A 56934-nucleotide genomic window follows, 5' to 3' on the forward strand; every position below is an offset into this window, starting at 1 on the left:
GCTGGAAGAAGGCGCCGGTCTCCGGCCTGCGGTTCGAGCCGGCATCAGCTGGCATGGCCATTCCTGCTTCCGTCCATGTCCGAAAACACCTCCTTCGCGATCCTGAAGGCGCGGTTGGCCGCCGGCACGCCGGCATAGATCGCGACATGCAGGAACGCTTCGCAGATGTCGTCGCGCGACGCACCGGTGTTGGCGGTGGCGCGCACATGCATGGCGACCTCTTCATCATGGCCGAGTGCGGCGAGCAGGGCCAGCGTCACAATCGAACGCTCGCGCTTGCTAAAACCCGGCCGCGCCCACACCGTCCCCCAGGCCGCCTCGGTGATCAGCTCCTGGAACGGCCGGTCGAAATCGGTGACGGCATCCTCGCTGCGGTCGACATGCGGGTCGCCAAGAACCGAGCGCCGTACCGTCAGCCCGGCCCGGTATCTGGTTTCGTTTTTGGACACTTCATCCATGGATCTGCTTTCTCTCAGGAAGCGACGCGAGAAATTCTCGGATCAGGGTGGTCAGCGCCTCAGGCTGTTCGACGCAAGGGATGTGGCCGGCGTCGCGAATGATTTCGAACCGCGCGCCGGGGATCAGATCAGCCAGCCAGCGAACGAGGTCCGGCGGCGTCGAGCCGTCCTGGTCGCCGACGACGCAAAGCGTGGGCACCGCGATGGCCTGCGCGGCTTGGGTGAAATCGGCATCGCGCACCGCGGCGCAGGTGCTGACATAACCGGCGACGGCCTGCCGGGTCATCATGTTCCAGTAGCCGTCAAGCTCGGCGACACGCTCGGTGTGGAATGCTGGCGTGAACCACATTTTGAGCACGGCGTCGGCGACGGCCTGGATGCCCTTGCTTTCGACCGTTGCGATGCGGGTGTTCCAGCTGTCGGCGGTGCCGATCTTGTGCGCGGTATCGCACAGGATGAGGCCTTCGACGATGTCGGGGCGTCGCGCGTAAAACCCTTGCGCGACCAGGCCGCCGACCGACAGGCCGCAGAGGACGACATTGGTCAACCCGAAATGATCGATGAGGCCGGAGAGATCGTCGACATGATCGTCGATCGAGGAGATGCCGCCAATATCGGAGAGCCCGTGGCCGCGCTTGTCGTAAACCAGCAAGGGCATGTCAGCGTTCAATCCGGACACCACTTCGTCCCAGATGCGAAAGTCGGTACCGAGCGAATTGATGAACACGACCGGTCGCGCGTTCCCATCCGCCTTGAAGTGGCGATGGTGCAGCGTGATGCCGCCAATGTTGACGAATGGCACGATTTCGATCCTCCGTGTTCACATTGCACAAGGCATTTGGTTTGGTAAAATGATATTTTGCGCCGTTTCATTAACTGAGGGGTTACGAAAACCATGTCCGAAAGCCGCATAAGGTTCCGTCACCTGCAGGCATTCCTTGAGGTAGCGCGGCAAGGCAGCGTGGCGAGGGCGGCCGACTTTCTTCATGTCAGCCCGCCGGCGGTGACCAAGACATTGCGCGAGCTCGAGGAGGCGCTTGGCATCGCCGTCGTCGAACGTGACGGCCGCGGCATCAGGGTGACGCGGCTCGGCGAAATCTTCCTCGGTCATGCCGGCACGGCGATCACCGCCTTGAAGCGCGGCGTCGATTCGGTCAGGCAGGACGGCGCCATCAACCGCCATCCGATCCGCATCGGCGCCCTGCCGACAGTGTCGGCCAGGGTCATGCCGCTCGCCATGAGCCTGTTCCTGAGTGAAAACACCGGCGCGGCGATCAAGATCGTCACCGGCGAGAATGCGGTGCTGCTCGAACAGTTGCGCGTCGGCGCGCTCGACCTCGTTGTCGGCCGGCTGGCAGCGCCGGAAAACATGACCGGCTTCTTCTTCGAGCATCTCTATTCAGAACAGGTTCTGTTCGTGGTGCGGGCCGGCCACCCGCTTGCGCAGCCCGGCCAGGACATCTTCGCCCGCCTCGACGAGTTTCCGGTGCTGATGCCGACGCGGGAATCGGTCATCCGCCCGTTTGTCGACCGCCTGTTCATCACCAACGGCATGACCGCGCCGGCGACCGAGATCGAGACCGTCTCGGATTCCTTCGGCCGCGCCTTCCTGCGGCAGAGCGATGCCGTCTGGATCATCTCGACCGGCGTCGTCGCCAATGAAATCTCCAGCGGCGCCTTCGTCACGCTTCCCGTCAACACCGAAGAGACCAAGGGACCCGTCGGGCTGACCATGCGAACCGACACCGCCCCCTCGCCGGCCTTCGCCATCCTGCTGAAAACCATCCGCGAGGCAGCCAGCCGAGGCGGCTGAGGCAGTCGTCCTTCGCGCCGGCACAGTAAACAGTCAGTTTCGGCGACGCGGTTCCCAGGTGTGCAATTCTCGTAACCCCAGGGTTAACGAAACACCGCAAAATATCATTTTACCAAACCAAACACCTAGGGCACTGTGACGATGGGAGGATCGAAATCGTGCCGTTTGCCGGCATTGGCGGCGTTCCGCTGCCGCCTTGGAGCCAGCCGGGGCATATCCGATCTGAACAACGGGCGGCACCGATTTTGAGCAGGCCGGCGGTCGCCTCCAGGCACCGTCAGGAAAGGGAGGAATATCAGCATGACCTCAAGCAAATCCGGCGTCTCGCGGCGCCAGTTCATCGCCACATCTCTCGCCGGCGGCGCAGCCCTTGCGCTCAGCCGTGGCAACGCCTTCGCGCAGGCCGCCGACACGCTGAAAGTCGGCTTTGTCAGCCCGCGCACCGGCCCGCTCGCCGGCTTCGGCCAGACCGACGGCTATGTGCTCGACCTCGCCCGCAAGGCGCTGGCCGGCGGCCTCGACATCGGCGGCAAGAAATACAGTGTGGAGATCATCGACCAGGACACCCAGTCCGATCCCTCTCGCGCCGGCCAACTCGCCAAGGACCTGATCAACAACCAGGCCATCGACCTGATGCTCGCCGTCTCCACGCCCGAGGTGATCAATCCGGTCGCCGACGCCTGCGAAGCCGCAGGCGTGCCTTGCCTCTCCACTGTGATGCCGTGGGAGGCCTGGTATTTCGGCCGCGGCGCCAAGCCGGACGCCCCCTCGCCTTTCAAATGGACCTATCATTTCGGCTTCGGCGTCGGCGAATTCTTCAAGGCCTATATCTCCCAGTGGAACCTGATCGAGACCAACAAGAAGGTCGGCGTCATGTATCCCAACGACGCCGACGGCAACGCCATCCGCGCCCATCTGGCGCCGCTGCTGGCCAAGCAGGGTTTCACCATCGTCGATCCCGGCGCCTATGAGACCGGCACCACCGACTATTCCTCGCAGATCGCGCTGTTCAAGCAGGAAGGCGTCGAGATTTTCAACTCCTTCCCGATTCCGCCGGACTTCGCTGCCTTCTGGCGCCAGGCAGCACAGCAAGGCCTGATCAAGCAGATCAAGATCTGCCAGGTCGCCAAGACCGGACTGTTCCCGTCCGACATCGAGGCGCTTGGCGATCTCGGCAACAAGATTTCGAGCGCCGCCTACTGGCACAAGGCCTTCCCTTACAAGTCGCCGCTTACCGGCGTGTCGGGAACCGAGCTTGCCGACGGCTACGAGGCCGCGAGCGGCAAGCAGTGGACGCAGCAGCTTGGCGCCTCGATGTCGCTTCTCGACGCCGGCTTCGCAGCGCTGAAGGTGAGCACCGACGCCAAAGACAAGGCGGCGGTCGCCAAGGCGCTGAGCACGCTCAACACCGAGACCATGATCGGCAAGGTCGACTTCACCAGCGGTCCGGTCGCCAATGTCTCGCCCGGCCCGATCATCGGCACGCAGTGGGTGGCCGCCAAGGAAGGCAGCAAATTCCCGCTCGACTATGTCGTCACCGAGAACGCCACCGACCCGAAGGTGCCGGTCGAGGCCAAGCTCCAGCCGTATAACGGCTGATCGACGGTTACGGGGATCGCATCGTGGACGGTTCATCAAACGCTGCGATCCTCAGCGCCGCCGGCATCCACAAACGCTTCGGCGCGCTGGTTGTGCTCGACGATATCGACTTCGCCATGACTGCCGACGAGGCCGTCGGCATTGTCGGCCCGAACGGCGCCGGCAAGACGACGCTGCTCAGCGTGCTTTCAGGCGCCTTTCCGCCGAGTGCCGGCACCGTCGCATTTAGGGGTGGAGACGTGACGGCGCTGCCGGCCACAGCCCGCTGTCGCCTCGGCCTGGTGCGCACGCACCAGGTGCCGAAACCGTTCAGCGGCATGACCACCTTCGAGAACGTCTTCGTCGCCGCGTCGCATGGCGCTGGTCTCGCCCGCGACGAAGCCTACGCGGAGGCGCTCAGCTCGCTGAAACTCTGCGGCATGATGGGCGTCGCCAACCGCCGCGCCGAAACGCTTGGACTGCTCGATCGCAAGCGGCTGGAACTGGCCCGCGCGCTGGCGGCAAGACCGACGCTGCTGCTGCTCGACGAGATCGGGGGCGGCCTGACCGATGGCGAGGCGAGCGAGCTGGTTGACACCATCAAGGAATTGCGCCGGCGCAAGATCGGCATCGTCTGGATCGAGCACATCGTCCATATCCTGCTGCAGGTGGCCGAGCGGCTGATCTGCATGGATGCCGGCAAGATCATCGCCGACGGCGAGCCGCAAGCGGTGATAGCCGACCCCGAAGTCGTGCGCGCCTATCTCGGCGGAGGCCCGAAATGAGCCTGCTCGCAATCGAGAACCTGGTTGTCCGTCACGGCCTGTTGCAGGCGGTGCGCGGTGTGAACTTTACGATCGAGCGCGGCGAAACGCTGGCGCTGGTCGGCGCCAACGGCGCCGGCAAGACGACGCTGCTCAGGGCGATCGCCGGCGCGCATCCGCCGACGGCCGGTCGCGTGCTTCTGGATGGCGCCGACATCACCGGCGTGCCCTCCCACAAGCGCGTCGGCATGGGCGTGGCGCTGGTGCCCGAGGGTCGCAAATTGTTCGTGCAGATGACGGTCGAGGAGAACCTCCTGCTTGGCACGACCGCCGGGCGCCCCGGCGACTGGAGCGTGGAACGCGTGCTCGATACCTTTCCCAATCTGAAACCACGCCGCCATGCCAAGACCGGGCATCTCTCAGGTGGCGAGCAGCAGGCCACGGCCATCGGCCGCGCGCTGATGAGCAATCCGGAGCTGCTGCTGCTCGACGAGGTCTCCCTCGGCCTGTCGCCGCTGGTGGTCGACCGCGTCTATGCTTCGCTGCAAGGGCTGATCAGCTCCGGCACGACGATCATCCTGGTCGAACAGGACCTCAACCGCGCGCTGTCGGTCTCGGACAAGGTCATCTGCATGCTCGAAGGGCGCGTCGCGCTGGAAGGGCCGAGCAAGGGCATGTCGCGCGACGAGGTGACGAAGGCTTATTTCGGCCTGCACCGGAAAAGCGCCGGGAGTGTGCCGGCATGAGCAACCAGATCGTCCAGGGCATCCTTCTCGGCGGCTACTACGCACTGATCGCCTGCGGCCTCTCCTTCATGTTTTCGGTGATGCGCATCATCAACCTCGCGCATGGCAGCCTGGCGGTGTTTTCGGCCTATGCGCTGTGGTGGCTCGCCTCGCAATTCCACATTTCGCCTTTCGTCGGCCTGCTCATCGTGCTGCCGCTGATGGCGGCGATCGGCTGGGCGCTGCAACGCTTCCTGCTTGAGCGGAGCGCCCGCGGCGGCGCGCTGCTGCCGATCCTCACCACCTTCGGCCTCGCCATCGTCATCGACAATGCGCTGTTCGAACAGTTCGGCGCCGACACGCGGTCGCTGGCGCCCTATATCGGCAGCCTCTCCTACGATTCCTGGGAATGGCCGGGCAGCATCTATGTCGGCAAGCTGGCGGTCATCATGTTCGCCGCCGCCGTGATCCTGCTTGGCGGGCTGCAGCTGTTCCTGACCCGCACCAGGCTTGGCCGTTCGATCCGCGCCACCTCGGAAGATCCTGATACGGCTGGCCTCGTCGGCGTCGACGCGCGCCGCGCCAACGCCCTTGCCGCTGCCATCGCCATGGTCACGGTTGGTCTTGCCGGCGCCTTCCTTGGCATGCGCGCCACGTTCGATCCCTATACCGGTGCGCCGCAATTGCTGTTCGCCTTCGAAGCAGCCGTCATCGGCGGCGCCGGTTCGCTGTGGGGCACGCTTCTCGGCGGCATCGTGCTGGCGCTCGCCCAGACGCTCGGCGCGCAGGTGCATCCGCAAGGCTTTCTGATCGGCGGCCATGTCGCATTCCTGATCGTGCTGTTCATCCGGCTCTCCACGTCCGGCCTCGGCCTGCGCGGCCTGCTGCGCCTGCCCGCGAGGAAGACGACATGAGCGCCGTTTCGACCTCCCCCGTCATCGAGCGCGGCACACCTGCCTCGCGCATCTCGGCGATCGCGGTCGTCGTCATCATCGCGCTGCTTGGCGTCGCACCGCACTTCCTGTCGGCCGGCGCGGTCGACCGCATGACCGCCTTGTTCATCTACGTGATCCTGGCGGCGATGTGGAATGCGCTGGCCGGCTTCGGTGGCCTGGTCTCCGTGGGACAACAAGTGTTCTTCGGCCTCGGCGCCTATTTCGCCATTCGCCTCGCCGATGCCGGCCTCAACCCGTTCGCCTCGCTGTTCGTCTCGGCGATCATCGTCGGCGCCATCTCCTGGCCAATGTCGCTGTTCATGCTGCGGCTGCGGAATGGCGAGTTCGCCATCGGCATGTGGGTGATCGCGGCGCTCACCCATCTCCTGGTCAATCTCGACCGGCTGGTGCAAGGCGAAACCGGGACGTCGCTGATTTCGCTCAACGTCTATGACGCCGGCGCCAGGCGGGCGACGATCTACTGGCTGGCGCTGGCCTCGATGACGGCGCTGCTTGCCATCCTGTTCGGCCTGCTGCGCGGCAGCACCGGCGCCGCCATCAGGGCGATCCGCGACAATGAAGATGCGGCCGCATCGGTCGGCGTGCGTGTCACCGGCACCAAGCGGCTTCTGTTCGTGCTCGCCGCCTTCGGCATCGGCATTGCCGGCGCGCTGTGGCTGGCCACTTCGATCACCTTCCAGCCGAAGACTTACTTCAATGTCCAGTGGACGGCTTACATGATCTTCATGGTTCTGGTCGGCGGCATCGGCACCTTCGAAGGCGCCATCCTCGGCGCTTTGCTGTTCTTCCTCATCGAGACCTGGTTCGGCGGCACCGGCGTCTGGTATCTCATCGGCCTTGGCGCCACGGCTGTGCTGTTCTCGCTGTTCCTGCCGCGCGGCCTTTGGGGAACGATCGAGGAGTGGTTCGGCGTCCGGCTCCTGCCCGTCGGCTACCGCGTCCGGCTGCCGGCAAACGCCGGCGATGCGGAGACGGCGACAGAGTCGCACGAAACCACGGCACATCGGGAGAAGGCGTGACCATGCTTTTTGGCAAAACCATCCTCATCACTGGTGTCGCTTCCGGCATTGGCGCCCGCACCGCGGAACTTGCCGGTCAGCTCGGCGCGGACGTGATCGGCGTCGATGTGCGTGAGCCGGCCGCACCGGTCGGCAGCTTCGTCAGGGCGGACATCTCGTCCAAGGCCGGCGTCGATGATCTCGTTGCATCCCTGCCGCAGCGCATCGATGCGCTCTGCAACGTCGCAGGCCTCTCCGGCAATACCGGCGCGGTGTCGACACTGGCAGTCAACTTCTACGGCCTGCGCGCGCTCTCCGAAGGCCTCGCGCCAAAGCTTCGCGAAGGCGGCGCCGTCGTCAACGTCGCCTCGATCGCCGGCTATGGCTGGCGCGCCAACCTCAACCGCGCGGCGTCGATGGTCGGCATCGAAGGTTTTCCCGACGTCGCCAAGGTGGTCGCCGACCATCAGGTGAAGAACGAGGAAGGCTACCCCGTCTCCAAGGAACTGCTGCTGTTGTGGACCTTCCGCGCTGCGCATCAGGAGCTGTTCAAAAACCGCGGCATCCGCGTCAATGCGGTCAGCCCCGGCCCGGTCGAGACGCCGATCCTGAAGCAATTCCGCAATGTGCTGGGCGATGCCCGCGTCGACAGCGACATCGCCCGTGTCGGACGCGCCGGCACCTCGGGCGATATCGCGCCTGTCGTGCTGTTCCTGTGCTCGGACGGCGCGCGCTGGGTCAACGGCGCCAATGTGCCGGTCGACGGTGGCCTCGAAGCATCGATCAACGCCGAAGTGCTCGGCTTCTAGACCATGATCCCGAAAAGTGGGAACCGGTTTTCGGATAAGATCATGGTCAATAACAAGATAGAAAAGACGCTCGACTGCGAGCGAGGGAGAACATAATGGACATCGGACTTCTGATCGACGGCGATAAAAGGGATGCGTCGGGTGCTGCCTCTTACGAGCGCATGGACCCGTTCACCGGCAAGCTTGCGACGCGCGCCGCAGCGGCCAGCGTGGCCGATGCCAATGCCGCGGTCGAAGCCGCGGCCACCGCCTTCAAGGCCTGGTCGAAGACCGGTCCGGGCGAGCGCCGCGCTCTGCTCTCCAAGGCAGCCGATGTGATGGATTCCAAGGTCGGCGAATTCACCAAATTGATGATGGAAGAAACCGGTGCCACCGGTCCCTGGGCCGGCTTCAACGTCATGCTGGCCGCCAAGATGTTGCGCGAGGCAGCGGCCATGACCACGCAGATTTCGGGCGAGGTCATCCCCTCGGACAAACCAGGCACGCTTGCCATGGCGATCCGCCAGCCGGCCGGTGTGTGCCTTGGCATCGCGCCTTGGAACGCGCCGGTCATTCTCGGCACCCGTGCCATCGCCATGCCGATCGCCTGCGGCAACACGGTGGTGCTGAAAGCCTCCGAAATGTGCCCGGGCACGCACCGGCTGATCGGCCAGGTGCTGGTCGAGGCCGGTATGCCCAAAGGCGTTATCAACGTCGTCACCAATGACCCAAAGGACGCGGCGGCAATCGTCGAGGCGCTGGTCGCGCATCCCGCGGTCAGGCGCGTCAACTTCACCGGCTCGACCAAGGTCGGCCGGATCATCGCCGAACTCGCCGGCAAGCACCTGAAGCCGGCACTGCTCGAACTCGGCGGCAAGGCGCCGCTGGTCGTGCTCGACGATGCCGACATCGACGCCGCGGTCAATGCGGCGGCCTTCGGCGCCTACATGCATCAGGGCCAGATTTGCATGTCGACCGAACGCCTGGTGGTCGACGAGAAGGTCGCCGACGAGTTCGTCGCCAAGCTCGCCGCCCGCGCCTCACAACTGCCGGCGGGTGACCCGCGCGGCCATGTCGTGCTGGGCTCGCTGATCAGCAGCCAGTCCGCCGACAAGATGGAAGAGCTGGTGGCCGATGCGGTCGCCAAGGGCGCCAAGCTGGTGGCCGGCGGCAAGCGCACCGGCACCGTGGTCGAAGCGACACTGCTCGACCACGTCACGCCGGCCATGCGCGTCTATGCCGAAGAATCCTTCGGTCCGGTCAAGCCGGTGATCCGCGTCAAGGGCGAAGACGAGGCCGTGCGCGTCGCCAACGACACCGAATACGGCCTGTCGTCGGCCGTCTTCAGCCGCGACATCCGCCGCGCCATGGCCGTTGCCGCCCGCATCGAGGCCGGCATCTGCCACATCAACGGCCCGACCGTCGGCGACGAGGCGCAGATGCCGTTCGGCGGCGTCAAGGGCTCGGGCTATGGCCGCTTCGGCGGCAAGGCCTCGATCGCCGAATTCACCGATTTGCGCTGGCTGACGATCGAGGATCCCGGCCAGCACTATCCGTTCTGATTCTTTCTTTCTTCCTTCTCCCCTTGTGGGAGAAGGTGGATCGGCGCTTTAGCGCCGAGACGGTTGAGGGGTGTTCCAGCGGAGTGAGAGGTCGGCGTTCCCTGGAACACCCCTCATCCGACCTCGCTTCGCGAGGCCACCTTCTCCCACAGGGAGAGAAGGGAAGAACCCTCACCCGAGCGTCAAACCCGCCTTCCGCGCTTCCTCGCGCAGGAACGGCAGGCCGACGCCAATGACATCGTCGGGATTGTCCGCCACCGGACGCCACACCGCCAGACCGCCGGCTATGTCAACATCGACATGGTTCATGCTCTCCAGAGTGATCGCGCCGGTGTAGCCGATGTCGGCGATGGCCTTCATGCAGGCAGCCCAGTTCAGCATGCCACGCCCCGGCACGCCGCGATTGGCTTCCGAGACATGGACGTAGCCGAGATAGGGCGCGGCTGCCTTGAAGCCGGCCGCAAAACTCTCCTCCTCGATATGCATGTGGTAGGTGTCGAGATGGATGAAGATGTTGTCGGCGCCGACGCGCTCGATGATCCGCGTCGCATCGATGCCGCGATTGATCAGATGCGTCTCATAGCGGTTGCACGGCTCGATGCCGAGTTTCAGCCCATGCGCCTTGGCGGCCTTGGCCGCGCGGACCAGGAACCGGCACATGCCGTCGATTTCTTCCGCCGTCGCCGCACGGCCTGTTGTCTTGCCGATGGTGCCGTAGGTGACGCCGCCAAGGGCCTTGCTGCCCACCGCTTCGCAGACGGCAAAGGCCGGTTCGAGAAAGGCCAGCGCTTCGTCCGGTCGCGCCACCACATCGAGCGCGCGCGGCAGGCCGAGCGAAGGGATGAGCTCGACGCCTTGCCGTTCGGCGAAAACGCGGGTGCGCTTGGTGTCGATCTCCTCGGGGCGCAGCAGCGGGATTTCGAGCAAGCCGATGCCGAGCCCTTTCAGCCGCTCCATCTGCGGCTCGATCAGATCGAGATCCCAGACCGGCGCGATGGCAAAAGTGTGCAGTCCAAAAGTGTTCATCAGTTCAGCCTCGTTGCTCGTGCGCCGCCGCAGCAGCGATATCGCCGCCACCGACAATGCGGCTGACGACTTCGGTCATGTTGGTGTTTGCGGTGACGAGATCGGCATCGGCACGGCCGTGTCGCAGCACGACGATGCGGTCGGTGACCGACAGCACATCGTTCAGCCGGTGCGAGATCAGAATGACGGCGATGCCTTCAGACTTCAGCCGGCGGATGAGGTCGAGCACGCTCTGTACCTCGCGCACGGCAAGCGCCGCCGTCGGCTCGTCCATGATGACGAGCTTCGGGTTGAAGGTCAGCGCGCGCGCGATCGCCACCGTCTGCTGCTGGCCGCCCGAGAACGAACCGACCGAGCGGTTGATCGACGGCAGATGCGCCCCGAGCCGCTCGATCATCTTGGCCGCCTGGCGGTCCATCTCGGCCTTGTCGACAAAGCCCGGGATGACGCCGAACCATTTCTTCACCGGCTCGCGGCCGAGGAAGATGTTGGCGGCGACATCCTGCTGCTTGGCCAGCGACAGGTCCTGATAGATCATCTCGATGCCGAGCCGGCGCCGCTGGCCGGGATCGAGCGGCAATATGTCCTTGCCATCGAAAGCGATAGAGCCGGAATCGGCGCGGTAAATGCCGGTGATGGTCTTCATCAGCGTCGATTTGCCGGCGCCATTGTCGCCGACAAGGCCGACCACTTCGCCGGCATCGATCGAGAGATCCACGCCGTGCAGCACGTCGACCGCGCCAAAGCTCTTGCGGATGCCTTGCAGCGAAAGGAGGCTCATACGCGTGACTCCTTCCGGACCTGATACTGGTCGATGAACACCGCCAGGATCAGCACGGCGCCGATCGCCATCTGCTGGTAGTAGGATTGGACGGCCAGCAGCGTCAGCCCGTTTTGCAGCACGCCCATGATCAGCGCGCCGATCATGGTGCCGAGGATCGAGGCGCGACCGCCGAACAGATTGGTGCCGCCGATGATCGCCGCGGTGATGGCGGTGAGCTCATAATTGATGCCGGCGGTCGGGTCGCCGGCATTGACGCGGGCGGTGAACAAAAGGCCTGCCAGACCGGCTAGCGCACCGGACAGCGTGTAGATGATGCGGCGGTGATGCTCGACGCGAATGCCGGCGGCGCGTGCCGCGCCCTCGCTATCGCCGAGCGCCAGCGTGTGGCGGCCGAAGCGCGTGTAGGCGAGCACGCAATGGGCAACGACGGCGGTGAGCACCAGCAGGATGACCGGCATCGGAATGCCGAACGGTCGGCCCTGGCCGATATAGACGATCTCGGCCGGCAGGCCGTAGATCGCCCTGCCCTGCGAGATGATCAAAGCGAGGCCACGCGCCATGCCGAGCATGCCGAGCGTGACGATGAAGGCGGGCACGAACGCGCGGGTGACCAGTTGCCCGTTGATGTACCCAGCAAGTCCGCCGGCAAGGATGCAGGCAACGACCGCGAACACCGAGGGCCAGCCGAGATTGACGGCGAAGAAGGCGCCGGCAACGCCGGCCAACCCCATGACCGAGCCGAGCGACAGGTCGAGGCCGCCCGAGCCGATGACGAAGGTGGCGGCAATGGCCAGCACGCCGATCGTCGACGTCGCGAGCAGGATGTTGAGAAAATTGCTGAGCGACAGGAAATACGGCGACAACACTGCCATCGCCGCACTTAGCGCCAGCAGCACCACCAGCGATTCCAGGCGGATATGAAGTCGTTCGACGGACGCACGCTGCACCCGAGCCCAGAAACCAGGCCGCGCCATTTCAGAAGCCATGTTGCCTCACCTTTAAATAAAGTGGCTGGCGCGGGCCAAACCCGCGCCAGCCCAGTCCGGGAGGACTATTTCACGTATTCGAGCATCGGCTCCTTGCCGGCCTCGATCACATCCTTGGTCAGCACCAAAGTGGGCACCGCGATACTTTCCTCGACCTTTTCACCGGCCAGCGCCTTCTTGACGTTCTCGACCGCCTGCTTGCCGACGAGATAGGGAAGCTGCGCAACGGAAGCGTTGAGCCGGCCTTCCTTGATCGACTTGACCGCATCCGAATTGCCGTCGACGCCGATGATCGTCACCTGCTCGCCCTTGCCTGCCGCATAGATCGATTCCACTGCGCCCAGCGCCATGCCGTCATTGGCGCAGAAGATGGCGACGAGGTCGGGATGCGCGGTCAGTGTGTCGGTGGCGATCGAGGCCGCCTTGTTGCGATCCCAGTCACCCGGCAGTGAGGCGACGATTTCCAGCCCGGGCGCCAGTTCCTTGAGCTTGTCGGCAAAACCCTTGGCGCGCTTCTCGCCGGTGATGTTGCCCGACAGGCCTTCGATGACCAGCACCGGACCCTTGGCATCCTTGCCGAGCTTGGAGACCAGATATTCGGCGCCTTGTCCGCCTGCCGCGACATTGTCGGAGCCGATGCGGAAGGTGATTTTGATGCCTTCCTTGTCGAGCACCGCCGGGTCGAGATTGCCGTCGAGGTCGACGACCTTGATGCCGGCATCCTGCGCCGCCTTCAGGCAGGGCAGCAGATTGGTCGAGTTGATGGCGGCGGTGATCATCGCCACCGGCTTGCGCTCGAGCATCGTATTACACAGATTGAGCTGCGGCTCGGCCGCCTGGTCGCTGTCGGCCGCCTGCTGGAAATATTTCACGCCGGCTGCCTTGGCGCCGTCCTCCACGCCCTGGCCCATCGCGCCCCAGAATGGATTGGCCAGCGTCTTCATCAGCACGCCGTATTCGCCGTCCTCGGCCTTGGCCACACTGACGGCCGAGAGGGCTATTGCGACGCCAAAAGCCAAAGTAAATCGATTTATCTTCAGAATGCGCGATGTCATTTTTATTGTCCTCCGGTTGATGTCACGTGCCGCGAGCCTAGGCCAGGTGCGGCTTCTGGTTGTCGACAATGGGGGCTATTGTCGGTGTCCTCCCCCGGAATGCGGGCCGTTGCCTGGCGAGCCAACGGATTCCCGCATCAAAACCCGGCAAGGCTCAAGCCGCGCGATCGGCGGCCCCTCCCCACCTTCAATCCTGGCAAACAGCGCTTCCATGGCGTGGCCGGCGATCTGGCGCACCGGCTGCACAACGGCCGCGATGGCCGGCCATGTCACCTGCATCCATTCCGCGTCGTCGAAGCCGACCAGCGAAATGTCGTTTGGACAATGCCAGCCCCACCGGCGGAATTCGGACAGCGCCACCAGCGTGCCCTTGAGGAACAGCGAATAGACCGCCGTCGGCCGCTCACCTTTGGCGAAATAGTCCCGCAATTGCGCCCGCAGCGGCTCGACATCGGTTTCGGCCAGCACGACATCGATGCGCACATCCGGCGCCAGTTTCAGCGCAGCAGTGCGAAACCCGTCGAGGCGGGCGCGCACCGTCGCCGCCTGTTCGCCGAGGCCGACGACCAGTATGTGGCAATGGCCCTTGGCGATCAGTTCGCGCGCCACTTCGGCGCTGGCTGCGGCGCTGTCGGCCGACACCGTGTCGAAGGCGTCATCGGAGAGCACGCGGTCGATCAGCACGCCGGTCATGCCATTGGCCTTCATGAAGTCGGCAGCCGGGCCATGCTCGTTGCGCACCGGCGCCAGCACCACGCCGGCGACGCGCCAGTCATGCATGCGGGCTAGGATCTCTTTTTCACGTGTTTCGGATTCGCGACTCGACGCCGCCACCAGCGTGTAGCCGCGCTGCTCGGCGAGGCTCTCGAGCTGCGTGACCATCTGGCCAAAAAATTCGCTTTCGAACTCGGGCATGATGGCGCCGATAATGCGGCGCTTGGCACGGCGCATGTCGGAGGCCAGCGGATCGATGCGGTAGCCTAACTGCTCGACGGCATCGAAGACGCGCTGCGCATTTTCCGGCTTCACCGTGGTAACACCAGACAGTACCTTGGAGACGGTGGCGGCAGACACGCCGGCGCGGCTTGCCACGTCGTGGATCGACGCCCGCCGCTGCTGGTCCTGCCTGTGCGCCATTGGTCCTCCTCCCGAGGCGCGGACCGAGGCATTCCATCCGCTGGAGGAATGAGTAAATCGATTTTTCGGAGTTGTAAATCGTTTAATCGTGGGTATTTTGTCCCACGAGCACATGTCGCCCTGAAGTGTGAGGCGGTTCTGGGATTACGGCAAGTGCCAAGCAAAATACGCGATGCGGATCGCGCCGGGAGGAATCGTCATGCCGAACAAGGCCTTGCCGCTGGTCATCAGCGCGCCCGAACCACGCACGCTCGAGCTGATCTTCACCCCACCACAGTTGGCGCGCCTCAAGGCGCACTACCGCATTGTCGAAACGACAGCTGACGGCGTGGCGAAACTGCCGACCAATGTGCTGGCCGAGGCCCGCTACATCATCGGCCAACCGCCGATTTCGGCTGACACGCTGGATCAGATGAAAGCGCTGCGCTGCGTCTTCAATGTCGAAACCAACCTCATCAACAACATGCCCTATGAGACGCTGTTCGCGCGCGGCATCCATGTCGTCACCACCGGCCTGGTCTTTGCCGAGCCGGTGGCCGAGCTTGGCCTCGCCATGGCACTCAACCTTGCCCGCAACATCGTCGATGCCGACCTTGCCTTCCGCAAGGGCGAGGAGCTGTGGGGCGGCGACGGCAATTTGACGGCGCGGCTCTTGTCGGGCGCCGATGTCGGCATCATCGGCTTCGGCGATCTCGGCCGCGCACTGAACCGCCTGCTGTCGGGTTTTCGCACCCGCACCAAAGTCTTCGATCCCTGGCTGCCGCCGTCGATCCTGGTCGACAATGGCGTCGAGCCGGCCTCGCTCGACGATGTCCTGACATCAAGCGACTTCGTTTTCGTCGTCGCTTCGGTGACCTCGGAGAACCAGGGCTTTCTCGGCGCCGATGCTTTTGCCTCGATGCGTAAGGGCGCTGCCTTCATCCTGCTCAGCCGCGCCGGCGTCGTCGACTTCCCTGCCCTGATGGCAGCCGTGAAGAGCGGCCACATCGTCGCCGCCAGCGACGTCTTCCCCGAAGAGCCGCTGGCGCAGGATCACCCGGTCCGCACCATCCCCGGCTTCCTGCGCTCCGCCCACCGCGCCGGTGCGCTCGACATCGCCTTCAAGCGCATGGGCGACATGGTGCTGGAAGACATGGACCTGATCGACCGCGGCCTGCCGCCACTGCGCTCCAAGCGCACCGAGCGCGAGACGGTGTCGCGGATGCGGTCGAAGCCGGCGGACCGGAATTAGTTACCGTTCGTTGAGCGGCCAGATCTCGATCACCCCATGCGCCACGGCACAGGGAGATTTTGACGCGAGCGCGATCGCTTCGTCGATGTCGCTGGCTTCCATGATCGAAAAGCCGGCGATGGGCAGATCCGACGAGAGATAAGGCCCGGCCTCCGTCTGCACGCCGCTGGCGTCCGGATTTCGTACCTGCACTGGTGTTTCGGCGATGCCCATCACCACGCCGCGCTGCTTGAGCGATGCATCGTGTTCATGGGCTGCCTGCCTGACATCCCGCGGGGTCCGATCATATCCGGCCCGGTCGCCATAGCCGATCGTGATGTATTTTGGCATCAGCGGTTCCTCCATCTCAGGGATAATGGACAGGCGCTGCGACGGTTCCGGCGACCCCTGCCGGCATCGAAGGCCCCCGCCTCCGCCGGCGGGGTATTGATTCTGGCTATTGCGTAAGGACTTGCACGGATCTCGCGGAACCATCCTTCTGCCGGATAGTTTTTAAAGACAGCCGGGCAGTGAGAGGCCCGGCGTACTCCAAGGAGGCCCGTCACGGTTCGCGTCGGTGACGGGCCTTTCTATTCACTCCCGAGCCGTTAAAGCTGGAGGCGGCCTGCCTCGCTCTAACCGGCAGCAATGTTGGCAGCCGGGCGATTTGTCAGCACCAACCCGACCTCGCCCACGACCTGCTCGACGCGCTTCAGTATGGGTTCGGCCCACAGCACACCGTCGGTAAAATCCTTATCCGTGGCGTAGACGCCTGTCGGCAGCGTCAGCGCCTCGAAGAAACCGAACAGCGGCCGCAACTGGTGCTCGACGATCAACGCATGGCGGTCGTTGCCGCCGGTGGCAAGCAGCACCACCGGCTTGCCGCGCAAGGAAGCCGGATCGAACAGATCGAAGAAGTGTTTGAACAGGCCGGTGTAGCTGCCCTTGTAGGTCGGCGAACCCACCACGAGGACATCGGCATTGACGACGCTGTCGAAAATCGCCCGCGCCTGGGTGTCAAGATCACGCGCCCATTTCGCACTGCCGAGCGACGGGCCGAGGTCTTCGATGTCGTAGGTGCTCGCGGACAAGCCATGCTGGCGCGCAATATCGTTCACGACCTGGTCGACGAAGCCGCGCGTCTTGGACGGCCGGGTGAAATTGCCGGAAAATCCGACGACGGTTGGATTGGGCATGGTCTGGCACCTCTCGCGCGGCGGGCAGGCCCGCTTCATACCGCCTGTTTACAGGCTTGCGCCCGCCGCAAGAAGCAAGGATAGGCCCTCCATTGCCATCTCCAGGGAATTTTTTTCCGTTTGCCCGAAAACGCTCGCTGGTCTCAGGCTGCGAGAAACAGAACGGTCTGTAAGCGCAAAACGACGTTGGCGGCAGCTACGCCTCGCGGTAGGGCTTTGTCAGCACTATGTCTGATCATATCCGACGCGGTCCCCCGCTGCTTGCCCAGGAGATGCTTCGTGCCCAAAGGTTCAGACCTGCTTGTAGCCGCCCTTGAGAATGAGGGCGTCGATCGCATCTTCGGCATTCCCGGCGAAGAAAACCTAGACGTCGTCGAATCCATCCGCAAATCGTCGATCCAGCTCATCCTGACCCGGCATGAGCAGGCAGCCGCCTTCATGGCCGCCACCCATGGCAGGCTCACCGGCAAGCCCGGTGTCTGCATCACCACGCTCGGGCCCGGCGCCCTGAACCTGACGACCGGCGCCGCCTATGCGCTGCTGGGCGCCATGCCGATGATCATGATCACTGGGCAAAAGGGCATCCGCTCGTCGCGCCAGGCCCGCTTCCAGATTGTCGACATCGTCGCGGCGATGAGGCCGCTGACCAAGCTGTCGCGCCAGATCATCTCGCCAAAGACGATTCCCGCCGTGGTGCGGGAAGCCTTCCGCATTGCCGAGGAGGAGCGTCCGGGACCGGTGCATCTGGAACTGCCCGAGGACATTGCGGCCGAGGAATGCGACGATGTCGCGCTGATCCCGCCACATCCCGTCGAACTGCCGCTGGCCAGTCCGCTCGCGCTCGACCGCGCCGCTGAGATGATCATCAAGGCACAGCGCCCGCTGGCGATGCTGGGCGCCGCCGCCTCGCGGCCGCGCTCGACCTCCGACCTCGCCCAGTTCGTGCTCAGGACCGGCATCCCCTATTTCACCACGCAGATGGGCAAAGGCACGGTGCCCGGCGGCACCGAGCTCTATATGGGTACCGCCGCTCTCTCCGAGCGCGACTATGTGCATGAGGCAATAGAACAAGCCGACCTCATCATCACCATCGGCCACGACACGATCGAGAAGCCGCCCTTCATCATGGGCGACAAGGGGCCGAAGGTCATCCATGTCGGCTACCAGCCGGCCAATGTCGAACAGGTCTATTTCCCGCAGACCGAAGTGATCGGCGACATCGGCGCTTCGCTCAGGCTGCTTGCCGATCGTATCGAGGGCAAGATCCCGAACGCGCAGGCGCTGCTGCCGCTGCGCGAAGGCATTCTGAGCCGCATCGCCGCCCGCGCCACCGAGGACCGTTTTACGCCGCAGCGCCTGGTCCATGACATCCGCGCGGTCATGCCGGCCGACGGCATCCTGGCGCTCGACAACGGCATGTACAAGATCTGGTTCGCGCGCAACTACCGCACCCGCGTCGCCAACACGCTGCTGCTCGACAATGCGCTGGCCACGATGGGCGCCGGCCTGCCTTCGGCGATGACGGCGGCAATGCTCTATCCCGGTCGCCGCGTCATGGCGATCTGCGGCGATGGCGGCTTCATGATGAACAGCCAGGAGCTGGAAACCGCCGTCAGGCTGAAGCTCAATCTGGTCGTGCTGATCATCGAGGACCATGCCTTCGGCATGATCCGCTGGAAGCAGGCGGTCGACGCCTTTCCCGATTTCGGCATGACCTTCGGCAACCCTGATTTCGTCCGCTATGCCGAGGCCTATGGCGCAAAGGGTACGAGGGTCGGCGCCATTGCCGATCTCAAGTCGACTTTGGAAACGGCGTTCACCGCCGGCGGCGTGCATCTCGTCGTCGTCCCTATCGACTATTCGGAAAACGAGCGCGTCCTGGTCGAGGAACTGCGCCATCGGCTGCCGGCGGCGCCGGAGGCTTGACGGCGCAGTGAGAGCCGCCGCAGGAGCGGCTGTCAGGCCGCCCGGACTTTGGCGCTCCCACGCGCCCAGGCCGGCAGCCAGTCGCCATGCGCCGCCAGCAGCTCATCGACCAGCGCCCAGATCTGGTCGAGGTCGAGCTCGGCCGCGGTGTGCGGGTCCATCATCGCCGCGTGATAGATGTGCTCGCGGTTCTCCGTCATCAGCGCCTGCACCGTCAGCTCTTGCACGTTGATGTTGGTGCGGATCAGCGCGGTGAGTTGCGGCGGCAGCGCGCCTATATAGGTCGGCTGGATGCCGGAAGCGTCGACCAGGCACGGCACCTCGGCGGCGCAATTGTCCGGCAGCGAGGTGATGCAGCCATTGTTGCGGACATTGCCGTAGATCACCGACGGCTCGCCGGTCCACACCGAATTCATGATCGAGGAGGCGTATTCCTTCGACTGCTCGACCTCGATGCGGTCGGCCGAGCGATAGGCCTCGGCCTGTCCCTTCCAGCGCTCGATCTGCTCGATGCAGCGTTTTGGATATTCATCGAGCGGAATGCCGAATTTCTCGATCAGGTCGGGGCGGCCTTCCTTGATGAAATAGGGCGTGTATTCGGCGAAATGCTCGGAGCTTTCGGTGACGAAATAGCCGAGCCGCGTCAGCATCTCGTAGCGCACCTTGTTGGGGCAGCGCGGGTTCCAGCCGGGCTTCGGCGCCCTGCCCTCGCGATAGGCGCGGACAAGGTCCGGATAGAGATTGCGGTAGGTCCCGTCCGCCTGGCGATGCTCGAACTTCAGGTAGAAGGCCATGTGGTTGATGCCGGCCGAGCGGTAGCGGATCTCCTCGTAGGGAATGTCGAGATCGTGCGCCAGCTCCATCGCCGTGCCTTGCACCGAATGACAAAGGCCGACCTGCTTGATGCTGGGGTATTTCTCCGAAATCGCCCAGGTGTTGATCGCCATCGGGTTGACGTATTGCAGCATGATCGCCTCTGGACAGACGGCGAGCATGTCCTCGCAAATCTTCCACAGATGCGGCACGGTCCTTAAGCCGCGCATGATGCCGCCGACGCCGAGCGTGTCGGCGATGGTCTGGCGCAGGCCGTATTTCTTCGGCACCTCGAAATCGGTGACGGTGCAGGGTTCATAGCCACCGATCTGGAAAGCGACGACGACGAAATCGGCGCCGGCAAGCGCCTTCCTCTGGTCGGAATAAGTCTCGGCCTTCGCCTTCACGCCGAGCGTCGCGATCAGCTTGTTGACGACGATGGCGCTCTCCTCCAGCCGCTGCGGATTGATGTCCATCAGCGCGATTGTCGCGCCCGACAGCGACGGCCGCTGCAGCACGTCGCCGACAATGTTCTTCATGAACACGGTCGAGCCGGCGCCGATGAAGGTGATCCTGGGATGTCTTGCCACTTCTAAACCTCCGGCACTGTTCTACGCCACGTCGAAGGCGGCCCTGACGAGCCGTTCGGTGTAGGCGGTCTTGGGATGGGTGAGGACCTCGTCGACGGGTCCCTGTTCGACGATCTTGCCGTTCTGCATAACGATGACGCGATGGCAGAGCGCGCGCACCACCTTGAGGTCGTGCGAGATGAAGAGATAGCTCAGGCCGCGCTCGTCCTGCAGCTTGCGCAACAGGTCGATGATCTGCGCCTGCACCGAAAGGTCGAGCGCCGAAGTCGGCTCGTCGAGCAGGATGAATTCGGGCTCCAGCGCGATGGCCCGCGCAATGGCGATGCGCTGCCGCTGACCGCCGGAAAATTCGTGGGGAAAGCGCGAGAGAATGTCGCCCGGCATGCCGGCGCTGACCAAGGCGTCGCGCACCCGCTCGACCCGCTCGCGCCGCGTCGCCCCTAACCTGTTGACGACCAGCCCTTCCTCGATGATCTGGCCGATCGTCATGCGCGGGTTGAGCGAGGAGAACGGATCCTGGAAGACGACCTGCATGCGCGAGCGCAGCGGCCGCATTTCGGCGCGCGACAGACCCTGGATCGGCTGGCCGTCGAAGCTGATCTCACCGCGCTTGGCCTCGGTGAGCTTGAGCAGAGCGAGACCGAAGGTGGTCTTGCCGGATCCGGATTCACCGACCAGCCCTAATGTCTCGTGGCGGCAAAGTTTCAGGCCGAGATTGTCGACGGCGACCAGCTCACGCCAGTCCGGCTTCAGGAACGAACCATGGCGCAGCATGAAGCAGACGCGCATGTCGCGTGCCTCGAGGATGGTGCCGCTGTTTTCCGGCAGCGGCTGCGGCTTGCCGTGCGGCTCGGAAGCGAGCAGCCGTTTGGTGTAGGCATGCTGCGGGTCCGCGAACAGGCGCTCGGTGACATTGTGCTCGCACATCTCGCCGTGCTGCATGACATAGACATAGTCGGAGAATTTGCGCACCACGGTGAGATCGTGGGTGATCAGGATGACCGCCATCCTGAGCTCTTTCTGCAGATTGCGGATCAGATTGAGGATCTGCGCCTGGACCGTGACGTCGAGCGCCGTCGTCGGCTCGTCGGCGATCAGCACATCGGGGTCATTGGCGAGCGCCATGGCGATCATCACCCGCTGGCGCTGCCCGCCCGACATCTGGTGCGGATATTGCTTGATGCGCGCTTCCGGCTCGGGGATCTGGACATGGCGTAGCAACTCGAGCGCCCGCGCCCAGGCTTGCTTGCGGCTCACCTTGCGATGCACCCGGATCGCTTCGACGATCTGGCTGCCGACCGTGTAGATCGGGTTGAGCGAGCTCATCGGCTCCTGGAAAATCATCGAGATGCGGTTGCCGCGCAGCTTGCGCCGGGCGCTCTCGGGGAATTTCAGTATGTCCTGCCCGCAGTAGTCGACGGTTGATTTCGCAGAGACGGTGGCCCGCTTCGACAAGAGCCCCATGACGGTGCGCGCCGTCACCGACTTGCCGGAGCCGGACTCGCCGACGATGGCGATCGTCTCGCCGCGATAGAGCTGGAACGAGACATCCTTCACCGCGTCGACGACGCCGTGCTCGACCTTGAATGCGACCTCGATGTTGCGGGCGTCGATGATCGGCTGATCATGGCGGCCGGCATGGTCGAGCCGGACGGCGGGTGCGAAGGATTGTGCGAGCGCGACGGTCATTACTGCCACCTCAATAGGGATCGACGGCATCGCGCAGGCCGTCACCCAGCGCGTTGAAAGCAAAGACGGTGATCAGCACGAAGCCGACCGGCGAGAGGATCCAGGGATAGGTGCCGATGACCGAATAGGTCGCGGTGTCCTGCAGCATCAGCCCCCACGAGATCAGCGGCGGCTTCACCGCGAAGCCGAGGAACCCGAGAAACGCTTCGAGCAGCACCACCGTCGGAATGGCGATGGTCACGGCGACGATGACGTGGCTCAGCACATTGGGAAAGATGTGCTGCATGATGATGCGCATGTCGGTGGCGCCGACCGCCATGGCAGCGCGGACATAGTCGATCCGCGCCAGCGCCAGCGTCTTGCCGCGCACCTCGCGCGACATCTGCGCCCAGCCGAGCGCCGACATGACGATGATGACGAAGGCGAGGAAGACGTTGGTCGGCGCGGTAACCGGGATCAGCGTCGTCAGCGCCAGATAAAGCGGCAATTGCGGGAAGGCGAGCACCAGCTCGACGAAGCGCTGCATCCAGACGTCGAACCGGCCACCCAAATAGCCGGAGACCATGCCGACGGTGGTGCCGATGACGGTGGTGATGAACACCACCGTTAGTGCGATCATCAGCGAAACGCGCGAGCCTTGGATGGCGCGCGACAGCACATCCCTGCCGAATTTGTCGGTGCCGAGAAAATGCACCGGCTGACCGTCGGTCGAGGCGAAGAAATGCCGGTTGGCGGGGATCAGGCCAAGCAACCGGTACTCGGCGCCCTTGGCGAAGAAGCCGAGCAGGCGCGGATGCTCGTAGTCCGGCCCGACGACCGGCTGGAAGGTGACCGGGTCGAGGTCAGCAGAATCCGCCAGCGCATAGACCCGCGGCTGGAGCACGAAATTGCCGTCCCTGTCGTGAAAACTCATCACTTGCGGCGGGGCGAAAGCGACATCGGTCACCTTGGGGTCCATCGGCGCGAAGAAATCGGCAAACAGCGCCATCAGCACCAGAAGCACGACCAGGATCAGCCCGGCCATGCCGGTCCAGGAGCGCCTCAGCCGGCGCCAGACCAGCGCCATATAGCTTTCATTGCCGCGCGGGGTCGCAACAGCGGTTGCTTCGGGCGGCAGCGGCGGCGGGGATGGATCGCGTGCCAGCATCTAGCTCTCCCCGAACTGGCGCACGCGCGGGTCGAGCAGCGCAAGCAGCATGTCGGCGATGATGTTGCCGACGATCAGCGTCGCCGCCAGCACCATCATGAAGGTCGCCGTGACATAGACGTCGCCGACCGCCATCGAGCCGACAATGGCCGGCCCAACCGTCGGCAGCGCGAAGATGATTGCCGTCTCGATCTCACCGGTCAGCATATAGGGCAGCACCACGCCCTGATACATGATGAGCGGGTGCAGCGCATTGGGCACGGCGTGGCGCATGACGACGGCGCCGCCGGTGAGCCCCTTGGCCTTGGCCGTCTCGACATATTGGGCGTTCAGCGTATCGAGCAGATTGCCGCGCATGACGCGCATATTGCGGGCGAGCCCGCCGAAGGTGGCGATCGCCACCACCGGCCAGACATGCTTGACGAGGTCGGCGAATTTCGCCCACGACCACGGCGCGCCGCCATATTGCGGCGAGAAGAAGCTGCCGATCTCCGACACGTTGAACTGGAAGACCATGAGATAGACGATGATTAGCGCCATCAGGAAGCGCGGCACGGTCATGCCGAGGAAAGAGATGGCCGACAACGTCGAGTCGATCCAGGTGTATTGGCGGGTCGCCGCCCAGATGCCGAAGGTGATGCCGAGCACCGTGGAGAGCAAATGGCAGACCAGCGCAAGCAGCAGCGTGCGCGGCAGCCGCTCGCCGACCACGGCGGCGACCGGCTTGTTGTAATAGAGGCTGTAGCCGAAATCGCCGCGGGTGACGATGCCGGCGATCCAGTTCAGATACTGGACCGGCAGCGGCTTATCGAGGCCATGCTCGACCCGGTAGGCCTGCGCCTGCGCGTCGGCTTCGGCAAACGAGGCCCCGCCCTGGTTGATAAGCTGCGAGCGGATATAGTCGGCATAGTCGCCCGGCGGCGCCTGGATGATGGCGAAGGTGACCAGGCTCAGGATGACCATAACCGGCAACGCCGATGCTATGCGCATGGCCAGAAATCGCAGCACCGTCTCTCCTCCTTGTTGCAGGTTTCAGGATTCTCTGCCGCTGACCTTACTCCGTCCCGGCCGCGCGCGCAGCGCGGCCGGGCGTCAGCCAGGGGAGGTAACTCAGTTCGTCGGACCCTTGTCGCCGGGCTTGCCGGGAAGCTGCTCGGGAAAGAGTTCGTATTTCTGCTGCTTGTCGGCGGCGACGAAGACGCGTTCGCGCATGATCGAATCCTCGGCCCAGTTGAACATGAAGATCGGCGTTCCCTGCGGAATGTTGGAGAAGCGCTTGTTGACGATCAAGGCGCCGGGATATTCCGTCAGGCCGACATTGTAGACATGCTCCGTCGAGATCTTCTGGAACTCCTTCATCAGGTTGGCGCGCTCGTCATTGTCTGACGAGGAGACGAACTTGTTGACGATGTCGACAAGCTCCTTTTCGAACGGCATCACGTCGACCTCGCCGCTTTCCGGCGCGCGGTGATCCCAACTGGTCTTGGGGCCGACGGGAGCGAGTTGCACGGTATTCTGCACGACGGAGGTCAGCTCCTGCTCGTTGCGCCGGATCAGCCAGTCGAAGCGGCCGGAATATTGCGTGGCATCGCGTTGGGTGCCGTTGAGGCCGTTGAGCACGATGCGCAGGCCGAGCTTTTCCATCTGTGCGACGACGCCTTCCGCAAGGCTCTTGTCGGTGGTGTAGTCGTTGTTGACCAGCATCACGATCTCGACATCCTTGCCGCCGGCGGTGCCGGCCGGGAAGTTCACGATACCGTCGCCATCCGTATCCTTGAGGCCGGCCTTGGCGAGCTCCGCCTTGGCGCCTTCGAGATCGAAGGGGTAGTAGACGGTCGAAGCGCGGTCGTAGAAGCTGGTGCCTGACGACAGGCCGCCGGCATAGATGGCGGTGAACGGACCCTTGACCAGCGAGTCGCCGAGCGCCTTGCGGTCGAGCGCCATGGTGATGCCCTTGCGGAAGTCCTCATTGCGGTTGAGCTCGCGGATCGCCTGGCCGCGTTCGTCAGGATTACCCCAGCCATTGGCCGAGAAATTCATGCGCAGATTGTAGCCGATCAGGCGCGGGCCGAAGGCGAGCCGGGCCGGTGCATCCTTGTCCGCCGCGCGCTTCAGCGAAGCGACGAAATTCTCCGGCTGCTCGAGGTTGGAGAAATCGGCAGCGCCGGCAACAGCCTGGACATCACGATCGGCCCAGGTCGACAGCTTGTAGTGCAGCTCGTTGAGGTAAGGTAGCTGGTTGCCCTTCTCGTCGACCTTCCAGTAGTAGGGATTACGGCGCATGACGATGATGTCGTCGGGTCTATACTCCACCGGCACCCAGGCACCCATCACCGGCATGTTCATATATTCCGGCGGGAAGGCGTTCTTGAACTGCTCGTAGGTGTTCTTGGAATATTTCGGGTGCTGCGGCTTGAGAATATGCGCCGGACCGGGACAGAAGGTGCCGTAGGCCATGGCGTAGAGATACTGTTTGGGGAAAGCGTCCTTGAAGGTCCATTCGACGGTGTAGTCGTCGATCTTCTTCAGCGTCGTGCCGACACCGAAGGTTTCCGCGGTGGCGCCGTTCAACGGCGAGACATTGGGATCGACGACCTCGTCGTCCCAGTAGAACATGACATCGTCGGCATTGAACGCAACGCCGTCAGACCATTTGGCGCCTTCGACCAGGTGCATCGTCAGCGTGTGGCCGTCCTTCGACCAGTCCCAGCTTTTGGCCAGGTTCGGCAGCGGCTCGGTGTCCTTGGCCTCGACCTGGAACAAAGGCGCGGTGCGCGTCAGGCATTCGGAAAGGCCGATGTCGATGCCACCCCAGCCTTGCGTCTGGCCGGCGCCATAGTTCCAGCCTTCCGGCCGGCCGCCGATGACGTGGCGCATGGTGTCGCCATAGACGCCGATGCCGTCCGGCATGTTGCCGGTCTTGAACACCAGCGGCTCCTTCGGCAGGCGGTCCTTGACCGGCGGCAGCTTGCCGGTCTTGACGTATTTCTCGGTGACCCAGTCGGGCTCGTGATATTCGGGCAGCGCCTTGAACTCCAGGATGGAATCGCGGGCGACGTATTTGATCTTGCCCTCTGCGGGAAACTGCGCCGGTACCGGCGGCGTGGTCGGCTCGGATGCGTATGCGCTAAACGCCAATGCCGAGACGCTAAACGTCAGGCCGGCGAGAATGCCAATTCTGCGAAAGTTCCTCATCGTGTCCTCCCAGATGTTTCGACGTCTGCTGCTGCCTGCATCACTTCACGACGGCTGATCGGCGAACCGGCCTCCCGCGGTTCGCCTGCAAGCATTTCAGCCGGCCTGTTTCAGTGCCGTCTTTTCGGCGCGCAGTTCCTCGATCGAGCGCACATTGCGCCGCGCCGCACCCGCCCAGTCGCGGGTCTTCACCTTCGATTTGGAAAGCCGCTCCTGCGCTGCCGGCACGGCATCGGCATATTGCGGCAGCCAGCGCGCCTGGGCGACGACCATCTCGTCGACCATCTGCCAGACCTCTTCCGGCGTCGACACGGCACCGACCAGCGGATCGTGCAGCACGGCGAGCCTCAACAGGTCGAGGTCGCCCGATATCGCAGCATGCACCGACATGCGCTGGACGTTGATCGAGGCCATGCAGGTCGCGGCACAGGCTTCCGGCAGCGTGATGCCGGACGCCATGTTGATGCCGAAGCGATCGACGAAGCCGGGCGACTCGATGATGGCGTCCTGCGGCAGATTGGTGATGATGCCGGTGTTCTTGACGTTGAAATGGCCGCGATAGACGCGGTTGGTCTCGAGCGCTTCGAGGATGCGGCTAGCATGCTCGTTGGAACGCTTGGCCGGATCGATCGGCTGCGATGCCGCTTCGAGGAATTGCGGAAATTCCGTCTCGAACCAGTTGCGCGTCTCCGTGGAGTAACGGAGATAGCCGCCTGTCTCGCCATGGATCCAGTCGGACATGTCGATCCAGCGGGTGATTTCGTCCGGCCGCTTGCGGTACCAGGGCAGATATTCGGAAAGATGGCCGTTGCTTTCGGTCGAATAGACCCCAAAGCGCTTCAGTACATCGATGCGCAGCTTTTCCTGCTGCGAGTAGACCGGATGCGCCTCGAAGGCGGCGATCAGCTCGTCCTTGCCTATTCTGCGGCCGTTGAGCCGCAGATCGATGAACCAGGTCTGGTGGTTGATGCCGGAGCAAACATAGTCGAGTTCGCCATGCGATTTGGCGCCGAGCACTTCGGCGATCTGTGCGGCGCCGTGCTGGACACCGTGGCAGAGGCCGACCGTATCGACCTTGCCGTACTCGATCGCCGCCCAGGTGTTCATCGCCATCGGGTTGGCATAGTTGAGGAATTTCGCGCCCGGCTCGGCGAGTTCCCTGATGTCCTTGCAGAAGTCGAGGATGACCGGAATGTTGCGCTGGCCATAGAGGATGCCGCCGGCGCAGATCGTATCGCCAACGCACTGGTCGATGCCGTATTTCAAGGGAATGCGGATATCGTCGGCATAGGCCTCGAGCCCGCCGACCCGCACGCAGCTGATGACGTAGCGCGCGCCTTCGAGCGCCTTGCGGCGGTCGGTGGTCGCGGTGACTTTTGTCGGCAGCTTGTTGGCCTCGACGATGCGGTCGAGGATCGCCTTGATCATCCCGAGATTGTGCTCGCTGAGATCGGTCAGCGCGAATTCGATGTCGGCGAATTCCGGAACGCACAAAATGTCGGTGAACAGTTTTTTGGTGAAGCCGACACTGCCGGCGCCGATAATAGCGATTTTGAAACTCATCACCTTCACCTCGATCCAATCGAATGCCAGGCAAGGAGCAAAGGAGAAGCGCATGGCGGCGCGCCACTGGCGCGCATGCCATTGAAGCCGGAATTCCGGCTCTTTCTCCTCCCCGCCCGCTCCTCGACCGCGGGTCTTTCGCGTTCTCAGGATTTGGATTATGCCGTTATTCGCGGGCGCGGCCAGAGAACGATTATGCTTTCGAGGGTAATTTTGTGCTGCGTGATCTGATCGCCAACGGACAGTTGATGCGCACCATCTCGCTGCCGCGCGGCCGTCAGCGCCTGCACGCGATGCCGACCAGCACCGGCTATGAGGTGCGCGAAGGCGTGACTTACGACTGGGATGGGCGCAAGCGCGGCCAGACACCGTTCACCGTGCTGCAGCACACGATCAGCGGCACCGGCCAGCTGCGCTATGAGAACCGCAACTACCGTCTGCAGGCCAACGACACGCTGCTGGTGCTGGTGCCGCACAACCACCGCTACTGGCTGGAGAAAGGCGACCGCTGGGAATATTTCTGGATCTCGATGAATGGCGAGGAGGCGCTGCGCATCCACAAATCCATTCTCAGCGTCTCCGGCCCGGTGTTCCGCCTGCAGCCGGAGACGATCGATCATCTCGCCGATTGCAGCCTGCGGCTGATCAAGGGCGGCGCCTCGCCGGGGTCTGCTTCGGCGATCGCCTATGAGGCGGCGATGGCGCTTTACGACGATGTCTTCGGCTCGCACGCCTTCACCGAAAAGCAGAGCGCCATGCAGCCGGTCATCGACCATATCAATGCCAATCTCGACAAGCCTCTGCCGGTGGCCGACCTCGTGCAAATCAGCGGCCTCAGCCGCGCGCATTTCTCGCGCTGCTTCGCCGAGAGCGAAGGCATTCCGCCGGCCGAGTTCGTGCTGCAGCAGCGGTTGCAGCGTGCGGCGAAACTTCTGACCAAGGCCGACTTCCTGCCGGTCAAGGAGGTCGCCATTCTGTGCGGCTTCGAGGACGCCAACTATTTTTCGAAAGTCTTCCGCCGGCTCTACGGCATCAATCCGACGCAGTTCCGCACCACCGGCATGTATGCCAGCCTGGGCAACCACCGCTAGGAGGGACTGCCGGCTTCAGTCGCCCTCACCCGATGCGGTTGCCGCTTTCGGGATCGAAGAGATGCAGCGCCGCCGGATCGGCTGTCAGCCGCACCGTGTCACCCGGCCGGACAGAGCTGCGCCCCATGACGAAGACGCAGACCAGCTGCCCCGCGAATCTGACATAGAACTGCGTCGACAGGCCGAGCGGCTCGACCACTTCGACTTCGGCTTTGAGCGGACCATCGTCGGCGAGCTGGATGTGTTCCGGCCGCAGCCCGACGGTGAGCTTGTCGCCGTCCTTGAGCGGCAGGCCGTCAGGCAATCTCAGCTTCTGGCCGTCGGCCAGCACTGCGTCCACCTTCCCGCCCTTGTCGACCGTCGCCGGCAAAAAATTCATGCCGGGCGAGCCGATGAAGCCGGCGACGAAGGTGTTGACCGGCCGGTCATAGAGTTCGAGCGGATGGCCGACCTGCTGGACGTAGCCGTCATGCATGACGACGATACGGTCGGCCATGGTCATGGCTTCGATCTGGTCATGCGTGACATAGACCGAAGTGGTTTTCAGCTGCTGGTGAAGCGCCTTGATCTCGGCGCGCATGTGCACGCGCAATTTGGCATCGAGATTGCTGAGCGGTTCGTCGAACAAAAACACTTTGGGATCGCGCACGATGGCGCGGCCCATGGCGACGCGCTGGCGTTGGCCGCCCGACAGTTGCCGCGGCAGCCGACCGAGGAAACTGTCGAGGCCGAGCCGCTTGGCGGCGGCCCCTACCCTGCCGTCGATCGTCGTCTTCTCCGCCTTCTTGAGCAGCAGGCTGAAGCCCATGTTCGACGACACATCCATATGCGGATAGAGCGCGTAGGACTGAAACACCATGGCAATGTCGCGATCCTTCGGCGCGACATCGTTGACCAGCCGTTCGCCGATGCGGATTTCGCCGCCCGACACTTCTTCAAGCCCGGCGATCATGCGCAGCAAGGTCGACTTGCCGCAGCCGGAAGGGCCGACCAGCACGACGAACTCGCCATCGGCGATCTCGAGATCGACGCCGTGCAGGATGCGCAGCGACCCGTAATCCTTCTCGACATTTTGCAGCGTGACGGAAGCCATCGATTATCCTTTGACGGCGCCGGCGGTGAGGCCGGTGACGAGATAGCGTTGCAGGAAGGCGAAGAAGATGCAGACCGGGATCAGCGCCAGGATCGACGCCGCCATCATCTGCCCCCAGTCGACGGCGAACTTGCCGATATAGGTGAGCAGGCCGACGGCAAATGTCTTCTGGTCGTCGCTGGAGATCAGCATCAGCGCGAACAACAATTCGCTCCAGGCGGCGGTGAAGACGAAGCCGAGCGTGGCGCCCATGCCCGGCAGCGTCAGCGGCACGATCACCTTGCGCATCGCCTGCGCCCGCGTGCAGCCATCGATCATTGCCGCCTCTTCCAAATCCTTCGGAATGCCGTCGAAGAAGGACTGCATCAGGAAGGTGGCGAAGGCCGTGTTGAAGGCGGTGTAGATGATGATCAGTCCGACTAGGCTGTTGGTCAGGCTGAGCTGCCCCATGACCCGGTAGATCGGCGGAATGACCATCACCAGCGGGAAGGTCTGGGTGAGCAGAAGCATGATCGCCAATGTCGCCTTGCCGCGGAAAGTGAAGCGCGACATGGCGTAACCGGCAAGCGTGGCGATGACGGTGACGAATGCTGCCGTCGACACCGAGACGATGACGCTGTTGAGGAAATAGCGGGGGAAGTCAGAGGCTTCGAGCACGGTGATGAAGTTGCGGAAGGTCGTTTCCGAGGGCCACAAAGTGATGCCTTCGGAATAGAGCAGCCGCTCCGGCGTCACCGAGATCTTCAGTGTCCAGAAGATCGGGAACAGCGCAAAGATCATGTAGGCGGCAATCGCCGCGTAGAGGCCGATGCCGCTGAAGATGCGTGAAGAGGTGGAGCGCCCGGCGATCATCAGACGTGCCTCACCAGCAAGCGGCGGATGGCGATCAGCGCGATCGCATAGGCGATGAGCAGGACCAAAAGCAGCACCGCGACCGCCGAGGCATAGCCCTTGTCCAGCGACTTGAAGGCGCTGACATAGATGTAGACCGGCACCGTGCTGGTCGATCCCGCCGGCCCGCCCTCGGTCATGACGAAGATCAGGTCGGCGAAGGTTGCGATCCAGATGGTGCGCAGCATGACGGTAATGACGATGGTCGGCGCCAGGAAGGGCAGCGTCACCTTGGTGAAGCGCTGCCAAGGCGAGGCGCCGTCGATGGCGGCTGCCTCATGCAGCTCCGACGGGATCGACTTCAGCGCCGCCAGCAGCGTGATGGCGAAGAACGGAATGCCGAACCAGATGTTGGCGATGATCGGCCCCCACATGGCGGTGGCCGGATCGGACAGCACGTTGGTCGGCTCTGCCTTGAGCCCGAGCGCAAACAGCCAATGCGGCAGCGGGCCGATGATCGGATTGAACAGCCAGGCCCAGGTGAGGCCCGACAGGAAGGATGGCACCGCCCAGGGCAGGAACACCACCGCCTGGACGAACTTGCGGCCGACGAACGGCTTGTCGAGCAGCAGTGCCAGGCCAAGCCCAAGGAAGAACTGGAAGAACAGGCTGGCGACGGTCCACCACAGCGTGTTGACCAGCGCCTGCCCCAGCACCTGGTCGGACAGCATCGCCTCGTATTGGCCGAGGCCGACATACTCGGACTTGAAGGCGGAGAATTTGCGGAAGGAATAGCTGATGCCGATGATCAGCGGCACGAGCAGCACCACGACCAGAAGCACGATCGCCGGCGAGAGGTAAAGCCAGGGCTCGATGGCGGCATGCGTCAGCCGCTTCTTTCGCGGCCGGCCTGCGGATCGTATTTCGGACACGGCATAGGTCATTGGCGCTCTACGGTGATGAGTGGGTGCCAAGGTTGGCGACAGCACTCTTCTCCCCGTCACTATACGGGGAGAAGATGCCGGCAGGCAGATGAGGGGCAGCGCTAACCTTGGGGTGCTCGCGCTGCCCCTCATCCCACCTTCTCCCCGTAAAACGGGGAGAAGGAAGAAGAACTACTTCTTGTTCTTGGCCAGCCAGTCTTGCTGTTCTTTGGTCAGGAACGCGGCCCATGCGTCGGCCGCCTCCTTGGCCGACTTCTGGCCGAGCAGCACTTCCTGGAAGTTCTTGATCGCCACCTGGTCGACGAAATTGCCGAGGTTTTCCAGATGCGTCGGCGGCGTCACCATTTCATACTTGGAGGTGTCGCTGAGCTCGGTGAACCAGCCCTTGAACTGCTCGGTCTTGAAATGGGCGTCCTGGTCGGCGCCGTTGTGGATCGGCACGACACCAACTTCCTTGGCCCATTCCAGATTGTCCTTGGGCGACAACAGCGTCGCCATCAGCTTCCAGGCATCGTCCTTGTGTTGCGAATTGGCAAACATCGCCCAGCCGGCATAGCCCAGCGTCGGATAGGATTTACCGCTTGGCCCTACAGGCAACGGCGCCACGGCAAAATCGTCGGCGCTCATCTTGTCGGCAATGCCGATCAGCGCATCCGGATCCTGGTTGAGCATGGCGCAGGTGCCGGAATAGAAACCGGTGACGGTTTCGTTGAAGCCCCAGCTCACCGCATCCTTCGGCGCCAGACCGTCCTTGTACATGTCGGCCAGCATCTGCAGGCCCTTGACCGAGCCTTCGTCGTTGATGGTCGAGGTGCCGTCTTCGTTGAAATAGCCACCCTTGCCGGCGGCGATGTTCATGAACATGTGCATGCCGTTGAAGGCGCCCGGTCCGCCGCGCAGGCAATAGCCGTACTTGCCGGGAATGGCGGAGATCTTCTTGGAGTCGGCAATGAAGTCGTCAAGCGTCGCCGGCGGGCCATCGAGACCGGCTTCCTTGAACAGCTTCTTGTTCCAGAACAGCGCATTCACATAGTAACCGTAGGGGATCATGAACTGGGTGTTGTTGACGGTCGAGCCGAACTGCTTGGCGCGGTCGCCGAGCGTCTTGGCATCGTCCCATTTGGCCATGTAGGGGCCGAGATCCTCGAGCTGGCCGTTGGTGGCGTAGAGACCCATCCAGCGCTCCGGCATCTCGACGATGTCGGGCGTATCGCCGGCTTGCACCATGGTCAGGAATTTCTCGAAGGCCTGGCCCCAGGGCAGCGAGACCACCTCGACCTTGACGCCCGCATTGGCGGCCTCGAACTCGGCGATCTGCTTCTTCAGAAATTCGGTGCGCTGCGGGCTGGTGATGACCTCGACCAGCTTGAGGGTGGTGTCGGCCAGCGCGCCGCTGGCAGAAATCGCCAGGCCGGCAGCGGTGGCAAGCATGATGCTCAGTCTTTTCATGTTCAGAACTCCCATTTTGAACCCAGTTATTTTTTTGCTTTGTCGAAGGCCTGGGCGATGTCGGCCCATAGATCCTCGACGCTTTCCAATCCGACATTGAAGCGGATGGTTCGGGGGCTGACGCCGAAGCGCGCCATCGAATTGAGACCCGGCGTCTGCTCGAGCGAGGCCTTTGCCGGCACGACCAGGCTTTCGTGACCACCCCAGCTGACGCCGATGCGGAAGAATTTCAGCGCATCGACGAAGGCAGGAATGTCGACATCCTCCGTCACCTCGAAGGAGAACAGCCCGGCATAGCCGGCAAGCGTCTTCTTGCCGGGATGGTTGGAATAGGCGGGATGGTTGACCCGCTCGACCTTGTCATGCGCCTTCAGCCGCTCGGCGATGGTGAGCCCGCTCTTCATGTGATGCGGCAGCCTGAGTGGCAGCGTGCGCAGGCCGCGCAGCAGCAGCCAGCCTTCGAAGGGCGACAGCTTGGCGCCGAGCTGCGAATAAGTCTGGTCGTTGATGTGCTTGATGTGGGCGGCCGAGCCCGCCACCACGCCGGCGACGGTGTCGCTGTGGCCGCCGAGATATTTCGAGGCCGAATGCAGCACCAGGTCGACGCCATGCAGGATCGGCTTCTGGAACACCGGCGTTGCCCAGGAATTGTCGATGGTGGTGACGATGCCCTGCTCTTTCGCCAGCCGCGTCAGATGCTCGAGATCCTGCAGCTCGAACATCATCGAGGTCGGGCTTTCCAGGTAGAGCAGCTTCGCGCCCGGAAGGGCCGCCGCGACCGCATCCGGATCTGAACCGTCGACATAGTCGACCTTGATGTTCAGACGCGGGAACAGCCGCTCGAACAGCCGGTAGGCATCGCCATAGCAGTTGCGCACCGCAACGATGCGCTCGCCGGCGCCGACAAAGGCGAGCACGGTAGAGCTGATTGCCGCCATGCCGCTGGAGAAGCCGCGCGCGGCTTCCGCACCCTCAAGGGCCGCGACCCGCGACTCGAATTCCATCACCGTCGGATTGTCGCCGCGCGAATAGATCGGCTGCTTGCGGCGGCCGGCGAAAGTGTCGGCCATCTCGGCATAGCTGCCGAAGGTGAACAGCGAGGTCTGGTAGATCGGCGGCACCACGGCATTGCCGGGGAACGGATCGTCATGCGCCAGAAGCGTCGCCGCCTCGGCGAGATAGTCGCTGCCGGAAATGCCTGGGTCGAAGCTGTGCTCGTTCATTTGCGGTCCGAAAGTTTGAGGTTGGCGGCACCGCGCTTCAGGTCGTCCTCGACGGTGGCAATCAGCTTCAGCGCCTCGGCCCGAGCGCCTTCCGGGTCGTGCGCGGCGATGCAATCGAACATGGTGCGGTGGTAGGGAAAGCTGGCGTGGCCGAAATCGCGCACGCCAAGCGGATGCTCCCAGAAGCGGTGGAACAGCTCGTGCATGGCGGCGATGATCTGCTCGAACAGCGGATTGCCGCAGGCGCGGTAGATCGCCTGGTGGAACTCCCAGTCCTCTTCCGACGACATGCCGGCGCGCATCTTGAAGGCGTCTTCCATGATGTCGAGCTTGCGCTCGATCTCGGCGAGGTCGTCCTCGTCGGCGCGAATGGCGCAAAGGGCTGCGGCTTCCGCCTCCAGCGCGCGGCGGATTTCCAGCGTGCGCATCAGCCCGGTGAAATCATTGCCGCCGGCTAGTGTCAGCGGCATGTGCAGCATGTCGAGCGAGACGGCCGCCTTGAGATAGGTGCCCGAGCCCTGCCGGCGCTCGACCAGGCCAAGCCCTTCCCAGCGCGTCAGCGCCTCGCGCACGGTGTTGCGGCTGACTTTCAGGCGCTCAGCGAGGATGCGCTCGGTCGGCAGCCGCTCGCCGGGTTCCAGCTTTTCGCGCATGACAAAGCCAGCCAACGCCTTCAGCACCGCATCGTCGCGGGCCGTAGTCTGGATCGGCGGAAGGCTGAATTCGGTCACGCCTGTGCAAACTCAAAGTGGTTCAATGGTCCAACCAATTTCTGCACAGACGAAGGGACGTGTCAACCGTGGAAACGAGCCAGGGGCCGAAGGGCGAGGGATAATCACCTTCGGCCCTGCCACTTCAGCCGTGTATCCTCGCCGGCTCTACGGCCGCGCGAGCCTCGCGCCAGCGGGCGAACATCTCCTCGCGAACCCGCCTCGAACCAGAGAGCCGCTCCTTTGCCTGCGCCAGCACGGCAGGCGAAGCCTCGGCAGGCGTGCCCGACTGGAAAGGAGGCGCCGGCGCATATTCGAGCGAGAGCTGCACGATCTCGGCCTCCTCCTGCCCAAGCAGCCTCGCAACCAGCGCCAGCCCGAAATCGATGCCGGAGGTGACGCCACCGGCGGTGATGAGCTTGCCGTCCTCCACGATACGCTCATCGACCGGGATCGCCCCGAACTCTTCAAGGAAATCATGGGCATACCAGTGCGTCGTCGCCCGCTTGCCTTTCAGCAGCCCGGCCGCGCCGAGCACCAGGGCGCCGCTGCACACCGAGGTGATGTAGCGCACCTGCGCCGCGCGCTCCCAGACGAAATCGAGGACCGTCTGGTCCTCCAGCAGCGGGTTGACCCCGCCTCCGCCCGGAATGCACAGCACGTCGAGAGGCGGGCAATCGTCGAAGGTCGCCGTCGGCGTGAGGGACAGCCGAGTCGAGGACATCACCGGATTGCGATCCTTCCAGATCAATTCCACTTCCGCGCCCTTGGCCGATGCCATGACTTCGTAGGGACCGGTGAGATCGAGCTGCTGGACGTTGGGGAATACGAGGATGCCGAAACGAAGGGTCATGGAAATCTCCGTGGGTTGACTTCCGCCAATCTAGGGCGTCATGGTTTGGCACGATTGCCATTCACCCCTCGTTTCAGGCCAAACCCGATGCGCCGTATCGAAGTGCTTGCCTATCCCGACATCCAGCTCCTCGACGTCAGCGGACCGCTTCAGGTCTTTGCCAGCGCCAACGACTTCAAGAGGCAGGCCGGCGAGCCGGCTCCCTACGAGGTCACTGTCGTCGCCGCCTCACCACGGATCAGGACATCGGCCGGTCTCGTGCTGGAGGCAGCAGCGCTGCCGGCGCACGGAGGCGAGATCGATACGTTGATTGTGCCCGGCGGATGGGGCGTCAACGCGGCCTGCGACGATCCCGTGCTGGTCCAGTGGATCGCCGGTCGCTCGCGCGATGCCACGCGAACCGCTTCCGTCTGCAGCGGCGCCATGCTGCTGGCGCAGGCGGGCCTGCTCGACGGGCGTCGCGCGGTGACCCATTGGGGACGCTGCGCTGAGTTCGCCCGCCGCTTTCCCGCGGTTCGCCTCGAACCCGATCCGATCTTCATCCGCGACGGCAATGTCTGGACATCGGCCGGCGTAACGGCGGGGATCGATCTCGCCCTCTCCCTCGTCGAGGCCGATCTTGGCCGGCACACGGCGCTTGCCGTGGCGCGCGAGTTGGTGGTTTTCCTGAAACGTCCCGGCGGCCAGGCGCAATTCAGCCAGACGCTCAAGCTGCAGGAGGGCGACGGGCGCTTCGACCGGCTGCATGGCTGGATCCTCGAAAATCTGGCCGGCGACCTGTCGCTGGCCCAGTTGGCCGACCACGCCAATATGAGCCCGCGCAGTTTCTCGCGGCGCTATCGCGAGGCCACCGGCCGAACGCCAGCCCGCGCGATCGAGGAGATCCGGATCGAGGCGGCGCGACGGATGCTTGAGCGCGGCCAGCCCGTCAACCAGACCGCACGCCGCTGCGGTTTCGGCTCGGAAGAAACGATGCGGCGCGGCTTTCTGCGCGTGCTGGGCACCAACCCGCGCGCCTATCGCGAGCGTTTCTGATCGCGACCGCTCGCGCCCGCGGGCACTGATGCTTACTCATCCCGGCAATCTGCCGAGACCCGAAGCAAAGCGCTCCACCATTGCAAGGCCGATTTCACTCGGCCGCATCGCCGGCGCCCGGTCGTGTATCGGCACACCGGCGCGGGCGCCGAACAGCCGCTTGCCGTAGCAGATCAGGTTTTCGATCCCCTGCATGACGAAGGCGGCCGCCGGCAGCATCCTTGCGTACTCGGCCTCGGCCGTGGCTTCATTGTCGGCGCGAAACGCCTTATAGGCGCGCACGGCCAGGTCGATGCAATCCGGCGCCAGGATCATGCCGCGGCAGCCGATGCGGAAATTGTCGATCAGCTCCAGCCCGCCACGCCCATTGAAGACGGGAATGCGGCCTTCGGTACGCTCGATCAATCCGGCAATGTCGGTGACCGGCCCCTCGCCCTTGATCAGTTGAATGTTGGGATGAAGCGCGACGAGCTCGCGGATTTCATCCGCTGTCAGGCCGCGCCCGAAAAAGGCCGGTGCGTTCTGGATCGCCACCGGCAGGTCGGTCGCCCCGGCGACGCGGCCGAAGAATCGGATGTATTCCGCCGCGCCATAAGATCCGACAGGCGGCGGCTGCAGGATCACCCAGTCGGCGCCGACGCTTTCGGCGTGGCGGACCTGCGCGACCTGCTCGGCAACCGATGAGCCGAAGATGGTGAAGGCAAGCGGCACCTTGCCGGCGGTATCCTCCGCCGTCCAATCCATGATCGTCCGCCGTTCGGCCTCGGTCAGCTTGGCGACCTCCGTCGCCAGGCCAAGCGCGGCCATGCCGTGCACGCCGGTCGCCAGGCAGATCTCGACCTGCCTGCGCATCGCCGCGCGGTCCAGCCGTTCGTTCTCGTCGAACAGCGCGTAGAGAATGGCGTGAATGCCGTGGAAATCGTCAGGGCGGAAATTCGGCATGGCCTCAATGGCTTTCGCGCGGGATGGCGTGGCCGCGGCTGCCGACGAGGAAATCGAGGTCGGCGCCGCGATCCGCCTGCAGCACCCGGTCGACATAGAGGCTCTGGTAACCGCCGCGCATCGCCGGTACGGGCGGCTGCCAGCTTTCACGACGCCGCGCCAACTCCTGGTCGGACACGTCAAGATGCAGTTTTCGCGCCTCGACATCGAGCTCGATCATGTCGCCGCTACGAACCAGCGCCAGCGGACCGCCGACAGCGGCCTCGGGCGCCGCATGCAGCACCACCGTGCCGAAGGCGGTGCCGGACATGCGGGCGTCGGAAATGCGGATCATGTCGCGCACGCCCTTTTTCAGCAGCTTCTGCGGCAGCGCCATGTTGCCGACCTCGGCCATCCCGGGATAACCCTTAGGGCCGCAATTCTTCAGCACCATGATCGAGGTCTCGTCGATATCGAGCGCGGGGTCGTCGACGCGCGCCTTGTAGTCGTCGATGTCCTCGAAGACGACGGCGCGGCCGCGATGCTTCATCAGCGCCGGCGTGGCGGCGGAAGGTTTGATGATAGCGCCATCCGGCGCCAGGTTGCCGCGCAGCACAGCAATGCCGCCTTGGGCGGTGAGCGCCTTGTCGCGCGGGCGGATCACCTCGGGATTGTCATTCCTTGCGTCGGCGATGTTATCGCGCACACTCTTGCCGGTGACGGTCAGCGCGTCGAGATCGAGCATATCGGCGATCTCTTTCATCACAGCCGGAATGCCGCCGGCGTAGCAAAAATCCTCCATCAGGAAGCGGCCGGACGGCATCAGGTCGAGGCTGGTCGGCACGTCGCGGCCATACCTGTCCCAGTCGTCCAGCGTCAGCTCGGTGCCGACGCGGCCGGCAATCGCCAGCAGATGCACGACCGCATTGGTCGAGCCGCCGATCGCGCCATTGACGCGGATGGCGTTGGCGAAGGCCGCCTTCTTGAGGATGGCCGACGGGCGCAGATCCTCGTTGACCATCTCGACGATGCGCCGCCCGGTCATGCGGGCGATGCGGCTGCGGCGCGCATCGACCGCGGGATAGGCGGCGTTGCCGGGCAGCGCCAGGCCGAGCGCCTCGACCATCGAGGCCATGGTCGAGGCCGTGCCCATGGTCATGCAATGGCCGGGCGAGCGCGACATGGCGCTTTCGGCATCGGCGAAATCCTGTTCGCTCATCACGCCGGCGCGGACATCCTCCGAGAATTTCCAGACATCGGTGCCTGAGCCGATCTGCCGACCCTGGAAGCGGCCGTTGAGCATCGGCCCGCCGGAGATGACGATCGCCGGCAGGTCGCAGGAGGCAGCCCCCATGACCAGCGACGGCGTGGTCTTGTCGCAACCGGCCATCAATACGACGCCGTCCATCGGATTGCCGCGGATCGCCTCCTCGACATCCATCGAGGCAAGGTTGCGAAACAGCATCGCCGTCGGCCGCAGATTGGATTCACCGCACGAAAACACCGGGAATTCCAGCGGCAGGCCGCCGGCCTCCAGCACGCCTGCCTTGATATGCTCGATCAGGCCGCGGAAATGGACGTGACAGGGCGTGAACTCGGAAAATGTGTTGCAGATGCCGATCACCGGTCGGCCGTCGAAAGCGTCGTCGGGCAGGCCGTTGTTCTTCATCCAGCTGCGATGGATGAAGGCATCCTTGCCGAGGCCGCCGAACCAGTGCTGCGATCGTCTCTTGGTCATGATCTCTTTCCAGCGTTCAGGCAGGATGCTGCAGCTGGCTGAGCCCGCCATCGACGACGAGGGTGGCCGCGTTCATGAACGGGCACTCATCGGAAATCATGAACACTGCAGCCAACGCGATCTCGCGCGCCGAGGCGATGCGGCCGCCCGGATGCAGCGCCAGCGTCTTGGCACGCGCCGCAGCCGGATCGGCAAAACTGTTCCAGTAGTCGGTCGCCTTCTGTGTCTCGACATAGCCCGGCGCCAGCGCGTTCACGCGCACGCCCTGCCCGGCATATTCCAGCGCCAGCGATTTGGTCAGCCCAAGCAGCGCGTGCTTGGCGACGGGATAGGGAAAGGTGTGCGGAATGATGGTGAAGCTGTGCGTCGAAGCGATGTTGAGGATCGCGCCACCGCCGCTTGCGATCATGCCCGGCAGCACCGCCTTACTGCAATTCCAGGCACCTTTGACGTTGACGTCGAAATTGCGATTCCACTCCTCGTCGCTCGCCTCGAGCGGCGTCGAGAACACATTCACCCCGGCATTGTTGATCAGTGCGTTGATCGGCCCGATCTCTTCGGCTGCTTGTCTAACGGCTGCGGCAATTGCGGCGGCGTCGCTGATGTCGGCCGCGACATGCCCGACATGACCGCGCGGCGCGGCAAGACTGGCAACCGTCTTGTCCAGCAGCGCGCCGTCGCGGTCGACCAGGAACAGCTTTGCCCCTTCGGCAAGGCAGGCCTGCGCAATGGCAAGTCCGATACCTTGCGCGGCGCCGGTCAGGAAAATGCGTTTGCCGGACAGGCGCTCAGCCATGGCTGTCACTCCACTGGAAGATGGTCAGCGCCGGCCCAGTGCCGACGAGCGCAGATTGTCGAGCAGCACGGCAAGCAGCAGGATCACGCCGCGCACAATGTACTGGTAGAAGGCCGGAATGTTGAGCAGGTTCATGGCGTTCTCGGCGATACCCATGATCAGCACGCCGACGATGACGCCGGACATGGTGGCGCGACCGCCTGCAAGCGAGACGCCGCCGAGCACGCAGGCCGAGATGACCGAAAGCTCGAGCCCGACCGCCGCATTGGGCTGGCCCGATGTAATGCGCGACGCAAGCAGGATGCCGGCAATGCCGCAGACGACACCTTGCAGCGCAAAGATCCAGATGCGCGTCCAGTCAACATTGACGCCGGCCAGCCGCGACGCCTCGGGATTGCCGCCGATAGCCAGCGTGTTCTTGCCAAACACGGTGCGGTTGAGCACGAAGCCGAAGATGCAGAACAGCACGGCCAAAACCCAGACCGGCGTCGGGATGCCGAGCAGTTTTGAGAGCGCCAGCTGATAGAAATCCGGGCTGTTGATGCCGACCGCGCGGCCATCTGAGGCGATGAGGGCAAAGCCGCGCACGATCTGCATGGTGGCGAGTGTCGTGATCAGCGCATTGATGTGGAATTTGGCGATGACAACGCCGTTGATGAAGCCGACGAACGCGCCGCAGGCGATGGCCGCGAGAAGGCCGAGCATGATCGAGCCGGTGTAGTTCGACGCCATGACCGCGACCATGCCGGCAAAGGCGACGATGGAGCCGACCGACAGGTCGAAGTCGCGCGCGGCAAGGCAGAACATCATGGTGCAGGCGACGATGCCGACGGTAACCACCGACTGCAGCAGGCCGAGCATGTTGCGGTCAGTGAGGAAGTTGGGCACCAGCAACGACACCAGCGCGAAGGCGACGATGAAGATGACGACAAGGCCCTGTTCGCCGAGCAGGATTTTCTTCAACTGGTCGGTCATGGCAAATCCTCAGGAAGCGATCGCGTCGGGGGTCTTGGTATCGGGAAGAGCGGCAGCCAGGATCGCCTTTTCGGCGAACTGGTCCCGGCTGAGTTCGGCGCTGACGCGGCCGCCGCACATCACCAGGATGCGGTCGCAAATGCCCATCACCTCCGGCAGTTCGGACGAGACGACGACGATCGCCATGCCGTCCTCGGCAAGCTGATAGAGCAGTTCATAGATTTCCGCTTTGGCGCCGACATCGATGCCGCGCGTCGGCTCGTCGACGATGAGCACCCGCACGCCCTGCTCCGACAGCCAGCGACCCAGGATGACCTTCTGCTGGTTGCCGCCGGACAGGTTGATGATGTCCTGCTTGCGCGACGGTGTGCGCACCTTGAGCTTCTTGATGAAGGTCTCGGCCGTGGCGATCTCGCTGGCACGGTTCAAGATGCCGAAGCGCGTGTGATGGCGCCGCGACGAGATGTTGATGTTCTCCTCGATCGAGCGGCCCTGGATGATGCCGTCATGCTTGCGGTCTTCCGAGCACAGCACGATGCCGGAGCGGATCGCGTCATGCGGATCGGCGGCATGGACGATCTTGCCGTCGACGCTGATCGTGCCGCCGGAGCGCGGGTCGGCGCCGAACACCAGCCGCATCAGCTCCGAGCGCCCGGCACCGATCAGGCCAAAGAAGCCGACGATCTCGCCGGCCCTCGCCTCGAAGCTGGCCGGCGTCGTCAGCTTGGCGCCGGAGAGCGACGCGACCTTCAAGCGGGCATCGCCGGATGAGCGCGGGCGAAAACCCCAGATGTCGGAGATTTCGCGGCCGACCATTTCGGCGACGACCTGGTCGCGCGTGACGTCCTTCAGCGATGCATGATGCGCCGCTAGCTTGCCATCGCGCAGCACCGTCAGGCTGTCGCACAGCCGAAACACTTCGTCCAACCGATGCGAGACATAGATGATGACCTTGCCCTCGCCACGCAGGCGGCCGATCAGGGCAAACAGGATTTCGCTTTCGCGCGAAGACAGCGACGAGGTCGGCTCGTCCAGCGCGATGACGCGCGCGTCGAGCATGATCGCCTTGGCGATCTCGACCATCTGGCGTTCTCCGATCGACAGCGTCTTGACCTTGCGGCTGATATCGATGTCGATGCCGGCCGATTTCAGCTTGGCGCCGACATCTTCCCGCATCCTGGCGCGGGCGATGATGCCGGCGCTGGCGGGAAAACGGCCAAGGCTGAGGTTTTCGGCAACGGTCAGTTCGGGAACCAGTTGCAGTTCCTGGTGGATGACGATGACGCCATTGTCGAAGGCATCTCGCGTCGATGAATAGGCCTGGACCTTGCCGTCGATGCGGATCTCGCCCTCGCCGGCATGCTGGTCGCCGGACAGGATCTTGATCAGCGTGGATTTGCCGGCGCCGTTCTCGCCCATCAGGCCGTGCACGGCGCCCTTGTCGACGCCGAAGGAAACGTCCGACAGCGCCTTGACGCCCGGATAGGTCTTGGTGATGCGCGAGAAGTCGAGAAAGGACACGGGTCGATCCTTCTGTGTGATGCCAAACAGGCGGCGACATCAAGCCGCCGCCTGTTTGTACAGGGAGGATTATTCGATGCCGAGACCCTCGCGGACCTTCTGGTAGTCGTCGCGCTTGGCCAGCGCACCGGCGGTCAGGATCAGCTTCTCGGGTTCCTTGTTGTTGGCGACCCAGTCGTACATGTTGAGCGCCGTCTCGTAGCCGTGACGCTTCGGCGAGATGATCACCGTGCCGACAAAGCCGGTGGCGGTCGGCTTCTTGAACTCGTTGATCGCCGAATCCGCGCCGCCAATACCGACGCCGATCACGTTGTCGGCCGAGATGCCGACGCTTTCGGACGCACGCACGGCGCCCAGAACCGCTTCGTCATTGAGGCCGAAGGCGACCCACTTCTTGATGTCGGCATGGGCGTTGAGCACCACCGTCGCCGCATTGAGCGCGGCCTCGGTGTCGGTCTTGGCCTGCGGCGCATCAAAGATGTTCTCGGCCTTGAAGCCATTTGCCTTCAGCACCGAGATGGCGCCTTCGACGCGGTCGACCGCGGTCGGCAGCTGGTCATAGGAGACGCGGATGGCGCCGACCTCCTCGGCCTTCCAGCCGCGTGCCTTCATTTCGTCGACGATCGCCTGGCCGACGGCCTCGCCGATCTTGGTCGCCGAAATGCCCATATGCGGCACGTCTTCCAGCGCCTTGCCGTCGGCGCCAACGAGGCGGTCGTCGACGGTCATCAGCTTGAGATTGTTGGCGGCGGCCTTGGCGACGATGCCGGGGCCGAGCTTCACATCAGGCGTACAGACGATGAAGCCTTGTGCGCCCTGCGCGCCGAGATTGTCGATGGCCGACATCAGCTTCTCACCGTCCTCGGCGCCGATCTTGACGAGTGTAAAACCCTTTTCCTTGGCGGCCTGGTCGGCGAACTTCCATTCGTCCTGGAACCACGGCTCTTCCGGCTGTTTGACGATGAAACCGATCTTGGTGTCCTGAGCATATGCAGCGATGGTCGTGACGGACAGCACGGCAAGCGCGCCCGCGACGAGCGCGGTCTTCAAAAGTCGCATGATTACCTCCCAGCGATGGCCGGGCGCTCAGCCCGGGTGCAGAGTCTCTAATTCTTTTTATCATACTCGTCAATTGATCTGGTATGATAATTAAGCTACATGCTCTGACTAGGGATCGCTGGCGCAATTGATCCGCATCCGGTAAGGCCGGGCCGGTTGCGCGAAACAGCGGGTTCGCCGCCTTGGAGGAGGGCTGAGGTGACCGAGACTTCTAAAAAGCTACAGGGCGACACGCCCACCCGCCGCCCGCGCGTCATGCCCGACGTGATCAAGGCAATCGCCTCCGACATCTTTTCCGGACGCTATCCTGCCGGCTCATCCCTGCCGACCGAAAACGAACTCGGCGTCGAATATGGCGTCAGCCGCACCGTCATCCGCGAAGCGCTGAAGGTGCTGGCCGCCAAGGGGCTGGTGCTGTCGCGGCCGCGCATCGGCACGGTTGTATGCGAACAGGACAACTGGAACATCATCGACCCGCAAGTGCTGGCTTGGCATGCGCCGCACGCCCTGGACGACAAGCTGTTCGACGCCATCCTGGAAACCCGCCGCGCCATCGAACCGCTGGTCGCCGAGCTCGCCGCCACCCGCGCGACGCTGCAGGAGATCGCCGACCTCGAAGCCGCCTGGCGCGGCATGGCCAACGCCGGCGAGGATCTCGCCGCCTTCTCGCGCTCCGACATCGTCTTCCACCAGATCGTCTATGCCGCGAGCCACAATCCGATCTTTAGGCAGATCGGCAATTTGATCGACACCGGGCTGAAATTCTCCCTCGAAGCAACCGCGACCATCTCGCTCGACCGCCGCATGGAAGCGGTCGCGGCGCACCGCGAGGTGGTGGAGGCGCTGCGCATGCGCGATGCCGTGGCGGCGCGGGCCGCGGCAGGCCGGATACTCGACCTTGCGGCGCGCGATCTCGTCAGCGCCAAGAAACTCAAGAACAACTGAGACCAGCATGAAAATCATTTCACTCACCACGTACATCGTGCCGCCGCGCTGGCTGTTCCTGAAGATCGAGACCGATGCCGGCGTCACCGGCTGGGGCGAACCTGTCGTCGAAGGCCGGGCGCTGACCGTCGAGGCGGCGGTCAAGGAGCTTGGCGACTATCTCATCGGCAAGGACCCGCGCCTGATCGAGGACCATTGGACGGTGATGCACCGCGGCGGCTTCTACCGCGGCGGCCCGATCCTGATGAGCGCCATTGCCGGCGTCGACCAGGCGCTGTGGGACATAAAGGGCAAGGCGCTCGGCGTTCCCGTGCACGAATTGCTCGGCGGCAAATTGCGCGACACGATAAAAGTCTATTCCTGGATCGGCGGCGACCGGCCGGCGGAAGTCGCCGATGGCGCCAGGGAAGTGGTGGCGCGCGGCTTCCAGGCCCTGAAGATGAACGGCACCGAGGAACTGCAGATCGTCGACAGCCATGACAAGATCGATGCGGCCGTCGAACGCGTCGCCATGGTGCGCGAAGCCGTCGGCCCCAATATCGGCATTGCTGTCGATTTCCATGGCCGCGTGCACCGGCCGATGGCGCGCATGCTGGTCAAGGAGCTGGAGCCCTACCGGCTGATGTTCATCGAGGAGCCGGTGCTCAGCGAAAACCGCGACGCACTGAAGGAGATCGCCGCCCTTGGATCGACGCCGATCGCGCTCGGCGAGCGGCTCTACAGCCGATGGGATTTCAAGTCGGTGTTCGAGCAAGGCGCCGTCGACATCATCCAGCCCGACCTGTCGCATGCCGGCGGCATCACCGAATGCCGCAAGATCGCGGCGATGGCCGAGGCCTATGACATTGCGGTCGCGCCCCACTGCCCGCTTGGTCCGATCGCGCTCGCCGCCTGCCTGCAGCTCGATGCCGTCAGCTACAACTGCTTCATCCAGGAGCAGAGCCTCGGCATCCACTACAACGCCGCCAACGATTTGCTCGACTACGCCGCCAACAAGGACGTCTTCCGCTACGAGGATGGCTATGTCGCCATCCCCGATGGCCCGGGCCTCGGTGTCGAAATCGACGAGGACTACGTCAAGGAGCGCGCCAAGGAAGGCCACCGCTGGCGCAACCCGATCTGGCGCCACAAGGACGGCTCCTTCGCCGAGTGGTGAGGTGGGCGGGGCCTTACCGCGTCTAATCGCGCTAGCCTGGCAAGCCTTGCGGTGGCAGCTTTCGACCGGACGTGCAGGGGCCGGTCGCCATCCCCGGTGTACTTCGCGAGAAGCGCATCGGTGTAGAGCCGTGCCTTAAATCAAACCGTCATGCCTGCTGCCAGGGCAGGCTCCGGGTGAATCGTTCGACGATCCAGTCGGCAAACGCGCGGGTCTTGTTGGGAACGTGACGGGATGAAGGGTGCACCATGTAGATGGCACCGTCGCTGGGGACCGGAAAGCCTTCGAGGATCCGCACAAGGCGCCCATCGGCAAGCTCGCGGCCAACCAGCCAGTCGGTTGCGTAGAGCAATCCGTGTCCGGCGATGGCCGCCATAACCAGCGCTTCCGCATCGTCCGAGATGAAAGGCCCTGCAATGGGCACCACGAGTTGCCTTGTAGCCGGCATGATGAACTCCCAGGCATTGGGGTTTGTCTTACCGGAGAAGATGAGGCACTCATGGCCGGTGAGGTCCTCGGGTGATGCGGGAACGCCCCGCCGCTCAAGATAGGCGGGCGATGCACAGATCATCCGCCTTCGCTCCGCCAGCTTACGGGTCATGAGCCGCGAGTCCGGCAACACCCCCAGGCGTATGGCCAGATCGAAACCTTCTCCGATCAAGTCCACGAAACGATTCGAGAAAGAGACATCGAGCGCCACCCCGGGATAGGCCTCAAGGAACTCGACCAGCATGGGCATCAGCCACATGCGGCCAAAGCTGCCCGGCAGAGCCAGCCGCAGGCGCCCTCGCGGCTCACCATCCGTAAACCGCCCCGCTTCCTGACCCGCCGCCAGCAAACCGCCCAGCAAAGGGCGAATCTGGCTGAGATAGAGATCACCGGCTTCCGTCAGCACCACCCGGCGCGTCGAGCGCTCGACCAGTCGGACGCCGAGACTCTGCTCCAAGGTCTGGACACGCCGCGAGACGACTGTCGCATCGCGATGGAGCCGATGACCGGCGGCGTTGAACGAGCCTCCCTCCGCGACAGCGATGAACGCCGCCAAGGCTTCGATATCGGGGATGGTGTCCGATTGCTGCATCTGTTGCAGCTTTAAACTGCAAAACTGCTCTCTTCAATTCGTTTTTTGCAGCAGCCAAATGGGATCATGCAATCATCGCGAAAGGACCGACCCATGCGTGCCATCATCTTGAACAAGCCCTCGCTCGAAGCTCTGAGCCAAATCGAGCTGCCCGATCCGCCCGTGCCGCGATACGGCCAGGTGAATGTGCGCATGCGCGCCGCCAGCCTGAACTTCATCGATCTTGCCATGGCCAAGGGCCAATATCCCGGCGTCGCCCTTCCGCTGACGCCGGTTGCCGATGGCGCGGGCGAGATCATTGCCATCGGTGATGGAGTGACCGGATTGAAGATCGGCGATCGTGTCGCCATTCACCCCAAGGCGCTGTGGATCGCCGGCCGCCCCACGGCAGCGAAAGCAAATACAATGCGGGGCATATCGCTACCGGGTTCGTTGATCGAGATCGCGACGGTTGATGCCGTTTCGGTCGTCAAGGCGGCGGACCATCTGTCATGGGAAGCGATCGCCACGCTGCCCATCGCGGCGACCACGGCCTGGAATGCGCTCGCTGCCGCCGATGCAGGGCCGGGCTCGACGGTGCTGCTCCTGGGAACCGGCGGCGTTTCCATCTTCGCATTGCAGCTTGCCAAGGCCAGGGGCGCCCGTGTCATCATCACCTCGTCGTCCGACGCCAAGCTCGATCGTGCGCATGCGCTTGGCGCCGACGAGACGGTGAACTATCGCAAACTTCCCGATTGGGATGCCGAGGTCCAACGCCTGACCGACGGCATCGGCGTCGACCTGGTGCTGGAGACCGCCGGACCCGACACATTCACCCGCTCGCTTGCCGCGACCCGCCAGGCCGGTCTGATCTACACGATCGGCTTCCTGACCGGAACGAAGCTCGAGCTTGACCTGATGCCGATCATCGTCAAGGCCCTGCGCGTGCAAGGCAACAACACCGGTTCCGTCGAGGATCTGGGCCGGGCGATGCAAGCCATTGCCGCGGCTCGCATCGAACCGGTGATTGACCGGACCTTCAGCGTGGCGGAAACCGGCCAGGCGTTCCGCTTGCTGGCGGAGGGCGGTAATTTCGGCAAGATCGTCATCCGCCTCGACTGGTAACCATGAGGCGGTCGGCCCGGTGGCGCAACCCGGTCTGGCGCCACAAGGACGGCTCCTTCGCCGAGTGGTGAGGTGCTGTCGCCTGCAACATTCGAACGTTGACGCGCCTCAGCCCGGCAGAGTTTGCAGAGGCACTTTCTCGACGAGCGGTGTCCGATCGCCGTACTTCGCCAACAGCGCGTTGGCATAAAGCCTTGCAAACCCGCTGTGGCCCCTGCGCAGGTAATCCGACTGATCGAGCCGCCACCGCTGCTCTACATCGGCCATGATCGCCGGATTGCTCCAGGTGGCATAGCCGGCCGCTGAATAGACCGTGACCTCGCCGGCGAACAGGCAGTCGTCGGTGACCAGCAGATCGACGCGGACATAGTCGAGATCGCCGGCGATGCGCGGCCCGATTTCGGCCGCCTGCCGGATGAACTCGACGAGACGTGGCGTCACCGGCAGCGCCTGATCCTCGCGCGGATAGTCGATATCCCGCCCCGGCAACGGATTGCCCTGGGGATCGAACAGCCGCGACATCAGGGCTTTCTTGTCCTCGGCCCTGACATGGCAGACGACGCCGCTGCACACTTGCACCTTGATCTCGGTTGCGATCCTGCCGCCACTGAGGGGCAGCGCCTCCTCGAGAAACGCTTCCGGTACGATTGACCAATAGGCCCACTCGCCAAAGCGCCTTCCATGCTGCTTGCCCAGCCAGCGCTTCATCTTGCGCACGATCGTCGCGCGATCAGGCTCGCCTCCGGACACGAAGATGTTCATGTCGCAGCCATGATTGGCCTTGACCACCACATCGCCAGCCAACAGCGAGGACGGAATGTCGTCAGGATCGCGGCCGCGCCACAGGGTCCTGGGTATCGGCAAATCCGGGCAGACGCGGCCAACATAATCCTTGACGGCGAGCTTGTCCGACAGGGTGATGAACAGCGGATTGTGGTCGATCACCTTCCGCCACAGCATGCGTTCATTGTAGCGTTCCGGCGCGGCGGGATTGGGCCAGTAGCCCAGCCGCCGGAAAAACCGGATGACGAGAACCGGGTGCCGGAACGTGATCAGCACCCGCGCCGCTGCCAGAACGAAGCGTTGGCCGAGCGAAAGTTCGGCATTCGTCTTCATCTCTGGCGCCCGCGCCGATGAGAACTCCGCCGCGGCTGATCGGATCGATTCACCACACACCTGCACCCCTGCCCTTTCCCAGCTAAACACCAACGCCGCGCGCCCGGCAAGCGCACGAAACCTTGCTATTTCGCCGCGGACCGGCTTAACGGGAACAGCGGCAAGACGACTTCGGTGGGGACATGAACGAGCAGCTCTCAGCCCTTCGGCGGCCACAAGCTGGCGCGGCTGGCAACTTGAGCACCGGGCGGCCCTCTGCGGAGGCCACCCCTCTCGTCGAATTCCGCAACATCGGCAAGACCTATGATGGCGTGGCCAACGTCGTTGAAAACCTCGATCTCGATATCGGTCGCGGCGAGTTCCTGACGCTGCTTGGCCCCTCAGGCTCCGGCAAGACGACGCTGCTGATGATGCTGGCCGGGTTCGAAAACCCAACCGGCGGCGAGTTGCGGCTCGATGGCCAGCGCCTCGACCGAGTCCCGGCCCACCGGCGCAACATGGGGATCGTCTTTCAGAGCTACGCGCTGTTTCCGCATATGAACGTGCGCCGAAATATCGGCTATCCGCTGCTGCAGCGCGGCGTCGCCAAGGCCGAGATCGCGCGGCGGGTCAACGAGGCGCTCGCCATGATCCATCTCGACGGCTTTGGTGAGCGGCTGCCGGCGCAGCTTTCCGGTGGCCAGCAGCAGCGCGTGGCGCTGGCCCGCGCGCTCGTCTTCAGGCCTGACATCGTTCTGATGGACGAGCCGCTCGGGGCGCTGGACAAGCAGTTGCGCGAGCAGATGCAGATCGAGATCAAGCACCTCCATGCGGCGCTCGGCGTGACGGTTCTCTACGTCACGCACGACCAGTCGGAGGCGCTGACGCTGTCGGACAGGATCGTGGTGCTCGACAAGGGCGCGATCCTGCAGATCGGAACGCCCGAACAGATTTACGAGACGCCCAATTCCTCCTTCGTCGCCAACTTCATTGGCGAGATGAACAATTTTCCGGGCACAGTGCGCGACGACGATGGCGTCTGCCGCGTCGCGCTCGACTGCGGCGTCATCGTGGAAGCCGTCAACGCGATTGACGCCAGGTCCGGCATGCGCGTCAACGTCGCCGTGCGGCCGGAGCACACGCGTCTCGGCCCGCCTGACGAAGCTGGCGCCATACCGGCAACAGTGCGCTCGACGATCTATCATGGCGATCATCTTCGCTATGAAATCGAGGTCGATGGCCGCTCCGATTTCATGGCACGAACCGCCGGATCGCAGCGCTTTGCAGCCGGCGCAAGCGTCGCGTTGAGCTGGGACGCCGACAAGGCCTGCGTGCTGGATGAGAGACGGACACAATGACTGTCACTGCCGCGCCGATGGTCGATCTGCGCGCGGGCCTGCGCCGCGCCGAGCGGGGACGTCAGTTGCGCGCCTTCGCGCTGGTGAGCCCGCTGCTTGCCTTCCTGCTGGTGATCTTTGTGCTGCCGATCGCCTCGACGCTGCTGTTTTCGGTTTCGAGCACCGAAATGCGCGCGGCACTGCCGCGAACGACCGCGGCGCTGGCCAGCTGGACCGGCGACGCACCGCCATCTGAACCCGCCTATGCCGCCCTTGCCGCCGATCTGGCGCAGGGCTACGCGCAAAAGACCGTGGCAGGCATCGCAACACGGCTCAACCAGGAAATCCCAGGCATGCGCAGCCTGGTCATGCAGACCGCGCGCAAGGCAGAAACGCTGACGCCGCCTTTCCGGACAGCTTTCGCGGCCATCGATCCGCGCTGGGACGACATTGCCACCTGGCGCGCCATGCGCTCGGCCGCCGGGCCGCTGACGCCGCGCTACCTCCTGCAGGTGCTCGACCTCGAGCGCGAGTGGGACGGCGGCATCGTGCGCGTGCCGCCCGACCGCGCGGTCTATATCGGCTATCTCGCGCGCACCTTCTGGATGAGCATCGTGGTCACGCTGCTGTGCATCGCGATCGGCTATCCCCTCGCCTTCTACGCGGCACACTGCCGGCCGCTTGCCAGAACGCTGGTGCTTGCCGCGGTGTTGCTGCCGTTCCTGGTCTCCGTGCTGGTGCGAACGGCCGCGTGGATCGTCGTCCTGCAGAAGAACGGCATCGTCAACAGCCTGCTGTTGCGGCTTGGTCTTGTCGATCAGCCCTTGCCGCTCATCTTCGACCGTTTCGGCGTCTATGTCGTCATGGTGCATGTGCTGCTGCCGTTTCTGGTGCTGCCGCTCTACAGCGTCATGCGAACCATCCCGGCGCTGCACATGCGCGCCGCCAGTTCGCTCGGCGCGACGCCGCTGTCGGCTTTCCTCAGCGTCTACCTGCCGCAGTCGTTGCCGGGCTTGAGCGCCAGCGCCCTGCTCGTCTTCATCCTGTCGCTCGGCTACTACACCACGCCGGCGCTGGTCGGCGGTCCCGGCGACCAGATGCTGAGCTCGCTGGTGACCGAGTTCGCGCTGGAGATCGGCAATTGGGGCATGGCGAGTGCCGCCGCGACCTTGCTGCTGGTCTCGACGCTGATCAGCTACCTGGTGTTTGCCAGGCTGTTTGGCGCGCGCGGCTTCCTGACATGAGGACCTTTTTCGCCTCACACGGTTTTGTCACCTGGCAGCAGCGTCTCGGCGCAATTGCGTTACGCGTTGTCGTGGCGTTTGCCTGCGCCTTCCTGATCCTGCCGATCGTGGCCGTCATTCCGATCTCGTTCAGCTCCGGCACCTTCCTCAGCTATCCGCTGCCGGGACTGTCGCTGCGCTGGTATGAGCAGGTGTTGCAGCCCTACCCATGGCTCACCGCGCTGAAGAACAGCCTGATCGTGGCCGGCGCGGCGACCGCACTGGCCACCGTGCTGGGCACCATGGCCGCCTGCGGGCTGACACTGGCCAAGTTTCCCGGGCGCGGGATCGTGATCGCGATCTTCCTGTCGCCGCTGATCGTTCCCCCCATCATCATCGCGCTCGGGGTCTATTTCCTCTATGCCCGCATCGGGTTCACGGGAACGTTCACCGGCCTGATCCTTGCGCACGCCATGCTTGGCGCGCCTTTCGTGGTGCTCACCGTCATGGCGACATTGCAGACCTTCGACCGCCAGTTGCTGCGTGCTTCGCAAAGCTGTGGCGCCACACCGCTCACCACCTTCCGCATGATCACGCTGCCGATCATCGCGCCGGGCGTGCTGTCGGGCGCGGCCTTTGCGTTCATCACCTCCTTCGACGAGGTCGTGGTCGCGCTGTTTATTGCTTCGCCGGCGCAATTCACGCTGCCGCGGCAGCTTTTCGCCGGCCTGCGCGACCAACTCGAACCGTCGATCGTAGCCGTCGCCACGCTGCTGATTGCGTGCACGCTGATTTTCCTGGCTGTGTTCGAGGCCCTGCGCCGCCGCGCCTTGCGCAGCCTCGGCACGGTGGACGGCGTGCTTCCGTGATCTGCATGCATTTTTGGTGGCTTCACCCCAAAAATCGTCAGGCAGTTTCGAACGACTTGGGCTACCAAAGCGATGGCAAGCGCTCCTTGAGGGGCCGCACACAGAGGGGTTGGGCATGAAGGGTTTCATCAAGGGCGCGTTGTTGGCAGCCGCGCTCAGCGTAACGCAGCACGGCGTGGCACACGCGCGCGACTTTACGGTAACCGCGTGGGGCGGTGCGGTGCAGGACGCCAAGCGCAACATCTACTTCACGCCTTTCGCCCAGGAGAAAGGCATCAAGGTTCTCGACGATGTTTATGAGGGCGGCTGGGCGCCGTTCAAGGCCATGCAGGATACCGGTGTCGCACCGTGGGATGTTGTCCAGGTCGAGACCGCCGAACTGGTGCGCGGCTGCGAGGAAGGCGTCTTCGCGCCACTCGACTGGTCGAAGATCGGCGACAAGAAGGATTTCGTGCCATACGCGGTTTCGGAATGCGGCGTCGGCACCACAGCCTGGTCGATCGTGCTTGCCTACAACAAGGACAGCGTGAAGGACGGCCCGACGACGGTTCAGGACTTCTTCAATCTTCAGAAATGGCCGGGCAAGCGCGCCATGCGCCGGGGGCCGAAGATCAGTCTCGAATTCGCCCTGATGGCCGATGGCGTTGCACCCGTTGACGTCTACAAGGTGCTGTCGACGCCGCAAGGCATCGACCGCGCCTTCGCCAAGCTCGACACGATCAAGCCGCAGATCCAATGGTGGAAGGCCGGCGCCCAGCCGACAGAATGGCTGGCTTCAGGCGATGTCGCCATGGCGCTCGCCTATAACGGCCGGGTTTCCGCTGCCCTAGACGGTGGCAAGCATTTCGGCATCGTGTGGCAGAACACGCAGTACGATGTCGACGCCTGGGCCATCCCCGCCAAGTCGCCCTATATCGAACTCGCCCACGAATTCATCAAATACGCGTCCGACGCCAGGCGGCAGGCCGACTTCACCAACATCTTCGCCTATGGCACGACGATCAACGGCGCCGAGAAGTTCATCAAGCCCGAGCGCATCGCGCTGCTGCCGGCCGGCGACAATCTAAAAACCGGCCTGCATATCGGCAGCGAAGAGGCGCGCGCCTTCTGGCTCGACCATCTGGAAGAGCTGAACGAGCGCTTCAACACCTGGTCGGGAACCTCGGAGTAGACGGCGCCGACGGCGTCACTTCCGCGACGGCGCGAGCGTGACGCAGGCCTCTGACGTCAGCAGCCGGAAGGTGAACGTCTCCTGCAGATAGAGCTCGACGCTCGTGCTGGAGTGCGAGAGGTAGCCGATCGACAGGTCCTGGCCGATATCGAGCTCGAAATCGCCACCGCGCGTCGACAGCACGAACCCGCCTTCGATGGCCGGCGCCCAGATGATGCCGCCCTCGACCATGCGCTCGATATGGTGGAAGACCGGGTAACCCTCGTCGCTGCCGCCGCTGACGGCGGTATAGGCCGCAGCACCCAGCACCAGCGCATAGGGACCGTTGACGCCGGCGAGCCGCAACTGGCTGACCGCCTGGGCGATCGCTTCGGGATAACCCATCACCTTGGCCGGCAGCGCCACCACCGGATTGCTGGTGCCTTCACGAATGCCCTGGATGCCGGCGGCGGCGTAACCGTCGAACACCGAACGATCCTCGGCGAAAGCGATCTTGCGCGCCGCTTCCTTCACCGCGGACCAGTCTGAATCCGCAGCGCCCCGCTCGACGTCATCGATGGCCTGGCGTGTCAGTTCGAACGGAACCCGCAGTTCGACCAGCGCCTTGACCTCGCGCTGCACCGATTGCACCCCTTCGCCGGGCGCAGCGATCGGCTTGGTATGGCCGGTGCCGACAGAAGACAGATCAAAACCCTTCGGGCCGACGACATCGACGACGCGGCGCGCCGCCAGATGGCGCTTGAGGGTGCGCGATGCCTCGTCTTCGATCTGCTGCCACGCGCCGTCGGAAATGGGAGCGAGTTCCCGATAAAGATTGTTCATGTCTGCCTCACATCCTTAAGAGATCCGATACCGAGTGAGCCGTCGCGCGAGTGCGGCTGGAGTTGATCCGTTGCCTCGGGTGGGGCCGACAACGGAGCGGCCGCGGTATCCGCCGAAACACCGTCGAGAAACGTCGCCGACGGCACGAAAAACAGCGTGCCGGTCACCGCGCGGCTGAAGTCGAGCAGCCGGTCGTAATTGCCCGGCGGCCGGCCGATGAACATGTTCTCCAGCATCTGCTCGATACGTCGCGGCGAGCGGGCATAGCCGATGAAATAGGTGCCGAACTCGCCCTTGCCTGCATCGCCGAACGGCATGTTGTCGCGCAGGATTTCGAGTTCCTCGCCATCCTCGGTGATCGAGGTCAGCGCATTGTGGGCCGATGTCGGCTTCACCGCATCGTCGAGTTCGATGTCCGAGAGCTTGGTTCGACCGATGATCTTTTCCTGCTCCGCCACCGGCACCTCGTTCCAGCGCGCCAGATCGTGCAAATATTTCTGCACGATCACATAGCTGCCGCCGGCAAAGCCGGGATCCTCCTCGCCGATGATGGTGGAGTCGATTGCACCTTGGTCCACCGGGTTCTCGGTGCCGTCGACGAAACCGATCAGATCGCGGTTGTCGAAATAGTTGAAGCCTTGCACTTCGTCCGTCGTGGCGACGGCGCTGCCAAGCCGCGCCATGATCTGCGTCGCCAGTTCGAAGCAGAGGTCCATTCGCGCCGCACGGATATGAAGCAGCAAGTCGCCCGGCGTCGAAACGGCGTGATGCTGGCCACGGATCTCGCGGAACGGGTGCAGATCCCTGGGCTTTGGCGTTGCAAACAACCGGTCCCACGCGTCGGAGCCAATTGCCATGACACAGGACAACCCGCCCTCGAGGTCACGAAAGCCGACCGCTCGCTTGAGTGCGGATAGATCGGCACACAGGCCGCGTGCGGTCGCGTCGTGTTCGGGGCCGGGCTTGAGCGTGACGACAAGAAAGATCGCGGCCCGCGTCAAGAGGGCGACGACCGGTTGCGAAACAACGGCTGGCAAACTGGACTCCATGCTTGATCCGTTCGGTATCCCCTGACGCGGTGCCTGAATCAAGCAGCATCTTACTCAGGTTGGTTCACAGGATTTTGCGCTTGCGCCCGCCCTCGACGATAAGGCATTCCCGCCGCAATGGGCATCCCACCAAGGGATAGGGGTCGGAAGGATTTTTGCTCGACTGCCTCACGATGCGCCTGCCCTTCGATGACCGGTCTCGGGCAGGTCCGACAGAGCGAAGCGGGTTGAGGCGAGCAGCGGCGCGGATTTTCGACCCATGCGATGGCAACAGTTTCTGCAAGTAAATGCAACCAGAAATACATATTCCACTGATAGCGGTTGCTTACAAGCATCACGTCGGTTGATACCTTTGACTTTCATTCGAAAGCTATCGCTAGCCATGAACCATGGTGGAAATCCGTTTCCATCAACTTTTTCTTGCCGCGGACCGCGCCGACATTTCCATGTCGCCCGGTGGCCGCCTGGGCGTTCGCAACCCCAAACTCCCGCCACGCCGCCATCGAATTCTGTCGGCTAAAAAAATGCTCAGAGCGCGTTGATCCCATTGGATTTTTTGCGCTCCAGGGCCAAAAACCAAGCCCGACCTGAAACGGTTCGGTCTCCGCGATTGGCAACGCTTCGCTGCGGCGATGCAACGCATTGATTTATTTATAGATTTTTGTGAAAAATTTACGCATTAACTACCTATTAACGAACCGCTTAACTTTCCCCTCATTTTACTTAGAATACTTCGAAATGGGTTATCTCCACGATGGGCGACGTTTCGAAAAAGTCTCGAAGGGGCAAGGGCGCGATCCGCGAAGCGGATTCGCGGCGCCTCGAGGCGTCCGCAGCAAATGAGGTTTCCCATCCGCGTTCGCCAGGCGAGACCGGACCTGCAG

The 56934-nt window shown here is 63.8% G+C and carries 52 protein-coding genes (1 of these 52 running past the window's edge); 19 read left to right on the plus strand and 33 right to left on the minus strand.

Annotated elements, in window-relative coordinates:
* The 3 genes in view from pcaH to pcaD are tightly spaced (each overlapping or abutting the next) and all read right to left on the minus strand, a layout consistent with a single transcriptional unit that may run on beyond the window.
* Positions 1 to 55, minus strand: partial view of a protocatechuate 3,4-dioxygenase subunit beta gene (gene pcaH / locus AC1DYC_RS11250; protein WP_477408255.1) — the beginning only. Its footprint begins 701 nt before the window's first position; only the first 55 of its 756 coding nucleotides appear in the window; the start codon lies at positions 53 to 55; its stop codon lies beyond the left edge, outside the window.
* On the minus strand, positions 45 to 458 hold the full coding sequence (gene pcaC, locus AC1DYC_RS11255) for a 4-carboxymuconolactone decarboxylase (RefSeq protein ID WP_477300959.1): 414 nt from the start codon (positions 456 to 458) through the stop codon (positions 45 to 47). Before pcaC ends, pcaH begins: the two co-directional genes overlap by 11 nt.
* Entirely contained in the window at positions 451 to 1260 is an 810-nt protein-coding gene (gene pcaD, locus AC1DYC_RS11260; protein WP_477406266.1) for a 3-oxoadipate enol-lactonase, read from the minus strand. The genes pcaC and pcaD overlap by 8 nt, the downstream gene beginning before the upstream one ends.
* 93 nt (positions 1261 to 1353) lie before the next feature.
* Here pcaD and pcaQ point away from each other — a divergent pair, with 93 nt between their 5' ends.
* The 8 genes from pcaQ to AC1DYC_RS11300 all read left to right on the plus strand — a co-directional run bounded on the left by pcaQ (position 1354) and on the right by AC1DYC_RS11300 (position 9642).
* The gene (pcaQ, locus tag AC1DYC_RS11265) at positions 1354 to 2271 is read left to right on the plus strand and encodes a pca operon transcription factor PcaQ (protein WP_477280334.1); all 918 of its coding nucleotides are present in this window, start codon (positions 1354 to 1356) and stop codon (positions 2269 to 2271) included.
* Positions 2272 to 2571: 300 nt separating this feature from the next.
* Positions 2572 to 3870 (plus strand): ABC transporter substrate-binding protein, encoded by a 1299-nt coding sequence (locus AC1DYC_RS11270; protein WP_477406268.1) that lies wholly within the window; start codon positions 2572 to 2574, stop codon positions 3868 to 3870.
* A gap of 23 nt (positions 3871 to 3893) precedes the next feature.
* Entirely contained in the window at positions 3894 to 4634 is a 741-nt protein-coding gene (locus tag AC1DYC_RS11275) for an ABC transporter ATP-binding protein (RefSeq protein ID WP_477406270.1), read from the plus strand.
* Complete coding sequence (locus tag AC1DYC_RS11280; protein ID WP_477406272.1) at positions 4631 to 5359, plus strand: ABC transporter ATP-binding protein; 729 nt, start codon at positions 4631 to 4633, stop codon at positions 5357 to 5359. The genes AC1DYC_RS11275 and AC1DYC_RS11280 overlap by 4 nt, the downstream gene beginning before the upstream one ends.
* Entirely contained in the window at positions 5356 to 6252 is an 897-nt protein-coding gene (locus tag AC1DYC_RS11285) for a branched-chain amino acid ABC transporter permease (protein ID WP_477406274.1), read from the plus strand. Before AC1DYC_RS11280 ends, AC1DYC_RS11285 begins: the two co-directional genes overlap by 4 nt.
* Positions 6249 to 7313, plus strand: a complete 1065-nt coding sequence (locus AC1DYC_RS11290) for a branched-chain amino acid ABC transporter permease (RefSeq protein ID WP_477406276.1) — start codon at positions 6249 to 6251, stop codon at positions 7311 to 7313. Before AC1DYC_RS11285 ends, AC1DYC_RS11290 begins: the two co-directional genes overlap by 4 nt.
* A 2-nt stretch (positions 7314 to 7315) precedes the next feature.
* The gene (locus AC1DYC_RS11295; RefSeq protein WP_477408257.1) at positions 7316 to 8101 is read left to right on the plus strand and encodes a coniferyl-alcohol dehydrogenase; all 786 of its coding nucleotides are present in this window, start codon (positions 7316 to 7318) and stop codon (positions 8099 to 8101) included.
* 95 nt (positions 8102 to 8196) lie between these two features.
* The gene (locus AC1DYC_RS11300; protein ID WP_477406278.1) at positions 8197 to 9642 is read left to right on the plus strand and encodes an aldehyde dehydrogenase; all 1446 of its coding nucleotides are present in this window, start codon (positions 8197 to 8199) and stop codon (positions 9640 to 9642) included.
* A gap of 171 nt (positions 9643 to 9813) precedes the next feature.
* Here AC1DYC_RS11300 and AC1DYC_RS11305 read toward each other — a convergent pair whose 3' ends face one another.
* The 5 genes from AC1DYC_RS11305 to AC1DYC_RS11325 form a co-directional block, all read right to left on the minus strand.
* Entirely contained in the window at positions 9814 to 10668 is an 855-nt protein-coding gene (locus AC1DYC_RS11305) for a sugar phosphate isomerase/epimerase family protein (RefSeq protein ID WP_477406280.1), read from the minus strand.
* A gap of 4 nt (positions 10669 to 10672) precedes the next feature.
* Positions 10673 to 11449: an ATP-binding cassette domain-containing protein gene (locus AC1DYC_RS11310; RefSeq protein WP_477300941.1), complete on the minus strand. Its 777-nt coding sequence runs from the start codon at positions 11447 to 11449 to the stop codon at positions 10673 to 10675.
* Positions 11446 to 12438 carry an ABC transporter permease gene (locus AC1DYC_RS11315; protein WP_477406282.1) on the minus strand — a complete coding sequence of 331 codons (993 nt, stop codon included), beginning with the start codon at positions 12436 to 12438 and terminating at the stop codon, positions 11446 to 11448. The genes AC1DYC_RS11310 and AC1DYC_RS11315 overlap by 4 nt, the downstream gene beginning before the upstream one ends.
* A gap of 65 nt (positions 12439 to 12503) precedes the next feature.
* Positions 12504 to 13493 carry a sugar ABC transporter substrate-binding protein gene (locus AC1DYC_RS11320; RefSeq protein ID WP_477406284.1) on the minus strand — a complete coding sequence of 330 codons (990 nt, stop codon included), beginning with the start codon at positions 13491 to 13493 and terminating at the stop codon, positions 12504 to 12506.
* A 75-nt stretch (positions 13494 to 13568) separates the two neighbouring features.
* Positions 13569 to 14630 (minus strand): LacI family DNA-binding transcriptional regulator, encoded by a 1062-nt coding sequence (locus AC1DYC_RS11325; RefSeq protein WP_477406286.1) that lies wholly within the window; start codon positions 14628 to 14630, stop codon positions 13569 to 13571.
* A 199-nt stretch (positions 14631 to 14829) separates the two neighbouring features.
* Here AC1DYC_RS11325 and AC1DYC_RS11330 point away from each other — a divergent pair, with 199 nt between their 5' ends.
* Positions 14830 to 15861 (plus strand): hydroxyacid dehydrogenase, encoded by a 1032-nt coding sequence (locus AC1DYC_RS11330; protein ID WP_477406288.1) that lies wholly within the window; start codon positions 14830 to 14832, stop codon positions 15859 to 15861.
* Here the strand turns inward: AC1DYC_RS11330 and AC1DYC_RS11335 are convergent, their stop codons facing one another.
* Together AC1DYC_RS11335 and msuE are read right to left on the minus strand one after the other, a co-directional pair.
* Positions 15862 to 16191 (minus strand): YciI family protein, encoded by a 330-nt coding sequence (locus tag AC1DYC_RS11335; protein ID WP_477406290.1) that lies wholly within the window; start codon positions 16189 to 16191, stop codon positions 15862 to 15864. It abuts the gene before it with no gap.
* Positions 16192 to 16475: 284 nt separating this feature from the next.
* Positions 16476 to 17036: an FMN reductase gene (msuE, locus tag AC1DYC_RS11340; RefSeq protein ID WP_477406292.1), complete on the minus strand. Its 561-nt coding sequence runs from the start codon at positions 17034 to 17036 to the stop codon at positions 16476 to 16478.
* A 279-nt stretch (positions 17037 to 17315) separates the two neighbouring features.
* Between msuE and AC1DYC_RS11345 the strand changes: the two genes are divergently transcribed.
* A complete protein-coding gene (locus tag AC1DYC_RS11345) occupies positions 17316 to 18962 on the plus strand; it encodes an acetolactate synthase large subunit (RefSeq protein ID WP_477406294.1) in 1647 nt (548 codons plus the stop codon).
* A gap of 32 nt (positions 18963 to 18994) precedes the next feature.
* Here AC1DYC_RS11345 and melA (AC1DYC_RS11350) read toward each other — a convergent pair whose 3' ends face one another.
* The 6 genes from melA (AC1DYC_RS11350) to melA (AC1DYC_RS11375) form a co-directional block, all read right to left on the minus strand.
* Positions 18995 to 20365, minus strand: a complete 1371-nt coding sequence (gene melA, locus AC1DYC_RS11350; RefSeq protein WP_477406295.1) for an alpha-galactosidase — start codon at positions 20363 to 20365, stop codon at positions 18995 to 18997.
* 21 nt (positions 20366 to 20386) lie between these two features.
* Positions 20387 to 22054 carry an ABC transporter ATP-binding protein gene (locus tag AC1DYC_RS11355; protein WP_477406297.1) on the minus strand — a complete coding sequence of 556 codons (1668 nt, stop codon included), beginning with the start codon at positions 22052 to 22054 and terminating at the stop codon, positions 20387 to 20389.
* Positions 22055 to 22064: 10 nt separating this feature from the next.
* A complete protein-coding gene (locus tag AC1DYC_RS11360) occupies positions 22065 to 23201 on the minus strand; it encodes an ABC transporter permease (protein WP_477406300.1) in 1137 nt (378 codons plus the stop codon).
* Positions 23202 to 24209, minus strand: a complete 1008-nt coding sequence (locus tag AC1DYC_RS11365; RefSeq protein ID WP_477406302.1) for an ABC transporter permease — start codon at positions 24207 to 24209, stop codon at positions 23202 to 23204.
* A gap of 102 nt (positions 24210 to 24311) precedes the next feature.
* Positions 24312 to 26396, minus strand: coding sequence for an ABC transporter substrate-binding protein (locus AC1DYC_RS11370; RefSeq protein ID WP_477406304.1), 2085 nt, complete (start codon positions 26394 to 26396; stop codon positions 24312 to 24314).
* A gap of 96 nt (positions 26397 to 26492) precedes the next feature.
* Positions 26493 to 27959 carry an alpha-galactosidase gene (gene melA, locus AC1DYC_RS11375; RefSeq protein WP_477406306.1) on the minus strand — a complete coding sequence of 489 codons (1467 nt, stop codon included), beginning with the start codon at positions 27957 to 27959 and terminating at the stop codon, positions 26493 to 26495.
* 248 nt (positions 27960 to 28207) lie between these two features.
* Between melA (AC1DYC_RS11375) and AC1DYC_RS11380 the strand changes: the two genes are divergently transcribed.
* A complete protein-coding gene (locus AC1DYC_RS11380) occupies positions 28208 to 29050 on the plus strand; it encodes an AraC family ligand binding domain-containing protein (protein ID WP_477301469.1) in 843 nt (280 codons plus the stop codon).
* 25 nt (positions 29051 to 29075) lie between these two features.
* Here the strand turns inward: AC1DYC_RS11380 and AC1DYC_RS11385 are convergent, their stop codons facing one another.
* The 7 genes from AC1DYC_RS11385 to AC1DYC_RS11415 form a co-directional block, all read right to left on the minus strand.
* Complete coding sequence (locus AC1DYC_RS11385) at positions 29076 to 30143, minus strand: ABC transporter ATP-binding protein (RefSeq protein ID WP_477406308.1); 1068 nt, start codon at positions 30141 to 30143, stop codon at positions 29076 to 29078.
* A gap of 3 nt (positions 30144 to 30146) precedes the next feature.
* Entirely contained in the window at positions 30147 to 30995 is an 849-nt protein-coding gene (locus AC1DYC_RS11390) for a carbohydrate ABC transporter permease (protein ID WP_477406310.1), read from the minus strand.
* Entirely contained in the window at positions 30995 to 31918 is a 924-nt protein-coding gene (locus AC1DYC_RS11395; RefSeq protein WP_477406312.1) for a carbohydrate ABC transporter permease, read from the minus strand. The genes AC1DYC_RS11390 and AC1DYC_RS11395 overlap by 1 nt, the downstream gene beginning before the upstream one ends.
* A 171-nt stretch (positions 31919 to 32089) precedes the next feature.
* Entirely contained in the window at positions 32090 to 33367 is a 1278-nt protein-coding gene (locus tag AC1DYC_RS11400) for an ABC transporter substrate-binding protein (RefSeq protein WP_477406314.1), read from the minus strand.
* A gap of 26 nt (positions 33368 to 33393) precedes the next feature.
* Positions 33394 to 34590, minus strand: a complete 1197-nt coding sequence (locus tag AC1DYC_RS11405; protein WP_477300909.1) for a PLP-dependent transferase — start codon at positions 34588 to 34590, stop codon at positions 33394 to 33396.
* Positions 34587 to 35321, minus strand: coding sequence for a FadR/GntR family transcriptional regulator (locus AC1DYC_RS11410; protein ID WP_477406316.1), 735 nt, complete (start codon positions 35319 to 35321; stop codon positions 34587 to 34589). The genes AC1DYC_RS11405 and AC1DYC_RS11410 overlap by 4 nt, the downstream gene beginning before the upstream one ends.
* A 124-nt stretch (positions 35322 to 35445) precedes the next feature.
* Positions 35446 to 36153, minus strand: a complete 708-nt coding sequence (locus AC1DYC_RS11415; RefSeq protein WP_477406318.1) for a DJ-1/PfpI family protein — start codon at positions 36151 to 36153, stop codon at positions 35446 to 35448.
* Positions 36154 to 36240: 87 nt separating this feature from the next.
* Here AC1DYC_RS11415 and AC1DYC_RS11420 point away from each other — a divergent pair, with 87 nt between their 5' ends.
* Complete coding sequence (locus AC1DYC_RS11420; protein ID WP_477406320.1) at positions 36241 to 37188, plus strand: GlxA family transcriptional regulator; 948 nt, start codon at positions 36241 to 36243, stop codon at positions 37186 to 37188.
* A gap of 36 nt (positions 37189 to 37224) precedes the next feature.
* Here the strand turns inward: AC1DYC_RS11420 and AC1DYC_RS11425 are convergent, their stop codons facing one another.
* From AC1DYC_RS11425 to AC1DYC_RS11450, 6 genes are all read right to left on the minus strand, one after another.
* The gene (locus tag AC1DYC_RS11425; RefSeq protein WP_477406322.1) at positions 37225 to 38130 is read right to left on the minus strand and encodes a dihydrodipicolinate synthase family protein; all 906 of its coding nucleotides are present in this window, start codon (positions 38128 to 38130) and stop codon (positions 37225 to 37227) included.
* A 4-nt stretch (positions 38131 to 38134) separates the two neighbouring features.
* Positions 38135 to 39847 carry an IlvD/Edd family dehydratase gene (locus AC1DYC_RS11430; protein WP_477406324.1) on the minus strand — a complete coding sequence of 571 codons (1713 nt, stop codon included), beginning with the start codon at positions 39845 to 39847 and terminating at the stop codon, positions 38135 to 38137.
* Positions 39848 to 39863: 16 nt separating this feature from the next.
* Positions 39864 to 40643 carry an SDR family oxidoreductase gene (locus AC1DYC_RS11435; protein ID WP_477406326.1) on the minus strand — a complete coding sequence of 260 codons (780 nt, stop codon included), beginning with the start codon at positions 40641 to 40643 and terminating at the stop codon, positions 39864 to 39866.
* Positions 40644 to 40667: 24 nt separating this feature from the next.
* Positions 40668 to 41618, minus strand: a complete 951-nt coding sequence (gene araH / locus AC1DYC_RS11440; RefSeq protein ID WP_477406328.1) for an L-arabinose ABC transporter permease AraH — start codon at positions 41616 to 41618, stop codon at positions 40668 to 40670.
* Between the two features lie 9 nt (positions 41619 to 41627).
* A complete protein-coding gene (gene araG, locus AC1DYC_RS11445) occupies positions 41628 to 43139 on the minus strand; it encodes an L-arabinose ABC transporter ATP-binding protein AraG (protein ID WP_477406330.1) in 1512 nt (503 codons plus the stop codon).
* Positions 43140 to 43208: 69 nt separating this feature from the next.
* Positions 43209 to 44198, minus strand: coding sequence for an arabinose ABC transporter substrate-binding protein (locus AC1DYC_RS11450; protein WP_477406332.1), 990 nt, complete (start codon positions 44196 to 44198; stop codon positions 43209 to 43211).
* 255 nt (positions 44199 to 44453) lie between these two features.
* Here AC1DYC_RS11450 and AC1DYC_RS11455 point away from each other — a divergent pair, with 255 nt between their 5' ends.
* Both AC1DYC_RS11455 and dgoD read left to right on the plus strand, forming a co-directional pair.
* Positions 44454 to 45143: a FadR/GntR family transcriptional regulator gene (locus AC1DYC_RS11455; protein WP_477334835.1), complete on the plus strand. Its 690-nt coding sequence runs from the start codon at positions 44454 to 44456 to the stop codon at positions 45141 to 45143.
* A 7-nt stretch (positions 45144 to 45150) separates the two neighbouring features.
* Complete coding sequence (gene dgoD, locus AC1DYC_RS11460) at positions 45151 to 46299, plus strand: galactonate dehydratase (protein WP_477406334.1); 1149 nt, start codon at positions 45151 to 45153, stop codon at positions 46297 to 46299.
* A gap of 148 nt (positions 46300 to 46447) precedes the next feature.
* Here the strand turns inward: dgoD and AC1DYC_RS11465 are convergent, their stop codons facing one another.
* The gene (locus AC1DYC_RS11465; protein WP_477406336.1) at positions 46448 to 47380 is read right to left on the minus strand and encodes a LysR family transcriptional regulator; all 933 of its coding nucleotides are present in this window, start codon (positions 47378 to 47380) and stop codon (positions 46448 to 46450) included.
* 93 nt (positions 47381 to 47473) lie between these two features.
* Between AC1DYC_RS11465 and AC1DYC_RS11470 the strand changes: the two genes are divergently transcribed.
* Positions 47474 to 48484, plus strand: a complete 1011-nt coding sequence (locus AC1DYC_RS11470; protein WP_477406338.1) for a zinc-dependent alcohol dehydrogenase family protein — start codon at positions 47474 to 47476, stop codon at positions 48482 to 48484.
* Positions 48485 to 48592: 108 nt separating this feature from the next.
* On the opposite strand, the gene AC1DYC_RS11475 is transcribed toward AC1DYC_RS11470, so the two are convergent.
* Positions 48593 to 49600, minus strand: a complete 1008-nt coding sequence (locus AC1DYC_RS11475) for an ATP-grasp fold amidoligase family protein (protein WP_477406340.1) — start codon at positions 49598 to 49600, stop codon at positions 48593 to 48595.
* A 182-nt stretch (positions 49601 to 49782) separates the two neighbouring features.
* On the opposite strand from AC1DYC_RS11475, the gene AC1DYC_RS11480 reads away from it, so the two are divergent.
* The 4 genes from AC1DYC_RS11480 (at position 49783) to AC1DYC_RS11495 (ending at position 54179) form a co-directional block, all read left to right on the plus strand.
* On the plus strand, positions 49783 to 50937 hold the full coding sequence (locus AC1DYC_RS11480) for an ABC transporter ATP-binding protein (protein WP_477406342.1): 1155 nt from the start codon (positions 49783 to 49785) through the stop codon (positions 50935 to 50937).
* Positions 50934 to 52160 (plus strand): ABC transporter permease, encoded by a 1227-nt coding sequence (locus AC1DYC_RS11485; protein ID WP_477406344.1) that lies wholly within the window; start codon positions 50934 to 50936, stop codon positions 52158 to 52160. The genes AC1DYC_RS11480 and AC1DYC_RS11485 overlap by 4 nt, the downstream gene beginning before the upstream one ends.
* On the plus strand, positions 52157 to 53008 hold the full coding sequence (locus tag AC1DYC_RS11490) for an ABC transporter permease (RefSeq protein ID WP_477406346.1): 852 nt from the start codon (positions 52157 to 52159) through the stop codon (positions 53006 to 53008). The genes AC1DYC_RS11485 and AC1DYC_RS11490 overlap by 4 nt, the downstream gene beginning before the upstream one ends.
* 115 nt (positions 53009 to 53123) lie before the next feature.
* Positions 53124 to 54179 (plus strand): ABC transporter substrate-binding protein, encoded by a 1056-nt coding sequence (locus tag AC1DYC_RS11495; RefSeq protein WP_477406348.1) that lies wholly within the window; start codon positions 53124 to 53126, stop codon positions 54177 to 54179.
* Between the two features lie 15 nt (positions 54180 to 54194).
* Here the strand turns inward: AC1DYC_RS11495 and AC1DYC_RS11500 are convergent, their stop codons facing one another.
* Entirely contained in the window at positions 54195 to 55001 is an 807-nt protein-coding gene (locus AC1DYC_RS11500) for a family 1 encapsulin nanocompartment shell protein (RefSeq protein ID WP_477406350.1), read from the minus strand.
* Entirely contained in the window at positions 54998 to 56050 is a 1053-nt protein-coding gene (locus AC1DYC_RS11505) for a Dyp-type peroxidase (RefSeq protein WP_477406352.1), read from the minus strand. The genes AC1DYC_RS11500 and AC1DYC_RS11505 overlap by 4 nt, the downstream gene beginning before the upstream one ends.
* Between the last annotated feature and the right edge of the window lie 884 nt (positions 56051 to 56934).

Source organism: Mesorhizobium sp. P2_E7, from assembly GCF_056403855.1.

Coding starts and splice junctions, on each gene's coding strand:
- AC1DYC_RS11385 (WP_477406308.1), bottom strand. CDS start 30,143: ATGGCTTCCGTCACGCTGCAAAATGTCGAGAAGGATTACGGGTCGCTG.
- AC1DYC_RS11430 (WP_477406324.1), bottom strand. CDS start 39,847: ATGACCAAGAGACGATCGCAGCACTGGTTCGGCGGCCTCGGCAAGGAT.
- AC1DYC_RS11435 (WP_477406326.1), bottom strand. CDS start 40,643: ATGGCTGAGCGCCTGTCCGGCAAACGCATTTTCCTGACCGGCGCCGCG.
- pcaQ (WP_477280334.1), top strand. CDS start 1,354: ATGTCCGAAAGCCGCATAAGGTTCCGTCACCTGCAGGCATTCCTTGAG.
- melA (WP_477406306.1), bottom strand. CDS start 27,959: ATGAGTTTCAAAATCGCTATTATCGGCGCCGGCAGTGTCGGCTTCACC.
- AC1DYC_RS11490 (WP_477406346.1), top strand. CDS start 52,157: ATGAGGACCTTTTTCGCCTCACACGGTTTTGTCACCTGGCAGCAGCGT.
- AC1DYC_RS11475 (WP_477406340.1), bottom strand. CDS start 49,600: ATGAAGACGAATGCCGAACTTTCGCTCGGCCAACGCTTCGTTCTGGCA.
- AC1DYC_RS11415 (WP_477406318.1), bottom strand. CDS start 36,153: ATGACCCTTCGTTTCGGCATCCTCGTATTCCCCAACGTCCAGCAGCTC.
- AC1DYC_RS11325 (WP_477406286.1), bottom strand. CDS start 14,630: ATGGCGCACAGGCAGGACCAGCAGCGGCGGGCGTCGATCCACGACGTG.
- AC1DYC_RS11355 (WP_477406297.1), bottom strand. CDS start 22,054: ATGACCGTCGCGCTCGCACAATCCTTCGCACCCGCCGTCCGGCTCGAC.
- AC1DYC_RS11360 (WP_477406300.1), bottom strand. CDS start 23,201: ATGCTGGCACGCGATCCATCCCCGCCGCCGCTGCCGCCCGAAGCAACC.
- AC1DYC_RS11480 (WP_477406342.1), top strand. CDS start 49,783: ATGAACGAGCAGCTCTCAGCCCTTCGGCGGCCACAAGCTGGCGCGGCT.
- AC1DYC_RS11305 (WP_477406280.1), bottom strand. CDS start 10,668: ATGAACACTTTTGGACTGCACACTTTTGCCATCGCGCCGGTCTGGGAT.
- AC1DYC_RS11465 (WP_477406336.1), bottom strand. CDS start 47,380: ATGCAGCAATCGGACACCATCCCCGATATCGAAGCCTTGGCGGCGTTC.
- araH (WP_477406328.1), bottom strand. CDS start 41,618: ATGACCGACCAGTTGAAGAAAATCCTGCTCGGCGAACAGGGCCTTGTC.
- AC1DYC_RS11395 (WP_477406312.1), bottom strand. CDS start 31,918: ATGACCTATGCCGTGTCCGAAATACGATCCGCAGGCCGGCCGCGAAAG.
- AC1DYC_RS11505 (WP_477406352.1), bottom strand. CDS start 56,050: ATGGAGTCCAGTTTGCCAGCCGTTGTTTCGCAACCGGTCGTCGCCCTC.
- msuE (WP_477406292.1), bottom strand. CDS start 17,036: ATGCCCAATCCAACCGTCGTCGGATTTTCCGGCAATTTCACCCGGCCG.
- AC1DYC_RS11485 (WP_477406344.1), top strand. CDS start 50,934: ATGACTGTCACTGCCGCGCCGATGGTCGATCTGCGCGCGGGCCTGCGC.
- AC1DYC_RS11495 (WP_477406348.1), top strand. CDS start 53,124: ATGAAGGGTTTCATCAAGGGCGCGTTGTTGGCAGCCGCGCTCAGCGTA.
- dgoD (WP_477406334.1), top strand. CDS start 45,151: ATGAAAATCATTTCACTCACCACGTACATCGTGCCGCCGCGCTGGCTG.
- AC1DYC_RS11330 (WP_477406288.1), top strand. CDS start 14,830: ATGCCGAACAAGGCCTTGCCGCTGGTCATCAGCGCGCCCGAACCACGC.
- AC1DYC_RS11290 (WP_477406276.1), top strand. CDS start 6,249: ATGAGCGCCGTTTCGACCTCCCCCGTCATCGAGCGCGGCACACCTGCC.
- AC1DYC_RS11450 (WP_477406332.1), bottom strand. CDS start 44,198: ATGCGACTTTTGAAGACCGCGCTCGTCGCGGGCGCGCTTGCCGTGCTG.
- AC1DYC_RS11420 (WP_477406320.1), top strand. CDS start 36,241: ATGCGCCGTATCGAAGTGCTTGCCTATCCCGACATCCAGCTCCTCGAC.
- AC1DYC_RS11390 (WP_477406310.1), bottom strand. CDS start 30,995: ATGATCGCCGGGCGCTCCACCTCTTCACGCATCTTCAGCGGCATCGGC.
- AC1DYC_RS11320 (WP_477406284.1), bottom strand. CDS start 13,493: ATGACATCGCGCATTCTGAAGATAAATCGATTTACTTTGGCTTTTGGC.
- AC1DYC_RS11315 (WP_477406282.1), bottom strand. CDS start 12,438: ATGGCTTCTGAAATGGCGCGGCCTGGTTTCTGGGCTCGGGTGCAGCGT.
- AC1DYC_RS11270 (WP_477406268.1), top strand. CDS start 2,572: ATGACCTCAAGCAAATCCGGCGTCTCGCGGCGCCAGTTCATCGCCACA.
- AC1DYC_RS11380 (WP_477301469.1), top strand. CDS start 28,208: ATGCGCACCATCTCGCTGCCGCGCGGCCGTCAGCGCCTGCACGCGATG.
- AC1DYC_RS11455 (WP_477334835.1), top strand. CDS start 44,454: ATGCCCGACGTGATCAAGGCAATCGCCTCCGACATCTTTTCCGGACGC.
- AC1DYC_RS11295 (WP_477408257.1), top strand. CDS start 7,316: ATGCTTTTTGGCAAAACCATCCTCATCACTGGTGTCGCTTCCGGCATT.
- AC1DYC_RS11470 (WP_477406338.1), top strand. CDS start 47,474: ATGCGTGCCATCATCTTGAACAAGCCCTCGCTCGAAGCTCTGAGCCAA.
- AC1DYC_RS11310 (WP_477300941.1), bottom strand. CDS start 11,449: ATGAGCCTCCTTTCGCTGCAAGGCATCCGCAAGAGCTTTGGCGCGGTC.
- AC1DYC_RS11400 (WP_477406314.1), bottom strand. CDS start 33,367: ATGAAAAGACTGAGCATCATGCTTGCCACCGCTGCCGGCCTGGCGATT.
- AC1DYC_RS11500 (WP_477406350.1), bottom strand. CDS start 55,001: ATGAACAATCTTTATCGGGAACTCGCTCCCATTTCCGACGGCGCGTGG.
- AC1DYC_RS11425 (WP_477406322.1), bottom strand. CDS start 38,130: ATGCCGAATTTCCGCCCTGACGATTTCCACGGCATTCACGCCATTCTC.
- AC1DYC_RS11285 (WP_477406274.1), top strand. CDS start 5,356: ATGAGCAACCAGATCGTCCAGGGCATCCTTCTCGGCGGCTACTACGCA.
- AC1DYC_RS11370 (WP_477406304.1), bottom strand. CDS start 26,396: ATGAGGAACTTTCGCAGAATTGGCATTCTCGCCGGCCTGACGTTTAGC.
- AC1DYC_RS11300 (WP_477406278.1), top strand. CDS start 8,197: ATGGACATCGGACTTCTGATCGACGGCGATAAAAGGGATGCGTCGGGT.
- AC1DYC_RS11335 (WP_477406290.1), bottom strand. CDS start 16,191: ATGCCAAAATACATCACGATCGGCTATGGCGACCGGGCCGGATATGAT.
- AC1DYC_RS11280 (WP_477406272.1), top strand. CDS start 4,631: ATGAGCCTGCTCGCAATCGAGAACCTGGTTGTCCGTCACGGCCTGTTG.
- pcaC (WP_477300959.1), bottom strand. CDS start 458: ATGGATGAAGTGTCCAAAAACGAAACCAGATACCGGGCCGGGCTGACG.
- AC1DYC_RS11405 (WP_477300909.1), bottom strand. CDS start 34,590: ATGAACGAGCACAGCTTCGACCCAGGCATTTCCGGCAGCGACTATCTC.